The organism is Pseudomonas frederiksbergensis (genome assembly GCF_003732665.1).
GTDB classification, from domain to species: Bacteria; Pseudomonadota; Gammaproteobacteria; order Pseudomonadales; family Pseudomonadaceae; genus Aquipseudomonas; species Aquipseudomonas frederiksbergensis_G.
The window spans coordinates 230687-287054 of record NZ_MOBP01000003.1; the positions used below are offsets into that span (position 1 = coordinate 230687).

Sequence of the window (56368 nt, forward strand, 5' to 3'; positions counted from 1 at the left end):
CGCAACGAGTATCCGTTTTGCCCGACATAACTGGACTGGGTGCGGTATAAGCCAAGGCTGGTGGCGAAGCTTTCGTTTTGGTTGGAGAAGTTGACGGCCATGTTTTCGCCGCTGTTGCGGCCGTGGGCGACGAGTTCGTGGAATAGCAGTTTGCGTTTCTTCAAATCGAACACCCACAGGCGTTGTTCGGTCGAAGGCAGGGAGTAATCGATGACGGCGAGCCTTTGCACAGGGGCCGTGCCTTGGGCGATGCTGCATTGCGTGGCGCGTACGGCCAGGCCAATGACTTTGGCGTTAGCACCGGGGGCCGCTTTGGCGAGGGCGGCGGCGAGCGAATCGGCGTAGGCTACGGGTAATGAGGTTACCGTCAGCAGCAGGGCCGAGCATAAAAAGCCAAAGCGGTTTAGCGCCATAGAGATGTCTCATTAAGTTATTTCGAGTTTAGCAGGGCAAACGACAAGTGCTGAACGCACGAGATTAAGGATTATCCATGAGGCAACTATCAAGGTTATTCGTCATAAGCCATGTCTTTTTTATGGGCTTTCTGATCAGCGGCACCGCCTTCGCTGAAACTTCGCCGATTGCGGAGGAAACTCCGTCGATCAGCATGATTGAAGCAATACCCGACGATAACGTCGCTCAGGAAATTCATTCGGTGCTGGAACCGATGATCTCGGCGTTCCCACCGCTGCAAACTCGCCCGCGCCATCAGCGTATCGACGTTAATCGCGTGGTCCTGGATTTCTATACCCATCGCCAGTTCCGCGCGGCCTGGACCAATCCGGATGATGTCACCCAGTTGTTGAAAAGCCTCAACGACACGCAAATCGATGGTCTGGAACCGACGGATTTTCGTGGTGATGCTCTGGCCATGGCCCAGGCGTCGATGCAGAACTCATCGCCGACCCCCGCCCAGCAAGCCGCCTTCGATCTTGCGGCTACCCGCACATACCTGACGGCATTGCTGCAATTGCGTCGGGGCAAGGTCGATCCGGCGCGGTTGGACATGCACTGGAATTTCGACATTACCGGCGCCGATCCCCGGGATGACGTGGAGAACTTCTTCACCGCGCTGGACACCCATGACGTCGCCCGCGCCTTTGCCCAGGCGCCACCGCAAGAGGCGGTGTATGTCGGTTTGCGTCAAGCCTTGGCGCAGTTGCGCGCCATTCGCGACCGGGGCGGTTGGCCGAAAGTGGCTGCCGGGGAGTCGCTCAAACCGGGGATGGATGGCCCTGCTGTGGCGCAGTTGCGTGCGCGTTTGGCGGCGGGTGGTTATCTGGATTCGAAGCACAGCAAGAACAATGATTACGACGATGCTGTAATCGCTGCTGTGAAGAAGTATCAAACCGAGCAATACCTGGGTGCGGACGGTGTGGCCGGGGCGACAACCCTTGCGGCATTGAACGTACCCGTGCAGGCGCGCATCGATCAGGTGCGGGTCAACATGGAGCGGGCCCGTTGGCTGCTTTATAAACTGCAGGGCACGTTCGTCATTGTCGATATCGCCGGTTACAAAGTGGCGCTGTATCGCGATGGCCTGCCGGTCTGGCGCTCGCGGGTGCAGGTGGGTAAACCGTTTCGCAGTACGCCGATCTTTCAGGCCGAGATTACCTACGTCACGTTCAACCCGACCTGGACCGTGCCGCCGACGATTCTGAAAGAAGATGTGTTGCCGAAAATCCTGAGCAACCCGAATTACCTCAGCGCCAACCGCATCCGTCCGCTGGATCGGGAAGGCAATTTGCTGGATCCATCGACCATCGACTGGAGCAACCCGCGAGGTATCACCTTGCGTCAGGACGCCGGGCCGGAAAACTCCCTGGGCCAGGTGGTCATCCGCTTCCCGAATGACTATGCGATTTACCTGCACGACACCCCGCACCGTGACCTGTTCGCGAAGAACGTCCGCGCCACCAGTTCGGGCTGTATCCGAGTGGAGAATCCGTTGCAGTTGGTGGAGTTGCTGTTTAACGACCCGGTGCGCTGGAACAGCGCCGGGATTCAGAAGCAACTGGCCAATGGCAAAACCGAAAACATTCGCCTGCCGGTGAAAGTGCCGGTGCTACTGGCGTATTGGACGGTGGACATGGGCAGTAATGGGCGGGTGGCGTTTAAACCGGATGTGTATGGTTACGATGATCCGGTTTTGAAGGCACTGAATCTGCCGACGAAGTTGCCGGCGCTGGATTTGCAGGCGGCGGTGGGGCAGGGCAGGCTCTGACTCCCTTGTAGGAGCTGCCGAAGGCTGCGATCTTTTGATCTTGATCTTTTCAATACCCATGAAGATTAAAAGCAAGATCAAAAGATCGCAGCCTTCGGCAGCTCCTACAGGGGCATGTTTGATTGCTTCAGGCGCCATTCCTGAGTAACTGCCCAAGCATCTCCAACTCACCTTTCTCCACATCCGAAACCATCACAAACCGCATGTGATTCTCTTCCCACGACACCACATTAAAACCTCGTATCGACCGCGTTTGCGGCGGTTTATCCGCGTCGCTTGTCGGCAGGATAAACACGTTGATGACGTGTTTCGCCCGCCCATACGTCAGCGCCGCCGTGGTCTGATGCTGCAGATAATCCAACCGCCCACCCAATAGCGGAAACCCCTGCGCCGCGTAATCGAACACCGGTGGCGAGAAGTCCAGTTTGCCGGTAAACCAGGGCTTGACCGTGTGGCGGTCAGACGACACCACATCGTTCAAATGTTCGCCCATCAACGATCGGACATGGCTTGAAACCGCTTCGTCGATCAACGGTTGTTCACTGCCCGGCGTCGCCACGAAAAGCACCACCGCCAAGGCCAGCGCAGCCGCTGAAAAGGCCGGGGCGAACCATTTTCTCCAGCGTTCGACCACACTGACTCTGGGCGCAACAGGGGGAAATACGCTGGCCATCAATGACGCCGGCGCCGCGTAATACGGTGCATGCCGCTTCACGCTGACCGCCAGCAACCGCGCTTCATCCAGCAACCGCGAGCACTCCCCACACCCGGCCAGATGCCCGGTCACAGTCGCCGTCATCGCTGGGTCGAGTTCCTTGTCCAGGTAGCCATGAATCAGCGTCTGGCAAGCCGTGCAGTCGAGGTCATTCATGGCTGTGCAACTTCAACAGTTCGAGTTTGAGCAGCGTCCGGGCGCGGGCCAGTCTCGACATGACGGTGCCGATAGGAATGTCGACCACCAGGGCGATGTCCTTGTAGGGCATGTCTTCGAGCTCCTTCAGAATAATGACCTCGCGAAACGCTGGCGGCAGGGCGCTCAGGGCTTGCTGCATCAGCAATCCGTTTTCGGTGTGAATGGCCAGCAGTTCCGGGGTTTGGCTGTGGCTCAGCACCGGGTCGTCGTCGGGGAGTTCGTCGCCGATAGCGACCCAACGATGCCCGGCCGCAGCCTTGAGCCAGGTGTAGCTTTCGTTACGCACGATGGTCAGGAACCAGGCCTTGGGGTTGCCGTCGGCGAAACGATGCAAAAACCGAAAGGCCCGCAGCGCACTTTCCTGCACGACATCGCGCGCGGCGCTGTCGTTGCCGGTGAGCCAGCGCGCGAGGTTGTAGCCCGCGTCCATGTGGGGCGCAAACAGTTCCTCAAATCGCTTCATAGTGTTTCCCGCACCGTCCCACCCCTATAACTGTGATGCGCGGTGTTTTATTCCCGGGAAAAAATATATTTTTCGACGCGGAATAAAGATTCGTCCTACCCGGTTGTATCTCCTGTCAGCTACATCACTGTAGTCCGCCAGCGAGGGCATACCGATGGACATTCAAGCAAAACATCAACGCCGCACCGACGGTTCACTGAGCGTCGACCGCCGAACGCTGCTCAAGTGTTCGGCATGGGCCGGGGCCGGCGTGCTCTGGGCTCTGAGCGGCGGCATTCCCCGGGCGTTCGCGCTGGACAGTTCCGGCAACGTCAGCGACCCCAAGGCCTTGGCCAGCACCTTCCATTTTGTGCAGATCAGCGACTCGCACATCGGCTTCAACAAGGAGGCCAACCCGGAGCCGGTGAAGACCTTACAGGTGGCCATCGACAAGGTTATCGCCCTGCCAAAACGGCCATCGCTGATCCTGCACACCGGCGACATCACCCACCTTTCCAAAGCCGAAGAGTTCGACACCGCCGCGCAATTGCTCAAGGGCTTGCCGTCGACGATTCATTACGTGCCCGGCGAGCACGACACCCTCGACGAGGGCGGCGGCAAGCTCTACCTGGAGCGCTACGGCAAGGGCACCAAAGGCAACGGCTGGTACAGCTTCGATGACCACGGCGTGCATTTCATTGCGCTGGTGAATGTCTTCAATTTCCAGGCCGGCCGGGAAGCTAATCTCGGCGCCGATCAACTGGCCTGGCTGGCGGACGACTTGCGCGCCGTGAGCACCAGCACGCCGATTGTGGTGTTCACCCATATTCCGTTGTGGACGATTTATCAGCCCTGGGGCTGGGGCACCGAGGATGGTGACCAGGCGATTGCCATGTTGCGCAAGTACGGCTCGGTGACGGTGTTGAACGGGCATATCCATCAGGTGATCCAGAAGGTCGAGGGCAACATCACCTTCCACACCGCCCGTGGCACGGCTTATCCACAACCCGCGCCGGGTGCGGCGCCATCGCCGGGGCCGATGACGGTGGCGGCGGATCAACTGCGCAATTACCTGGGGCTCACCGATGTGCGAGCGACCCAGGGCGATCATCCGTTGGCGCTGATCGATTCGACATTGGTTTAGGGGAGGGGGCTTTGATGAAAACGCGATTGTTGGCTGTGCTGTGCCTGATGCTGTCGATGCCGGTGTGGGCGCAGGAGGTGAAAATCGATATCAAGGAATTCATGTTCGGTCCCAAGGACATGACCGTGGCCGTGGGCACCAAAGTGACGTGGGTCAACGATGACCAGATCCCGCACACCGTGGCGGAAACCCACAAGGTGTTTCGCTCGGGGGCACTGGATACCAATGACACTTTTTCCTACGTGTTCAACACGCCGGGGGAGTTCGAGTATTTCTGCGCGCTGCATCCGCAGATGATCGGGAAGATTGTGGTGAGCCAATAAGCGGGAGCGCCCCTGATCCAATGTGGGAGCGGGCTTGCTCGCGAATGCGGGGTGCCAGTCAACAAATGTGTTGAATGTAACGCCGCATTCGCGAGCAAGCCCGCTCCCACAATGGGAAAGTGTTGGGTTTAGAGATCCAGCCCTTCCTGCACCACCGACAGCCAATTCACCTCGGTCAGCGCCACCGCATCCGGCTGTTGCCCGGATTGTTCGATGGACTGCAGCCACCACTGCGTTTCGCCGTGTTCGCTTACGGTGCGCAGCAACGGAATCTCCTTGCCCTTGAGCTGAATCTCGACCCGGCCTTCGCCATCGGCGGTGAAGCGCACGATGGGTACGAAGGTGATGCTGTGGTGGTTGCCTTCGATCACCAATTGGTCGATGGCGTATGCGTAGGTCGCGCCGTTCGGGTGGCGCTCGAACACATGGGTGGGGTTGCGTCGGATGCTCAGGCCCGCTTCGAGCAGCGGCTTGAGCCAGGCTTCGATCTGGTGATACATCCCGTACACTTGGCCCGGCCAACTGTCGATCGCCTGATCGCTGGCGGTGTTCGCGTCGACGTCGGTGTGCCGGGTTTCTCGCAGTTTTGCGGCGAGCTCGTCTGCCTTACTCATGTCGATTCCCTGTCCTGATGTAAGTGTGATCGTAGCTCTTTCAAGGTAATGCACGTTTTGCCCTGCGTCATGCGCTTGCAACACAAGCGTGACAAAAACATCCCCTGGCCGATATCCGGCCAGGCACTATCCCCAAGGAGTGGGTATATGAAAAAGCTTTACACAGCCATCGCAATTCTCGCGATCACCTTCGGCCACATCGGCCTGAGCAGCGCCCGGCAATCCCAGCAAGGCAAGGCCCCGGTCGAATCGGTGGCGGGGGTATTCGATTACTACCTGTTGACGCTGTCCTGGTCGCCAACCTTTTGCCTGACTCACAAAGATGACGCGCAATGTTCCGGCAAAGGCTATGGCTTTGTCCTGCATGGTCTTTGGCCGCAATACGCCAAGGGCGGCTGGCCGGAGTCGTGTCCGCCGATGGTGGCGCTTTCGCCTGCCGAACGCACCCAAGGGCTGACGTTGTTCCCGACCCCGAAGTTGCTTGAGCACGAATGGGCCAAGCACGGCACCTGCAGCGGTCTCGGCGCGAAGGGGTATCTGGATGCGGCGGACAAAGCGGTCGGCGCGGTGAAAATCCCGGAGCAACTGCAACCCTTGAGCGGCACGCACTACTTCCCGGCGAAGAAAATCGCCGAACTGTTTCGCGAGAACAACCCCGGGATTGCGGCGGACGGTATCGCGGTGGTCTGTAGTGGTCCCGAATTATCGGAAGTGCGGGTTTGCATGGGCAAGGACTTGGGGTTCGGCGCGTGCGGCAAAGGCGTGAAGACGTCGTGTCGTGACGGGGATATCCGGGTTCCGTCGTCGCGCTAAATTGCTCGGATAAAGCACTAAAACTGTGGGAGCGGGCTTGCTCGCGAAGGCGGTGTGTCAGGCAACAGCTTTGTTGGATGTGCTACTGCATTCGCGAGCAAGCCCGCTCCCACAGGATTGTGGCGGTCGGCCCGTGAACCCGGCATTTGATCAAATCCGCCATATCCCTCATCCTTGCGCGCTTCAAAGGATTGCCAGAAAAGCCTGCAAGGAGCTTTAGCCACTGCTCCATTCACCGGGCTGTTGCGGATGCCGGTCAACTTCACCGACAAACTGAAACTGGTGAACGCGACAACCGGCGAGCGATGGAGTCGCTGACTTTGGAGAAAAATGGCTGATTACGTGTGGGCCTTCTATTAATGCCAATGTTGATGCTAACCATGCGAATGCTCCGCGCTTGTTTACTAGCAAAATTTCAGCCGGGAAGTCAGCCAGCGATTTGTTGTTTGAGTCGATAATGAAAGAGTTTTCCTGATATGAAGAAGTCGTTTGTTTTGTTGCTCATTCTTATTTGTTCTGGCTGCGCAAAGGACCCTGTCAAGCCGCCGGCCGACTTGAGGTACTTGTCGGTCGATAGAAACGATCTTTCTATTTATGATATTAGTTATGACTCGGACATTGATCTTCTTGATTTATTTGATCGCGGGGAAGGCGTAGGTTATGCGGCGGCAATGTTGGTGTGTGCATTGGGAGATGATCAAGAATTTTCGATAAAGCACAATATCCGACTTGCAGCCTATGGCTCGATCAGAGGTGGCGGACATACAAAAACAGATGGGACGTTTAGATACGTAACCAGCACCTTGTTGAGTGAGTACAGCAGCGATGGCGGACTGCGTAGAGACCTGACTTCCAATGAGTTAAAGGTGATCTTGGGTGACAAGGCAAGCATCCCCTGCAAAGTTCTCATCACCGCCTACGGCTATAAGCCTTACTACTCAAACACCCTGTACATCCCCACTACCGACCTCCTACGCGAAATCAACAAACCGAAATCCAACTGACAAAACCCGGAGGCGCGATCTTCACCCCCGCGCCTCCTCACTTAACGCCCCCTTCAAAAACTCCACCAACGCCCGCTGCATCCCGGTCAACGTGCCTTCACGACTCACCAGCGCCAATTCCGACGCCGGCAGTTCAGGCAAATCCGTACACACGGTATGCTCCGGCAACACCGCCGACTCCGGCAGCACCGATATCCCCAACCCCGAAGCCACCGCTGCTTGAATCCCGGTCAGGCTATGGCTGCCGAACGCCACACGCCAGGGCCGTTGGGCCACATCCAGCAATCGGGTGGCTCGCTGGCGATAGATGCAGCCCTGGGGAAACAGCGCCAACGGCAACACACCATTGGCCGAATCCACCCCGGCACCTTTCACCCACACCAGTACTTCCGGCCAGGACGCCCAGCACGGTCCGCTGTCGGGTTCGCGTTTGATCAGGGCGATGTCGATGTCGCCGGCATCGAGTTTCTGCTTGAGGTCGAGGCTCATGCCGCTGATGGTTTCCAGGCGCGCCTGGGGTTTAGCCTGGTTGAAGCCGGCGAGGAGCACGGCCATGCGTCGGGCGTCGAAGTCTTCCGGGACGCCGAGGCGCAGGATCTCCAGATCGACGTCGCTGGCCAGGGCCTGCACCGCTTCCGAGGACAGCGCCAGCAAACGTCGGGCATAACCGATCAGCCGTTCGCCGTGTTCGGTGACGCAGACGTTTTGCCCGGTGCGGTCGCGAATCAACAGCGGGTGGCCGATCAGCTCTTCCAGTTTGCGCAGTTGTTGGCTGACAGTGGACTGAGTACGGTGCACGCGCTCGGCGGCGCGGGTGAAACTACCTTCGTCGACCACGCAGACGAAGCTCTTGAGCAGTTCGAGGTCGAGCATGGCAGTCTCCTTGATATTCGATTTTCAACTGAGATAGCGGCATGGATTTAATTTCACACTATCACCAAGCACTCATAAGCTGAAGCTCTCATCTCAGAGGACAGGCTCATGACACTCCAGCACACCCCGCGCCCCGAATGGCTGACCTTCGATTGCTACGGCACCTTGATCCAATGGGATGAGGGCCTGAAAGCCGTGGCCGCCGAGATTTTGCAGGACAAGGGCGATCACTTGATCAATGTCGATCAGCTCATCGCGGTGTACGACCGCCACGAACATCAACTGGAGCAGACCCCGCCGCACCGCTCGTTTCGCCAATTGAGCACCCTCGGATTGCAACTCGCCCTGGAAGAGCTGGGCCTGAGGAGTCTTCCTGAAGACAGTCAGCGCCTGGCCGGGGCGATTCCACGGATGCCACCGTTTCCGGAGGTGATTGAGACCCTTGCGCGGCTGAAAGCCATGGGCTTCAAGTTGTGCATCGTGTCTAACACCGATGACGACATCATTGCCGGCAACGTCGCGCAACTCGGCGGGCACATCGACCGGGTGATCACCGCGCAACAGGCCGGCGCCTACAAGCCCAATCCACGGCTGTTTGACTACGCTCATGCGCAACTGGGCGTGGGGCGTGAGCAAGTGGTGCATATTTGCGCGAGCCCGATGCTCGACCACACCGCCGCCCGGGACATGCAGTTTCGTTGCGTCTGGATCGATCGCGGCACCGGTCGGCAATTGCTGCCGGACTATCGACCCGATGCGATCCTCAGCACCCTGGATCAAGTGGTGCCGCTGTTCACATCCCTTGGCTGGTAACTCACGGAGTCATCGCTATGGCACACACCCTTGCAGGCAGTTCCCGTCCGGCGCGTTATGCCGATCTGAATCTGGATGCGGAAGACGCCGTCATCGCCCGCGCGGAACTGGCGGCGTGTTTTCAACTGGCGGCGCTGCACGGTCTGGAGGAGGGCATCTGCAACCACTTCTCGGCCATGGTGCCGGGGCGCGATGACCTGTTTTTTGTAAATCCTTATGGCTATGCGTTTGCCGAGATCAGCGCCGAGCATCTGCTGGTCTGCGACTTTCAAGGCAATGTCGTGGACGGTGAAGGGCAACCGGAAGCAACGGCGTTCTACATCCATGCCCGGCTGCATAAGCAAATGCCAAGGGTGCGGGTGGCGTTCCACACCCACATGCCCAACGCCACCGCGCTGTGCCTGCTGCAAGGCCCGCCATTGTTGTGGCTGGGGCAAACGGCGTTGAAGTTTTACGGGCGCACGGCGGTGGATGAGGATTACAACGGTTTGGCCCTCGGTGAGTCGGAAGGCGACCGGATTGCCAGCGTGTTAGGGGATGCCGACATTCTGTTTCTGAAGAATCACGGCGTGATGGTGTGCGGGCCGACCATCGCCGAGACCTGGGACGATTTGTATTACCTGGAGCGTGCGGCGCAGGTGCAGTTGCTGGCGATGGCGACCCAGCGTGAACTCAAGCCTGTGCCCCATGACATTGCCCAGCGGGCTTATGAGCAGATGCGCCTCGGGGATGCGGAGAGTGCCCGGGCGCATTTGCGCAGTGCGATGCGGCGGTTGGCGCTTTAGATTTTCAGATTTTCAGCGACTGGGAGGGCTTCTTCGCGAGCAAGCCCGCTCCCACAGGGAATTTGTGAACGCCACAGGCCCCCTGTGGGAGCGGGCTTGCTCGCGAATGCGGTATCCCCAATCTCAGCCTGCTTGAACCGGCAACCCCAGCGCCACCAAATCCCCGCGCAATTGCGCCGCATTGAAGAACTGAATTCCGTGAAGTCCCACCCGCTGCGCCCCTTCAATATTCGGCAGGTGATCATCAATGAACACCGCCCGACTCATATCAACGTCATAACGTGACGCCAGCAGCTGGAAAATCTCCGGCGAAGGCTTGATCACGCCTTCGGCTCCCGACACCAGAATCCCTTCGAAACGCTGCAAGAACTCAAAACGCTCAAGGGCTATCGGGAAGGTTTCGGCGGACCAGTTGGTCAGCGCCAGTAGCCGGATGCCATTGGCGTGCAGTTCATCGAGGATGGCCACCGTGTCTTCAATGGCGCCGTCGAGCGTTTCTTCCCAGCGTTCGCGGTAGGCGCGGATCAATGCTTCCTGATCCGGATGCCGGGCGATGGCTTCCTCGATCGCTTCCTGCCAGCTCCGGCCCCGATCCTGTTGTTCGTTCCAGGCGGTGTGGCAGACCTCCGTCAGGAAGGTTTCCATCGCCTCGACGTCGTCACCGAACAATTTTTTGTAAAGGTTTCTGGGGTTCCAGCGGATAAGTACATTGCCGAGATCGAAAACGGCGGTATTGATGGCCACCGGGTGAGACTGAGCACTCATGTTTTCCTCCATGGGTAAACCTGCGGGACAGGTCCTGAGGCCTTTGATCCTAGCAGAGAAGGTTTTCCCATTGGCCCCGCACCACCCCGTAGACTAAGCTCACAAAATATAAGGGCTTTGGGCCTTTGCCCTCGCCGTGCCCTCCAGGAAACACCTTTGCCTATCCCCATTCACGACTCGCACCACGCCCCTGGCGCGCTTAAACGCTTGCCGCTGCTCAAGGCCGCGGCGTTTTTTATTGGGGCGGTGTGCCTGTGTCTGTGCGGTTTGCTGTATTTGCAACTGGAGCAATCGCGCCGTCATGACCTGGCCCTGGCCGAAGTGGCGTCATCGAACCTGACCCGGGCCATGGCGCAGCAGGCCGAAGATGCCTTCATGAAGGCCGATCTGGTGCTCACCAGCCTGGCGGACTGGATTCAGGTCGACGGTTACGAGGCGGCGCAGTTGCCACGTTTGCACAACACCTTCGTCCGGCGGGTGCAGGCCCTGCATCAGTTGCACGGGATTTTCCTCTTCGACAAACAGGGCCAGTGGGTCGTGACCTCGTTCCAGGATTTGCCCCGGGGCTCGGGGGTGATGGACCGTGAGTACTTTAAGTTCCACCAGCAAAACGTCTCGTCCCTGGCGCACATCGGCCCGGCGATTCGCAGCCGCGAGAACGGCGAATGGATCATTCCGGTGACCAAACGCGTCAACGACAAGGACGGCAATTTCCAGGGCGTGTTGCTGGCCGGGATCAAAATGGCGTACTTCGATCAGTTCTTCAAAAGCTTCAGCATTGATGAACATGGGGCGATGTTTTTGGCGCTCACCAACGGCACGTTGCTGGCGCGGCGGCCATTTGTGGAATCGCAGATTGGTACGTCCGTGGCCCAGGGCACGATTTTCCAGAAGCACTTGCCCAACGCCAATTCCGGCAATGCGATGATCGGCTCGGTGGTTGACGGCACGGTTCGTTTATACGGTTACCGACAGTTGGAGAGCTACCCGCTGGTGGTGTCGGCGGCCTCCTCGAAGGACGCGATTCTCAAGGATTGGTACGCCACGGCTTTTCAGTCCAGCGTCATCGTCGCGCTGGTGGTGCTTGGTGTGGGGCTGTTCGGTTGGGTGTTCATTCATCAGGTGCGCGACGGTGGGCGAATCGAAGCGGACCTGCGCGCCGCCCAGGAAGCCCTGGAGCTGATCGCGACCCACGACAGCCTGACCGGCCTGGCCAATCGGCGCTTGTTCGAACGGGCGCTGGACGTCGAGTTCGGTCGAGGCGCACGGCAAGCAAGCCCGTTGAGCCTGGTGATGCTCGATATCGATTTCTTCAAGCGTTACAACGACACCTACGGCCATGTGGCGGGGGATCATTGCCTGGCAGAAGTGGCGCGGGCACTGAAAAGTTGCTGCCACCGCAAGGCTGATCTGGCGGTGCGTTACGGCGGCGAAGAGTTCGCCGTGCTGCTGCCGGACACCGACATTCACGGCGCGTTGGTGATTGCCGAGCAGATTCGCCGCAGTGTCATGGACAAAAACATCACCCACAGCGGCTCGCCCACGGGCTACGTGACGGTCAGCCTGGGTTGCTATGCATTTGTGCCCACTGGCCGGGACAGCATCGAAGTGTTTATCCAGCGCGCGGACGCGGCCTTGTATCAGGCTAAACATTCAGGCCGAAACCGTTCGGCGGTGCTGTCGATGGAGGGTGGTGTCGAGGCACTGATGCGTTCGGATCGTTGATAGGGTGAACAGGCAGGCCTGATTCAATCGGCAAATCAGAAGCTGCCTTTGCGCGTTCAGCTGCCCGTGCCACCACCCGCGCCGCCCGTCCCGCCACCGGCCGCACCGGTGCCGCCACCTGCGCCAGAACCACTGGTGCCGCCATTACTGCCATTCACCCCCGAGCCGGAGCCCGATGAGTTCGTGCCGTTATTGCCTTCTTTTCCGCCTGACGGCGCGCCGGGCGTGCTGTTGGGTGGCAGGGTCGAACCGCTGACGCCGCCCGATTTGGTGCCGGTGGCGTCAGGACCGTCGTTGGCGGCATAGCTGGCGAAGGACGCGGTGCACAGCAAGCCTGCCAGCAGCAGCGAGGTGATTTTGCGCGTGATCATGGTACGTCTCCAGAATTGAGTCGTTACCTGATATTGGTCTGGAAACTGGCGCGGTAGGTGCCGATTGGATGACGAATGGTTGTTTCAGCCGAGTGGCTTCTGGAACAACCGGTTCTCGTACGCGTTACCGCCGAACTCGTATTGAGTCACGCCCACCTCTTCATAGCCCAGCGCCTGGTAAAACGCCCTGGCACGATGATTTTCGACCCAGGCTGACAACCATAGGAAAGGTTTCCCGCTCTCCCGCGTCAGCGCTTCGGCTTGCTGGAGCAACGCTTGCCCGATCCCTTGCCGATGGGCATGGCGCTGTACGTACAGACGAACCAGTTCGGTTCCGGCGGATAACCAGGGAATCGGCCCTTCGGCGTTGGCGACAATCTCGGCGAAACCCTGTAGATGGCCATCGCGTTCGGCCAGCACGAATAGGGTGGCCGGGTTGCTCAAGCGCGATTCAAACCGGTCGGGCGCATAAACGCTGAGGGCTTCTTGTGCGAGGTCAGCACGCATGCCATCGGTTGCGTAGGTATCGAGGAACACTTGAGTGGCGAGGCCGCTAATGCACAGGGCATCTGCAGGTTGGCCGAGGCGGTAGTGGAGGGGCATGGGTACGACGTCCTTTTCGTTGGTGAAGATCTAATGTGGGAGCGGGCTTGCTCGCGAATGCGGCGTATCAGCCGACTTAAATGTTGAATGACACACTGCTTTCGCGAGCAAGCCCGCTCCCACACTATTTTGGGGTGTTAGCGGGAGAGTTGGTTTTCCAGGTTCTGCCGGACTTGCGGCCACTCATCATCAATGATGCTGAAGCGCACCGAGTTGCGCTTGCGCCCGTCGGGCATGATCCGTTCGTGGCGCACGATGCCTTCTTGCTGCGCGCCCAGCCTGAGGATCGCGTTGCGGGATTTCTGGTTGTTTTCGTCGGTGGTGAATTGCACCCGCACGCAGTCGAGCGCTTCGAAGGCGTGGCGCAGCATCAGGTATTTGGCTTCGGTGTTGACGAAGGTTTTCTGCCAGCGGGCGCTGATCCAGCTGCTGCCGATTTCAAGCTTGCGGTTGAGTCGGTCGACTTTCCAGAACCGTGTCGAGCCAATGACCTCGCCGGTGTCCTTGAGCACGATGACGAACGGCAGGACGGTGCCGGCATCGCGGCCGTCGAGGGCTCTTTTCAAGTAGCTGTCGACGGTGGACGAGGAGGGCACGACGGTGACGGTCAGGTTCCACAGTTCACCGTCTTCGGCAGCCTGGACCAGGGCGTCGGCATCGGTGTATTGCAGGGGGCGCAGGATGATTCTGTTGCCTTCGAGGGTGGTTTCCATGGCGTGGCTATTCTCGGCAGATCGGGCAGGGCGTTGGGTCGCAGTATTACGCCGTACATTGCGTCGCCGACGCAACCACCGGAACGGGTCGAGGTCACACACTAAACACCTCGCAGCCAAGGGCATGGGTCGATGAAAAACTTGCGAATCGCGACGTTCAACGTCAACGGCCTGCGGGCGCGACTGCCGAATCTGCTGGCCTGGCTGGCGCGAGAACAACCCGACATCGTGTGTCTGCAGGAACTCAAATCCCTCGACAGCGCGTTCCCCGCCGCCGAACTGGAAGCCGCCGGTTACGGCGCAATCTGGCAGGGCCAGTCCTCATGGAACGGCGTGGCGATCCTGGCTCGGGATGCGCAACCGCTGGAGAGTCGTCGCGGCTTGCCCGGAGACGACAGCGACACCCAGAGCCGCTATCTGGAAGCGGCGGTTCACGGGGTGCTGGTCGGCTGCCTTTATCTGCCCAACGGCAACCCGCAGCCGGGGCCGAAGTTCGACTACAAACTGGCATGGTTCGAACGCCTGATCGGTTACGCGCAAGCCCTCCAGGCCAGCGATCACCCGGTAGTGCTGGCGGGCGACTACAACGTGGTGCCCACCGACCTCGACATCTACAACCCGCGCTCCTGGCTCAAGGACGCGCTGCTGCAACCGCAGAGCCGCGAGTGTTATCAACGCCTGCTGGACCAGGGCTGGACCGATTCCCTGCGGCATCTCTATCCGCAAGATCGTCTCTATACGTTCTGGGATTATTTCCGCCAGCACTGGCAGAAAAATTCCGGATTGCGCATTGATCATCTTTTGCTGAACCCGGCGCTGAGTCCGTATCTGCAAGAGGCCGGCGTCGATGCCTGGGTGCGTAACGAGCCCCATGCCAGCGACCATGCGCCAACCTGGATCCGCTTGGGATCGCGCAAGCGCCGCTGATTTTTCCGTGGCGCCGATTGGCGAAATCAATTGTCGGTCAAACTGCTTTATCCCTTATATATGGCGGCCATCAGCGGAGCGATCCGCGGCCCCGCGCATAAGGACTGAGCAATGAGCGAGCCACGCCTCAAGAATCTGAATCTGTATTTGCAGCGCCTGGGTTTCAGCGCTCCCCCTGCACCGACGCTGGAAACCTTGCAACAACTTCAACTGCGCCACACCGGCGCCTTCGCGTTCGAAAATCTCACCACGTTGTCGGGCGAGCCGGTGCTCATCGATCTGGCGTCCGTGGAGCACAAAGTCCTGCATCAGGGCCGGGGGGGTTACTGCTATGAACTGAACAACCTGTTCCTGGCCTTGCTGCAAGACCTGGGTTTTGTCGCTCGCGGCATCAGCGGTCGCGTCGTGATGGGCCAGCCGGAAGGCGCGTGGACGGCCCGCACCCATCGCTTGAGTCTGGTGATGCTGGACGGCGTGCGCTACATCACCGATGTCGGCTTCGGCGGTATGGTGCCGACCGCGCCGTTGCTGCTCGACACGAGCGACGAACAATCGACGCCTCACGAACCTTATCGCATTGAGCACCATGCCGATGGCTACACCCTGCGAGCCAAGGTCGGCGATGAATGGCGCGCAATGTACATCTTCGATTTACAGCGCCAGGAAGACATCGATTTCACTTTGGGCAACTGGTATGTCTCGACCCACCCGGAATCGTCTTTCGTCAAACAACTGATGGTGGCGCGTACGGGGCAAGGGTGGCGGCGGACCCTCAATAACGGCAGTTTTGCCATTCACCGGATCGGCGAGGAAAGTGAACGGCGCCAAGTGACGGATGTGCATGAATTGATCGGCTTGCTGGAAAGCGAATTCGATATCCGCGTGCCAGCGCACGAAGGTCTGACGCACACTCTCCAACGCTTGATCGTCGTTGCCTAGCTCGCTGGCAGGCGCTTGAAAAAAGGGCAGATTTGATCAATCTGCCCTTTTTTTGCCCGGTGAGCAGTGCCGCTGACTAGGGCCGAACATCCGGCTCCATCACCCGATGCAGTTCGCTGAGCGCGTCCGCGAGTTTTTTCTCAAGGATTTTCAGATCGGTCGCCGTCACCCCTTTTTTGAGATGAGCCGTTGCACTTTGTTGGTCTGCCTTCGCAGGGTGCCCTCTATCGTGGAGCAGGCCTTGTCGCAAGGTGTTGTTGATCACCGTCTGATAACCAAACCCCTCGTTCTGCGCAACCCCGCGAGCCGCCTCGATCACGGCATCATCGAGCATGATGGTAATCCGCGTCTTGCCTTTGCCAGAGGCAACCGCCCCGCGTTTGGCGTGGGTGAAGTCGTACTCGTCTTTCATGGTCATGCCTCCCTGCACTGGCGCCGTTCGTTTTTTGTAGCGGCGCGTGCGGAAATGATTCGAACGAAATTCGGATCGCGCCAGGTGTAGGCCACCACCAGCACTCTTCCTTTAGCGTCTTGCCCCATGGTGATCCAGCGCTGTTCCTCGTGATCGCCGTCCTGCAAGGTCAGGGCTCGCTCGTCATCGAACACTGGCTCGGTTTCTGCAAGGCTGACACCTTGATGCTTGAGTTTGTTGGCTGCGTTTTTTGCTTTGTCGTACTGAATTTCGAATGGCTTCATTATGCATACTTTATATGTATAAAAAAGAGGGCATCCGTGCCGGCGGTCGCCATGAAGAAAAAAGATTAGCGGGAGAAGGGAGGTAGGCCGGGATGGATGTATTTCAAGGTTTTAGAGCGATTGGACCCGCGGTGCGACGGTCAGGATGAACAGATGTCCATAATCTGACTAGTTAGTTGTATACAACTCTATGGACATTTGTCCTGAGTCTTGCATACAGTGTGCGCATAACAAAAACCAGGGAACCCCCCAACCATGAAAACGCCCCATGTTTCACACCAACGGCCCGAGGACGAAAATCTCGGGATCGGCGCGAATATGGCTTACGGCCTGCAACACGTTCTGACCATGTACGGCGGCATCGTCGCGGTGCCCTTGATCATCGGCCAGGCGGCCGGGCTCTCGCCGGCGGACATCGGTTTGTTGATTGCTGCTTCATTGTTTGCGGGGGGGCTGGCGACGCTGCTGCAAACCCTCGGTCTACCGTTTTTCGGTTGTCAGTTGCCGCTGGTGCAGGGCGTGTCGTTCTCTGGCGTCGCGACCATGGTGGCGATTGTCAGCAGTGGCGGGGAGGGCGGCTTCCAGTCGATCCTGGGCGCGGTGATCGCCGCGTCACTGATCGGCTTGCTGATCACTCCGGTGTTTTCGCGAATAACCAAATTCTTCCCGCCGCTGGTCACGGGCATCGTGATTACCACCATCGGCCTGACGCTAATGCCGGTCGCGGCACGCTGGGCCATGGGCGGCAACAGCCATGCCCCGGACTTCGGCAGCATGGCCAATATCGGCCTGGCAGCCGTGACCCTGGTGCTGGTGCTGCTGTTGAGCAAGATTGGCAGCGCAACCATCTCCCGTTTGTCGATCCTGCTGGCCATGGTCATCGGCACGGTGATCGCGGTGTTCCTCGGCATGGCGGACTTCTCGTCCGTCACCCAAGGCCCGATGTTCGGCTTCCCGACCCCGTTCCACTTTGGCATGCCGACCTTTCACTTTGCGGCGATCCTGTCGATGTGCATCGTGATCATGGTGACCCTGGTGGAAACCTCGGCCGACATCCTGGCGGTGGGCGAGATCATCGGCACCAAAGTCGATTCCAAGCGTCTGGGCAATGGCCTGCGGGCTGACATGCTGTCGAGCATGATCGCGCCGATCTTCGGTTCCTTCACCCAAAGTGCTTTCGCCCAGAACGTCGGGCTGGTGGCGGTGACCGGGATAAAAAGCCGCTTCGTGGTCGCCACCGGCGGTGTGTTCCTGGTGATCCTCGGCCTGCTGCCCTTCATGGGCCGGGTCATCGCGGCGGTGCCGACATCGGTGCTCGGCGGCGCCGGCATCGTGCTGTTCGGCACCGTGGCCGCCAGCGGCATTCGTACGCTGTCCAAGGTCGACTACCGCAACAACGTCAACCTGATCATCGTTGCCACCTCCATCGGCTTCGGCATGATCCCCATCGCCGCACCGAACTTCTACGACCACTTCCCGAGCTGGTTCGCCACCATCTTCCATTCGGGCATCAGCTCCTCGGCGATCATGGCCATCGTCCTGAACCTGACCTTCAACCACTTCACCACCGGCAACTCGGACCAGCAGTCCGTGTTCGCCGCCGGCACCGAACGCGTCCTGCGCTACCAGGACCTGGCGGCATTGCGCGAAGGGGATTACTTCAGCGAAGGCAAACTGCATGACTGCGACGGCAAGGAAATCCCGGTGATCGAGGCGGAACATGGACATGCCGAGCCGCGGGCAGCGCATGCGAAAAGTGGGGAGCATGTTTGACGTTAGTCGTTCGCTAAAAGGGCTGTAGATCAAAAGATCGCAGCCTTCGGCGGCGCCCACAGGTGAATGCGAATCCTGTGTAGGAGCTGCCGAAGGCTGCGATCTTTTGGCTTTTAATGCGCCCACAAAAAAGCCCCTGAACCTTTCGATTCAGGGGCTTTTCGGTACTTCTGTCTGGCTCCACGACCTGGACTCGAACCAGGGACCCAGTGATTAACAGTCACTTGCTCTACCAACTGAGCTATCGCGGAATGGCGTGTATGTTACTGATTCAAAAAGAGAAGTCAAGCGTCGATTAGCATCTTGGCTGATTCTCTGGCGCTAAGAGTGTTTTAACGCTCATTGGCGGTTACCAGAACCGTAGCAGAGGTCTACCATAGCCGCCCGGAAGTGGTGACACGCGCTGCCGGCCATTCGCCGAAAAGGTACGCGCCATGAATCATCCAGCATTTACATCGCATAACAACGGGGTGTTCGCATGAGCATCGCCCAGATCAGCCTGCCCAAGGGTGTCGGCCCTCACGCCGAGAAACTGTTCGACGCCATCACTCAGGCCAGCACCGCCGACGAATTGAACCGCGCCGGTGGCAAGGCTGAAGGCTTCGTTCTTGGCCTGGAAAGCGCCAAGGCCATCAAAAGCCAGGTGGCCGAATCGCTTTACGTGGCTTTTGACGATGCCGCCAGTCAGCGCGCAACCGAACTGGCTTAACCGCCGAAGGTGAAGGTGCCGAGCATCAGCTTGGCATACAGCATTGTGGCGCCAAGCTGTACCAGCCACAGGGCCAGGCCGCCGAGAAACACACCGGCCGCCACTTGCAGCACCAGGTTGTTGCCGCGTTTGGTCGGGGTGGTGCGGGGCGCGAAATGGTCCAGTTCGTCCCGGTCAGCGCGTAGGTCATCGTTTTTCATGTGGGTTCTCGTAGATTCAGGTGTACACAAAACCCTGTGGGAGCGGGCTTGCTCGCGAAGAGGGCATATCAGTCGACATCGTTGTTGCCTGAGATGCCCCCTTCGCGAGCAAGCCCGCTCCCACAGTTGATCTGTGTGGAGTTTAGAGGGCACGGATAGCGCTTTGACACTTATCTGCGACAAATAAAAAACGGGAAGCCCATCGGCTTCCCGTTTTTCGTACTGCGCGAGACTCAGATCACTTGAACGATGGCCTTGGTCACCGCATCAATGTTGCTCTGGTTCAGCGCAGCCACGCAGATGCGGCCGGTGTCCAGGGCGTAGATGCCGAACTCGCTGCGCAGACGGGTCACTTGCTCAACCGTCAGGCCGGAGTAGGAGAACATGCCGCGCTGACGACCGACAAAGCTGAAGTCGCGCTGCGGTGCCTGTTTCGCCAGCGCCTCAACCATCTGGATGCGCATGCCGCGAATCCGCAGGCGCATTTCGGCCAGTTCTTCTTCCCACTGGGCGCGCAGTTCCGGGCTGTTCAGCACGGCAGCGACGATGCTGGCACCGTGGGTCGGCGGGTTGGAGTAGTTGGTACGGATCACGCGTTTGACTTGCGACAGCACGCGCGCGCTTTCTTCTTTCGATTCGCTGACGATCGACAGGGCGCCCACGCGCTCGCCGTACAGCGAGAACGATTTGGAGAACGAGCTGGAGACGAAGAAGGTCAGGCCCGATTCGGCGAACAGGCGCACGGCTGCGGCGTCTTCGTCGATGCCATCGCCAAAGCCCTGGTAGGCCATGTCGAGGAACGGCACGTGACCTTTGGCTTTCACGACTTCCAGCACGTTGTTCCAGTCCGCCGGGCTCAGGTCGACGCCGGTCGGGTTGTGGCAGCAGGCGTGCAACACAACGATCGAGCCGTTCGGCAGGGCGTTCAGGTCTTCCAGCAGGCCGGCGCGGTTAACGTCGTGGGTCGCGGCGTCGTAGTAGCGATAGTTCTGCACCGGGAAACCGGCGGTTTCGAACAGTGCCCGGTGGTTTTCCCAGCTCGGATCGCTGATCGCCACGACGGCGTTCGGCAGCAGTTGCTTGAGGAAGTCGGCACCGATTTTCAGTGCGCCGGTTCCGCCAACGGCTTGAGTGGTGAGCACGCGGCCGGAAGCGATCAGCGGCGAGTCATTGCCGAACAGCAGTTTTTGCACGGCCTGGTCGTAGGCGGCAATACCGTCGATGGGCAAGTAGCCACGGGAAGCGTGTTGAGCGACGCGAATCGTCTCGGCTTCGACAACGGCGCGCAGGAGTGGAATTCGCCCCTCCTCGTTGCAGTAAACACCGACCCCCAGGTTGACCTTATTGGTACGGGTATCGGCGTTGAATGCTTCGTTGAGGCCCAGGATTGGATCGCGTGGTGCCATTTCGACAGCGGAGAACAGGCTCATTTTTGCGGCGGCTCTGAATGGAGTGTGGAGGGACGTGTCGCGCTCCAGCCGAATGCACTAGAGCGGTGCACAAACGGGGAGCTAGTATAGAGGCCATCTGCGATGGCTGGCGACAGACGATTCGGCTTTTACCGTAAGTTTTTCCGATTATTTTTCGACCGTTAGTCGATTGGCATCGTCAAAGACTTCGAGGGATGTAGGACGTTTACCTTGAAAGCGCAGGCAATCGGCTCCACATTGAGCACAATCCAGTTTTTTCCTCGGGCGACGTCGGTCGTTTGCGGTCTTTCTCGTTCCTGTCCGGTTTGACCGTGCAAGGCGCGAATCCAGAGGTTTCGTATGTCGGAATTCCAGCTAGTCACCCGCTTCGAGCCCGCCGGCGATCAGCCGGAAGCCATCCGCCTGATGGTCGAGGGCATCGAAGCCGGGCTGGCGCACCAGACGTTGCTCGGTGTGACCGGCTCGGGCAAGACCTTCAGCATCGCCAACGTCATCGCCCAAGTGCAGCGCCCGACCCTGGTGCTGGCGCCGAACAAGACCTTGGCCGCGCAGTTGTATGGCGAGTTCAAGGCGTTTTTCCCGAACAACGCCGTCGAATACTTCGTTTCCTACTACGACTACTACCAGCCCGAAGCCTATGTGCCGTCGTCGGACACCTTCATCGAGAAGGATGCCTCGATCAACGACCACATCGAGCAGATGCGACTCTCGGCGACCAAAGCGCTGCTGGAGCGCAAGGACGCCATCATCGTCACCACGGTGTCCTGCATCTACGGTTTGGGCAGCCCGGAAACCTATCTGAAAATGGTCTTGCACGTGGATCGCGGCGACAAGCTCGATCAACGCGCCTTGCTGCGCCGACTGGCGGACCTGCAATACACCCGCAATGACATGGATTTCGCCCGTGCCACCTTCCGGGTGCGCGGCGATGTGATCGATATCCACCCGGCGGAATCCGATTTCGAAGCAATCCGTATCGAGCTGTTCGACGATGAAGTGGAGAAGATTTCCGCCTTCGACCCGCTGACCGGCGAAGTCACCCGGCAATTGCCGCGCTTCACCTTCTACCCGAAAAGCCACTACGTCACGCCACGGGAAACCCTGCTCGGCGCCATCGAAGGGATCAAGGTCGAGCTTCAGGAGCGCCTCGATTACCTGCGCACCAACAACAAACTGGTGGAAGCCCAGCGTCTGGAGCAGCGCACCCGTTTCGACCTGGAGATGATTCTCGAACTGGGTTACTGCAACGGCATCGAAAACTACTCGCGCTACCTGTCGGGCCGTGAATCCGGCCAGGCGCCGCCCACCTTGTTCGACTACCTGCCGGCCGACGCCTTGCTGGTGATCGACGAATCCCACGTCAGCGTGCCGCAGGTCGGCGCGATGTATAAGGGCGACCGTTCGCGTAAAGAGACCCTGGTGGAATACGGTTTCCGTCTTCCGTCGGCGCTGGATAACCGGCCGATGCGTTTCGACGAATTCGAAAACATCAGCCCGCAGACGATTTTTGTCTCGGCCACGCCTGGCAATTACGAAGCGGAACACGCCGGTCGCGTGGTCGAGCAACTGGTGCGCCCGACCGGCCTGGTGGACCCGCAAATCGAGATCCGTCCGGCGCTGACCCAGGTCGACGATCTGCTCTCGGAAATCGGCAAGCGCGTGGCTCTGGAGGAGCGGGTGCTGGTGACCACGCTGACCAAGCGCATGTCCGAAGACTTGACCGATTACCTGGCCGACCACGGCGTGCGCGTGCGCTATTTGCACTCGGACATCGACACCGTGGAGCGGGTCGAAATCATCCGCGACTTGCGCCTCGGCACCTTCGATGTGCTGGTGGGGATCAACCTGCTGCGTGAAGGCCTGGACATGCCGGAAGTGTCGCTGGTAGCGATTCTCGACGCGGACAAGGAAGGCTTCCTGCGTTCCGAGCGCTCGTTGATCCAGACCATCGGCCGGGCGGCACGTAACCTCAATGGCCGGGCGATTCTGTATGCCGACCGCATTACCGGTTCCATGGAACGGGCGATCGGCGAGACCGAACGCCGTCGCGACAAGCAAATCGCCTTCAACCTGGCCAATGGCATCACGCCCAAAGGTGTGTTCAAGGACGTCGCCGACATCATGGAAGGTGCCACCGTGCCGGGCTCGCGCAGCAAGAAGCGCAAAGGCATGGCCAAGGCCGCCGAGGAAAGCGCCAAGTACGAAGCCGAATTGCGCTCGCCGGGTGAAATCGCCAAACGCATCAAAGCGCTGGAAGAGAAGATGTATGCGTTGGCTCGCGACCTGGAGTTTGAAGCCGCGGCGCAGATGCGCGATGAGATTGGCAAGTTGCGGGATCGGTTGATCACTGTTTGAGTTTTGCGGTGCCCGTTATGGCCTCTTCGCGAGCAAGCCCGCTCCCACAGGTTTCATATGATCCCTGTGGGAGCGGGCTTGCTCGCGAAGGCGCCCGAAAGAACACCGCAATAGCTGGCTAATGCGCCTCCCCAGCCTTCAACCCCGCCGGCAACGCCTTGGTCAGCAATACCGCAATCATGCTGATCCCCAGCGCAATCCCGACAAAGTGAAACGCATCGTTGTAGGCCATGATCGACGCCTGCTGATGCACGATTTCACTCATCTTGCCCAGCGCCGCCGTATCACTGCCAAACCGGTCCGCCATCGACGCCATGCGCTCGGCGACCTGCGGGTTGGTCGGCACAATCGACTCGCGCAAATAATCAAAATAAGTCTTGGTCCGCGCATCCAGTAACGTGGCGAGGAGGGCGATGCCAATCGCGCCGCCGAGGTTACGCAGGATGTTGAACAGGCTCGACGCCGACCCCGCGTCCTGGGGCAGGATATACGCCGTCGCGATCAGCGAGATGGTCACCATGATCAGCGGCTGGCCTAGCGCACGGATGATCTGGATCTGATTGAACTGCGGCCCGGCGAAGTCCGGGTTCAGCACGCCCGAGGAAAAACTCGCCAGCCCGAACAGCCCGAAGCCAATGGTGCACAGCCATTTCGGCGGGATGAATTTCATCAGCTTCGGCACCAACGGAATCAGGAACAACTGCGGCACGCCCATCCACATGATCACTTCGCCGATCTGCAAGGCGTTGTAGTTCTGGATCTGCGCCAGGTACAGCGGCAACAGATAAATCGAGCCATACAACCCGACGCCCATGCCCAGACTGGAAATACTCGATAAACCAAAGTTGCGATTGCCGAGGATGCGCAGGTTGATCAGCGGGTTGGGCTTGGAAAACTGCACGATCACAAAGGTGATCAGGCTCAACAGCGCAATGCTGCCCAGGCTCACGATCAGGTTTGATTCAAGCCAGTCCTTGCGATGGCCTTCTTCGAGAAACACCTGCAAACAACCGAGGCCGATGCCCAGCGCGAGAATGCCGGTGTAGTCGGTGCTTTTGAGCAATTCCCAATGGGCTTCTTTTTTCTCCAGGCCATACATCAGGCCGGCGATCATGATCAGGCCGGGCGGGATGTTGATGTAGAAAATGTATTCCCAGCCCCAGTTTTCCGTGAGCCAGCCGCCAATGGTCGGGCCGATGGAGGGCGCGAACGTCGCGGTCATGGCAAACATGGCCATGCCTTTGGCGCGGTGGTGTTCCGGGAGTTTGATCAGCGTCAGGGTGAACGCCAGCGGGATCAGCGCGCCGCCGGTGAAGCCTTGCAAGGCGCGAAAGACGATCATGCTTTCCAGGCTCCAGGCCATCGAGCACAGCAGCGATGCGCCGAGAAACCCGAGGGACACCCACACCGCCAGGCGTCGCGCCGAGAGCAACTGCACCAACCATGCTGTCAGCGGGATCATGATGATTTCCGCCACCAGGTACGAGGTGGAAATCCACGAGCCTTCTTCCAGGGTCGCCGACAGCGCACCCTGAATGTCCTTGAGCGATGAGTTGGTGATCTGGATGTCGAGCACCGCCATAAAGGCGCCGAGCATCACGCTCATCACCGCGATCCAGTCCCGCCGGGTCGGTTCACCGGCGGGGCGGATCAGTTGATCACCGGCCATCGTCAGGGGCGTCTTTGATGTTCACTTTGACGGTGACCGTCATCCCCGGGCGGATCTTGCCGTGCAGCGGATTGTCGGACGCGAACGTCAGCTTTACCGGAATCCGTTGTACGACTTTGGTGAAGTTGCCCGTGGCATTGTCCGGCGGCAATAAGCTGAATTGCGCCCCGGAGGCGGCGAACAGGCTGTCGACCCGGGCTTCAATTGGCGTATCGCCGTAGGCGTCGAAGGTCAGTTCGGCTTTCTGGCCCGGCTGCATGTGGCCAATCTGGGTTTCCTTGAAGTTGGCCTGAATCCAGATGTCCTGGTCCGGGACGATCGACAGCAGATAGGCGCCGGCCTGCACGTACTGGCCGTTGCGCGCGGCGCGTTGGCCGATCAGGCCGCTGATGGGCGCGTGGATTTCGCTGCGGGTCAGGTTCAATTGCGCCTGGGCCAGGTCGGTCCTGGCATTGGCGATCATCGCGTCGAGGCGCTTGATCTCGGCGCTCAACGCGTTGACTTGCTGGCGCTGACTTTGCGCATCGGCCTGGGCCTTGGTCACCTGCGAGCGGGCGATGTGGTTGTCGGCGGAGAGGGTGGTCACCCGTTCTTCCGAGACGTAGCCGGGTTTGCGCAGGGCTTCGGCCCGGGACAGGTCGATTTGCGAGCGGCCGAGGCTGGCCTGGCTGGACACCACTTGCGCATCGCTGGCGGCAATCAGGCTGGCTTGCTGGGTCAGTTTGCTCTGGGCTTGCAGGCGCTCGGCTTCGCGGGTGGCGAGGGCGGCGTTGGCGCGGTCCACGGCCAGGTGAAAGTCATCGCCTTCGAGCTTGACCAGCAATTGGCCTTTTTCGACGTGCTGGTTGTCCTGTACCAAAACCTCATCAATACGCGCGCCCAATTGGCTGGAGACACGGGTGATCTCGCCCTGGACATACGCGTTGTCGGTGCTTTCATAAAAGCGTCCCTTGAAAAACCAATGGGCAAAGAAGCCCCCGGCAATCAGCAGGACGATCAGCAAAAAAATGGACAGGCGACGCTTGAGTTGGGCAGGCATGGGGCAGACTGTAGTCGAGAATTGTAAGGAAAGTTATCAGCAGGCGAATCTGGCATACAGCCGATAAACGGTAAATGCCATCCGCTGATATTTGGCCATTCACCCCGGCATCCGGGCGTTGTAGACGCAACCTTGGCTTAAATGCCCTGCTGACTGGAGCGTGGCGGGCATCGCCTGTTACCATTCGGCTCTTGTTTGAAGTTCGCTTTGATCTTCGCTTTCAATTCTTTGTTGAGACTTGCCATGACCACCGTCCGCACGCGCATCGCGCCATCGCCTACCGGGGACCCCCACGTAGGTACTGCTTACATCGCATTGTTCAACTACTGCTTTGCCAAGCAGCATGGTGGTGAGTTCATCCTGCGGATCGAAGACACCGATCAATTGCGTTCGACCCGCGAGTCCGAACAGCAGATTTTCGACGCCCTGCGCTGGTTGGGCATCGACTGGAGCGAAGGCCCGGACGTCGGCGGCCCGCACGGTCCTTACCGCCAGAGCGAGCGCGGCGATATCTATCAGAAGTACTGCCAGCAACTGGTTGAAATGGGCCACGCCTTCCCGTGCTTCTGCACCGCCGAAGAGCTGGACCAGATGCGTGCCGAGCAAATGGCTCGGGGTGAAACCCCGCGTTACGACGGCCGTGCGCTGCTGCTGTCCAAGGAAGAAGTTGCGCGCCGCCTGGCCGCTGGCGAACCCCACGTGATCCGCATGAAAGTGCCGAGCGAAGGCGTGTGCGTGGTGCCGGACATGCTGCGTGGCGACGTCGAGATCCCGTGGGATCGCATGGACATGCAAGTGCTGATGAAGACCGACGGCCTGCCGACGTACTTCCTGGCCAACGTGGTCGACGACCATTTGATGGGCATCACCCACGTACTGCGCGGTGAAGAATGGCTGCCATCGGCGCCGAAACTGATCCTGCTGTACGAATATTTCGGCTGGGAACAACCGCAACTGTGCTACATGCCGCTGCTGCGTAACCCGGACAAGAGCAAGCTGTCCAAGCGCAAGAACCCGACTTCGGTGACGTTCTACGAGCGCATGGGCTTCATGCCGGAAGCGATGCTCAACTACCTGGGCCGCATGGGCTGGTCGATGCCGGACGAGCGCGAGAAGTTCTCGTTGCAGGAAATGGTCGACAACTTCGACCTGAGCCGCGTCTCCCTCGGTGGGCCGATTTTCGACATTGAGAAGCTGTCGTGGCTCAACGGCCAGTGGCTGCGTGATTTGCCGGTGGAAGAGTTCGCTTCGCGCTTGCAGACCTGGGCGCTGAACCCTGAGTACATGATGAAAATCGCCCCGCACGTGCAGGGCCGAGTTGAAACCTTCAGCCAGGTCGCACCGCTGGCGGGGTTTTTCTTTGCCGGTGGCGTGAGCCCGGATGCCAAGCTGTTTGAATCCAAGAAGCTCTCGGGCGATCAGGTCCGGCAGTTGATGCAGTTGATCCTGTGGAAGCTCGAAAGCCTGCGTCAGTGGGAAAAGGACAGCATCACCGCGACGATTCAAGCGGTAGTCGAATCCCTGGAACTGAAGCTGCGTGACGCCATGCCGCTGATGTTTGCCGCGATCACCGGCCAGGCCAGTTCGGTGTCGGTGCTCGATGCGATGGAAATCCTCGGCCCGGACCTGACCCGTTTCCGTCTGCGCCAGGCCCTCGACTTGCTCGGCGGCGTGTCGAAAAAGGAAAACAAAGAGTGGGAAAAACTGTTGGGTAATATCGCCTGAACGGCGTTTGACTCCCTGTAGGAGCTGCCGAAGGCTGCGATCTTTTGATCCTGCTCTTCGGCGCACCCCCGAATTTACGGGGGGAGGGCGGTAAGTGATTGTTATGTCGGCAAAAAACTTTGAAATATTTTAAAAATAAGTTTGACAGCCTTCCGATGCGCCATTAAGATTCGCCCCGTCCTCAGCGATGAGGGGCTATAGCTCAGCTGGGAGAGCGCTTGCATGGCATGCAAGAGGTCGACGGTTCGATCCCGTCTAGCTCCACCAATTTACACTTCAAGGTCTGGCCACACCGGCCTTGAAGCGATCAACACTCAGCGTTGATCAGTTGTATAGAAGGGTTTGCGTCCCCTTCGTCTAGTGGCCTAGGACACCGCCCTTTCACGGCGGTAACAGGGGTTCGAGTCCCCTAGGGGACGCCAGTTTTACAGAAGCAGTGTCGCAAGATGCTGCTCCGCCGCCAGGCGATAAATCGGGGCTATAGCTCAGCTGGGAGAGCGCTTGCATGGCATGCAAGAGGTCAACGGTTCGATCCCGTTTAGCTCCACCAATTTTACAACTCAAGGTCTGGCCACACCGGCCTTGAGGCGATCAACACTCAGCGTTGATCAGTTGTATAGAAGGGTTTGTGTCCCCTTCGTCTAGTGGCCTAGGACACCGCCCTTTCACGGCGGTAACAGGGGTTCGAGTCCCCTAGGGGACGCCACGATTACCCGCTCTGCGGGATTTATAAGGGTCATTCAATTATTGAATGGCCCTTTTGTTTGTCTGGCGTTTGGCCAACTCTCCTTTTTCTTCAAAACTGTTCTTCAGACCAGCGGTCACAGCCATGACTTGCGCAAATTTATTATGCGAATAATATTCTAGTCGTAATATTCGGAGGCAACGATGAACGATAAAAAAGCTCAAACCCGCGAACGCATCCTCAAGGCCGCCAGCGCAGCGCTGATCCAGCGCGGCCCGGCCGAGCCAAGTGTGGGTGAAGTGATGGGCGCGGCCGGTCTGACGGTCGGCGGCTTCTATGCGCACTTCGAAAGCAAGGACGCGATGATGCTGGAGGCGTTCAAGCAACTGCTCGGCCACCGTCGCGAGCTGATTGCCGACATGGACGCCGAGTTGACCGGTGAAGAACGCCGCGCCCTGGTCGCTGCGTTCTACCTGTCGCGCAAACACCGTGATTCCTCTGATTCAGCGTGCCCGATCCCGGCTTCGGTCGGCGAACTGGGTCGTCTGCCCGAGGAATTTCGCGTGGCGTTGAATGAGCACTTGGAAATCATGGTCGCGCAATTGGCGGCCAGCCCTGAAGACACCGACAAAGCCTTGGCCGACATGGCCTTGATGGTCGGTGGCTTGGCTCTGGCCCGGGCGTTGGGCCCAGGCGAGTTGTCCGATCGATTGCTGCGCGCCGCCAAATCAGCGGTGCTATGACCTGAAGGCAAAATGGCCTGAGGAGTGGAGCGATGAGCACGTTAAAGTGGGTTCGTGGCGTTAATGGCACCTTGGGTTGGGTCGCACCACAACTGGTCGCGAGCAAAATGCGCCTGGCATTCATGACGCCGCGCACGTTCGCACCCAGTGACTGGGAATTGCCGCTGCTGGGGAAATCCGAGCGCATCACGTTGCGCTTCGGCCTCTCGGCGTTGCGCTGGGGGCAGGGGCCGACGGTCTTGCTGATGCACGGTTGGGAAGGCCGGCCGACTCAGTTCGCCAACCTGATCACCGCGTTGGTGGATGCCGGTTATACCGTCGTCGCGCTGGATGGTCCCGCCCATGGTCGCTCGCCGGGGCGTGAGGCCAATGTCGTATTGTTCGCCCGGGCCATGCTTGAAGCGGCTGCTGAGTTGCCGCCCCTGCAAGCGGTGATCGGCCACTCCATGGGCGGCGCCAGCGCCATGCTGGCGGTGCAACTGGGGCTGCGCACCGAAACCCTGGTCACAATTGGCGCTCCGGCACGAATTCTCGGGGTGCTGCGCGGTTTTGCCCGCATGGTCAAGCTGCCGCCCAAGGCCCGCTCGGCGTTTATCCGTCAGGTCGAACAAGACGTCGGGATGCGCGCCGCGACCCTGGATGTCGCGCACTATCAACTCGATATGCCGGGGCTGATCGTTCACGCCGAAGACGATCGCTATGTATCCGCCAAGGAATCCCAATTGATTCACGAAGCCTGGTTCGACAGCCGCTTGCTGCGCCTGGAAGAGGGTGGTCATCACCGCGTGATGGCAGACCCTCGGGTGATTGATGGGGTGTTATCACTGCTGGCCGGGCGCAGCCTGCAAGCGCGGCAATCGGCCTGAGCATCCGTTACACTGCCCCGGTCGAATTTATCTGACCGGGAGTGGGGCATGGGCTGGGATCGGGCAACGCCATTTATCATTGATCTGCAAGTCGGCGCCGAAGACATCGACGGGCTGGGCCACGCGAACAACGCGGTGTACGTGACCTGGCTCGAACGTTGTGCCTGGCGCCACTCGCAGCGGCTGGGCCTGGATTTGGTTGAGTACCGGCGCCTGGATCGGGCGATGGCGGTGGTGCGGCACGAGATCGATTACCTCGCCGCCGCCTATGAAGGCGATGAGTTGCAATTGGCGACCTGGATCGTCGATTGGGACCAACGCCTGAAAATGACCCGGCACTTCCAGCTCAAGCGCCCCAGCGACAACACCACATTGCTGCGCGCCCAGACCACCTTCGTCTGCATCGAACTGTCCAGCGGCAAGCCCAAGCGCATGCCGGCGGAATTCATCGAGGGTTATGGCCCGGCGTTGCAAATCCTGGATACAACCAAACTCTAACTGTGGGAGCGGGCTTGCTCGCGAAGACGGCCGCACATTCAACATGAATGTGACGCACGCACCGCTTTCGCGAGCAAGCCCGCTCCCACAGGTGATCATTCCATCTCGGAATCCAGTAAACTGCCGCACGTTTTTCGTTGAGTGTGTTTTCCATGCAAATTGCTTTGGCGCCCATGGAGGGGTTGGTCGACAACATCCTGCGGGACGTGCTGACCCGCGTCGGCGGTATCGATTGGTGCGTGACCGAATTCATTCGGATCAACGATCAACTGCTCACGCCTGCCTATTACCACAAGTTCGGCCCTGAACTGCTGAATGGCGCCCGCACCGCGTCCGGCGTGCCGTTGCGCGTGCAATTGCTGGGTTCCGACCCGGTATGCCTGGCGGAAAACGCGGCGCTGGCCTGCGAGCTGGGTTCTGAAGTCATCGACCTGAACTTCGGCTGCCCGGCCAAGACCGTCAACAAGTCCCGTGGCGGTGCGGTCCTGCTCAAGGAGCCTGAACTGCTGAATGAAATCGTCGAAACCGTGCGCCGTGCGGTGCCTGCGCACATTCCGGTGACCGCCAAGATGCGCCTCGGTTTCGATAGCCCGGACGGCGCGCTGGTCTGCGCCACGGCCCTGGCCGAAGGCGGCGCCGCGCACATCGTGGTGCATGCGCGGACCAAGACCGACGGCTACAAACCGCCCGCCCACTGGGAATGGATTCCACGGGTGCAGGATGTGGTTAAGGTCCCGGTGTTCGCCAACGGCGACATCTGGAGCGTCGAAGACTGGCGCCGTTGCCGGGAAATCAGTGGCGTGGAGGACATCATGCTCGGTCGCGGCCTGGTATCGCGCCCGGACCTGGCCCGGCAAATCGCCGCAGCACGTGCCGGTGAGGAAGTGGTGGAGATGACCTGGGCCGAGCTGCTGCCGCTGATCCAGGACTTCTGGCTGCAAGCCAAGGCGCAAATGACACCGCGCCAATCACCGGGTCGCCTGAAGCAATGGCTGGCAATGCTGACTCGCAATTATCCCGAAGCGGTCGAGCTGTTTACCGTCCTTCGGCGTGAAACTGAGTTGGATCAGGTCTCGCGTTTATTGGGTCTGCGGGTCGCCGAAGCGGCGTGAAAAAAAATCTGAAAATAATCTCTTGAAATGCAATCAGCGGTCCCTATCTAGGGGTTACGCGATGCCGAATTCGGGTCGCGGAGACAAAAAAACTTGCTGATATGTTTTCAGGAGATTTGAATCATGACGACTGCATTTTCCATGGCACCACTGTTCCGTTCCTCGGTAGGTTTCGACCGTTTCAACGATCTGTTCGAAACCGCCTTGCGCAACGAGCCAGGCAGCACCTACCCACCTTACAACGTGGAAAAACACGGCGATGACCAATATCGCATTGTTGTAGCGGCCGCCGGCTTCCAGGAAGAAGACCTGGAGCTGCAAGTGGAAAAAGGTGTGCTGACCATCAGTGGCGGCAAACGTGACGCGACCGAAGACGTCACCTACTTGTACCAAGGCATCGCACAGCGTGCCTTCAAACTGTCGTTCCGTCTGGCGGACCATATCGAAATCAAGGCTGCCGGCCTGAGCAACGGTTTGTTGAGTATCGACCTGTTGCGGGTCATTCCTGAAGAGGCGAAAGCCAAACGCATCCCGATCAACGGGACGCAAAAACCAGCGCTGCAGCACTGAGTCATTCGAAGACACACATTCGTCTGAACAGGCTGTAACCCGCTGAATGAAGGCCCCGACTTGTCGGGGCCTTTTTGTATCCGGGAAAAAAACAGCCCTGTAGGCTTTGCCGCCTTGCGACGGTTTCTCTACAATCCGCGCCAGTTTGCCGACTCCCATTCTGCCTGGTCGGCCCGGAGCTTTTTTTCATGGACGAGCTACAACAGCGCTGGCTGTGCGGTCTTTCTGCGCCAATGGTCGCCCTCAATCCGCGTGCCGGATACGACGAGCCCGCGTTCTATTCCGGCCCGGAATATATCGACCTGCAATGCAGCTGGGGCATTGATGACCGGCCGCAATTGTTCGGCATGCTCGAAAGAATGACCGATGACGGTCACGCCACACACCTCATAGACGCGTACCGCTCATGGCAACGCTGTTTGCCCGGCGAGTGGCAGGCGTTGCTCCAGACACTGGCGCCCCGCGAGCGCATCCTGCATGAGTTTGCCAGCCGTACCTTCGAGGGCTGCGGCTCGGGGGGGATCCAGGCGTGGGATCTGGGGCGCATGGGGTTTCTGTTGCGATGTGGCGTGCGCAACCAGTGGATCGATCTCGCCGAAAGTCTCTGGCTGCATTGGCGCCTGGCCGTCAGGGCGCAATATCACTACGACGACTGGTATTCCTATTTCAACGGATTTCTCACCGGTCGCGCCTTCTGGGGCTGCCTGAGCAGCAGCGACGATACCCTGGCTTACGAACTGGACCGACAAGGAGAGTTTTCGAGCAGTCTGCGTATCGCTCGCGGCCTGGGCCGAAACATGCCAGCTTTCCTTGCCGACTTGCCTTGGCATCTGGACCTTGATCCGCCGCAGCGCCCGGCATCCTTAGGGGAGTTCGACTGGTCATGACTTGCTGGATACGCTTGGGCATCGAGCCCACCAAAGACCAGGCACTGATCCGGGATGCCTACCGCGCGCGTCTGCCGCAGCATCACCCGGAAAGTGACCCCGAAGGCTTCCAGGCATTGCGTGAAGCCTATGAAAGCGCCAACCGTTTCGCCCGGCAGGAAGAGGACGAAACGGAAGAGGTGGCTGGCATCCCCGAGATGCCGCAGACCATCGTGGATTTCTACGCGCTGCTCGAAGACCCGGCGCGGCGTTTCAATCCGCAGGCCTGGCAAGCCTTCGTCAAAGCTTTGGATCAATTGCCGCTGGACGCCCTCGATGACCTCAGTTGGGGTCTGTTCCACCCATTGGCCAACGCCGGTCCGCTGTCCTACCGCTGCGCGAATTTGTTGGCACAACGGCTGGCCTGGGAACAGCAGTTGATGGAACTGGAGTTCGACCAGGCGAAAGAAGTCGAAGCGTTCCTGCAACGCATCAAGGGCCCGGACCCGTTCGACACGACGCTGATGGACGATTGGCCCGAGCCTGCGCAGCTGGAAACCCTCTGGTATACCCGCAGCCTCGACTACATCTTCCAGCATCGTCCTCTGCGTGAGTTCGTGGACTTTGCCAGCCACCACACCTGTTTGCCGCTGCCGGCCGATGACGCATTTATCCAGCGCCTGCTGGTGCAGTTCACTCAGGCGGGTATCGGCGGTCCCGGTCTGCGGCAATGGTGCGTCGAACGTCAGGCACAAAGCCCGGACGATGCCGACTGGCTGTATTTATTGGCGTGCCAGAACAGCTTGGCGGGCCTGGAAGATCAGGCGTTGCCTGGCTGGATCCGGCTCTGGCAGGAACATCGCCACCCCAAGGCCGAAAGCCGTTTGCTGGAGCTGTGCGCCAAGCGTCAGCCGGACTTTGTGGCACTGCTGATCCAGGCTTTTGACCGTCTGGAGCATTTCCGCGACTGGCCTGCTGACCTCGCCGATGTCAGCCAAACTTATGGCAGCCCTTCACAACGTCCCGAGACGCTGGCGCGCTGGCTTGGGGTCGGGCAACTCGACCTGCAAGGCTTTACGGCCGCTTTTGTCGATTGGCGGATGACCGGGGATGAACTGCCGCTGCTGGCCTTGCTGCTGGGCGATGCTGCGGATTCCCGTCTGCAACAGCTGTACCGGCATGCCTGGGCGTTGCACCGTGGTGATGTGGGGTTGCTGCAACAGATACTCGATGAACCGCAGCCGCTCGATGCCCTCGAAAACCTGGTGTTGAGCGGGTTCAAGTATCAGGCCGAACAGCAACTGTGCTGGCTGAATCAGGCGCCCATCCCGTTGGCGATGAAGGCCTTCCTCGGCAGCCGTTCGGTTCAGCCGCAATTGGCCGAAGAATTGAAAAAGGACGAACCGCACGACATTTGCCGCCTCTGGCTGCGCAGGCTGCGGCCTTACGATACGTCCGCTCTGGTGCGGATCGATCAGGCATTTGATCTGCAAGACGCGCAAGCGGACGTGGACCTGCACGGTGTGAGCCTGCTGGCCCAGTTGCAGCAGCGCGAAATGCTATTGCCGCCGATTGGCCAAGGCGAGGCGGTGTGGCAATGGCACTCGCAAACCATGTTCCTGCTGGCGTTGCTCGATCAGCCGGAACGCTGGTTGGCGTTGATCGATTCAACCTGCCTGGAGCGGCTCGACGTCAACCCGGCGCATCCTCTGAGTCGGCTCCAACCGCTATTGCGGCGTTTGCAACGTGAGCAAGGCAGTTGCAGCGGTTTGCTGGGCTGGTTGCAAGCCAGCGATCCGGTGCATGGCTTGCTCGTGCAGAAGCTGTTCAATGTGCAACAGGCCCTCGACAGCGCGACGCTGCCGGGTAATGCGCAACTCTACACCTGCATCGAAAGTGATCCTGATGCCTGCGGCGAAGATGTATTGGGGCTGATGCTGCTCTGGGGTGTGCTGTATCACGACCCGACTCTGAATGCCGAGCAGCACCGCGCGCTGTTGCAATCCATCGCTGCCGTCAGTTGCGAAGATGACTGGTTCGAAGGGTTCCGCAATGGCTTGATCAAGGGCGAGCCGGTGTGGCCGCCTGAGAAAGTGTTGGAGGATTTCGGTGTCGAGAAACTGGTGGTTTATTCACTCCTCGATACGCTGAAAAGCCTGGTCCGTTATGGCGCGGCGGGCGTGCCGCGGACCAAGGTGCTGACAATCCTGCAGTACGGCAAGGACAACACCGAGAACAGCGTGGGCCTGCGCCTGGCGCTCACGGCCCTGTTGTCCTGGACTGAACGCCTGCTGCTGGCCCACAGCGACACTCGCCCCGTGCCGGCCACGGCGTTCTGGCGCCTCGGTTCCCGACTGGGCCGCAAGGCGTTTATCTGGCAAGTGCTGGGGTGTGTGCTGATCACCCCATACCTGGCGTTGATGAGCGGCACGGCGCTCTCTGGTTTTGGCGTGTTGCTGCTGGGTGCCGCGTTGTTGCTCGGCGCGATCCTGCGTCGACTGCATGACATGGGTCGCGGGATTCCCACACTGCTGATTTTTGGCTGCCTGTCGCCGGTGCTGCCGTTTATGCCGTTGCTGTTGTTCGGCTTTCCCGGCGACAAACTGCCCAACCGCTACGGCGTGCCGCCGGACAGCGGCGTTGAAGACACCTTGTCCGGCGGTTTGCAGATGGCTTTGCGGCGACTTAACAGCTAAAGGCGCAGTTCATCCAGGGCTTTATTGAGCTGTGAACGATGGCTGGCAATCTGCACCGATTGCTGGCCACCGAGCACGGCGGTAAAGGTATCCAGCCAATCGGCAATTTGCTCGCGCTCGTCCCCCAGGCTTTGCGCCCAGGCCCGCTCCAGGCGTGCCAGCAAGGTGCGGTTGGGCAGGGCGTCGCGCGGGTGGATTTTCAGGGCGCTGAGTCGTTCATGGCTGTTTTGCCGCGACTGCGGGTCGAGTCCGGTGGGGCTGCGGTCGATGCTGTGGCTGTGACGTTCGCCGCTGGCCAGCAGCGTGACGTCGACTTCGAGCAAGCCGTTGATGTCGTAGCTGAAGCGCACATCCAGGGCCTGGGTCTGCTCGCTGGGTGTCAGCGCGACGTCGAAGGCATCAATGTAAATATTGTCCCGCACCCACGGCCGCTCGCCCTGATAGACCTCAATGCGGATCTGGGTTTGCTGGGGATGAGTCGTGTAGAAACGCTTGACCCTGGACGTCGGGATCACCGTATTGCGCTCGATGATCGGCGAGAAAGCGCCGCTGACGTCTTCACCGCGATTGGTCGAGATGCCCAGGGTGTAGGGGCAGACGTCGGTCAGGATCAGTTCTTCGATGGCGCTGTCGCGAGCCTTGCACGCGGCCTGGGTGGCGGCGCCCAGCGCGACAATCGTGTCCGGGTCGAGATGACGATAGGGCAGGCGCCCGAACAGCGTGGCGACCATTTGCTGCACGGCCGGCATCCGCGTGGCGCCGCCGACCATCACCAGGCTGTCGAGGTCCCGGGGCTTGAGCCGCGCATCGCGTAGCGCTTGCTCGATGGGCGCGCGTAACCGGGCCAGCAGTGGCTCCCAGATTTTCAACGCCCCGGCTTCATCCAGCGACCATTCGCGCAATGCGCCAGCGCCGTTCCAGCTCAGGTGCTGGATGCCTTCGCTGAGCTTGCATTTGAGTTGTTCCAGGGCATCGCCGAGGCTGGCCAGGCCTTGGCCATCGAGCATGGGCGGGGTGAGTTGCCAGTCTTTCAGGCAGGCTTGCAGCAGCGCGGCGGTGAAGTCTTCGCCACCGAGGAAGTTGTCGCCGGTGGAGGCATGCACCTCGATCAGCGGCAGGGCGTATTCCAGCACCGTGACGTCGAAGGTGCCGCCGCCCAGATCGAATATCAGCGTGCGCTCGAACTTCTGCTCATGCAGCCCGTACGCCATGGCGGCGGCAGTCGGTTCGTTGATCAGCCGCGACACCGTCAGGCCGGCCAATTCGGCGGCAAACAGCGTGCGCTTGCGTTGTTCGTCGCTGAAATACGCCGGTACCGAAATCACCGCCTCGTGCACCGGGTGGCCGAGCCAGGCTTCGGCGTCCTGCTTGAGCGAACCGATCACCAGTGCCGAGAGTTCTTCCGGGCTGAACGGGCGCCCGCCCAGTTCAAATTGCTTGTCGCTGCCCATGAAACGCTTGAACGCCGCCACCGTACGTTCCGGGTGGGTGGTCAGGCGCGCGCGGGCAGCCTTGCCCACCAGAATGCTGTCGTCTTCATCGAGGCTGACCACGGACGGGGTGAGGACATCGCCGAGGGCGTTGGGAATCAACTGCGCCCGACCGTCCTGCCAGGCGGCGATCAGGCTGTTGGTGGTCCCAAGGTCGATACCCAGCAAGGCCGGGCGGGGGAGGGTTGCATCCTGCATGGTTGATCTCTTTGAGGCGGCGCAAAAAACGCGACCCTACAGGCTGAGAGAAAAACTGGCAATTCCCGCAAACCTGTAGCAGCTGCCGAGCCCCAGCGAGGCTGCGTTCGGCGGCGAAGCCGTCGTCAACCCAGCATTTGCGGTTTGCCTGATCCACCGCGTCGTCTGATTTCACGACGACTTCGTCGCCGAACGCAGCCTCGCTGGGGCTCGACAGCTGCTACGGAAGGGGCGGTGATTTATTTGAGCAACGTCTGAAACGCCTCCACCGGCAACGGCCGACTGTGCAGATAACCCTGATACAAATGGCAACCCAGCCCCTGCAAAAATGCCAGTTGCTCTCGGGTTTCCACCCCTTCGGCAATCACTTCCAGTTCCAGGCTGAAGGCCATGGCGACGATGGCGCGGATGATTTCGGCGTCGTTCGGGTCGGTGGTGGCGTCGCGGATGAAGGACTGGTCGATTTTCAGCGTGTCCACCGGCAGACGCTTGAGGTAGGTCAGTGAGGAATAGCCGGTGCCGAAGTCGTCCATGGCAAAGCTCACGCCGAGTTTTTTCAGGCGACGCATTTTGCTGATGGTGTCTTCCAGGTTCTGGATGACGATGCCTTCGGTGATTTCCAGCTTCAGCAGCGAGCAGGGCAGACCATGGCTGCTCAGGCTGCGTTCGATGCGTTCGACAAAGTCGTTCTGCCGGAATTGCCTCGGGCTGATGTTGACGCACAGGCTGAAATTCAGCGGGTCGACCAGGCCTTTTGCGATCAAGTGTTTGAAGGCCTCGCAGGCTTCGTCGAGGATCCAGGTGCCGACTTCCAGGATCAACCCGCTGTCTTCCAGCACCTTGATGAACTCGGTGGGGGATTGCGCGCCCAGTTCCGGGTGGTTCCAGCGCACCAGGGCTTCGGCGCCGATGATGCGATTGTCCTGGGCATCGACTTGCGGCTGGTAATGCACGCTGAATTCGCCCCGGGACAGGGCCAGGCGCAGGTCGGTTTCCATGCGCAACCGTTCGCTGGCGGCCTTCTGCATGGTGTTGTGGTACATCTGCGTGGTGTTGCGCCCCGAATCCTTGGCCCGGTACAAGGCGATGTCGGCGCGCTTGAGCAAGTCGGTCGGGGTCGAGCCGTGGTCGGGGATCAGTGCAATCCCGATGCTCGGCGTGACCTGCAGGCGCTGGCCGTCGAGGAACATCGGTTCCGAGAGCAATTCGCGCAGGGTGTCCGCCAAGTGCCGAACCTGTTCGCTGACCTCGCTGCGCGAACCTTCAAGTCCACTGAGCAACACCACGAATTCATCACCGCCGAGCCGCGCCACGGTGTCTTCCATACGCACACTGGCTTCGAGCCGTGCCGTGATGATCTTCAGCACCGTGTCGCCGACCGGGTGACCGAGGGAATCGTTGATGTGCTTGAAGTGGTCGAGGTCGAGGAACATCAAGGCGCCACGCAGGTTGTGGCGTTTGAGCAGGGCAATCTGCTGGCTCAGGCGATCCATCAGCAGTGCGCGGTTGGGCAGGTTGGTCAGCGGATCGTGGTAGGCGAGGTGACGGATCTGCGCTTCGGCGTTTTTCAGCAGGCTGACGTCCCGGGCGGTCAGCAGGAGGCACGCGGTTTCGTTGAGGGTGATCGGTTCGACCGAGACTTCGACGGTGAGCAGGTCGCCGCGCTTGTTGCGCCCGAGCATCTCCTGGTGATGCACGCGACCCTTGATCTGCAACTCGGCCAGCAGCGATGAGCGCTGTTTCTCTTCAGCCCAGATGCCGACCTGATACACGGTTTTGCCCACCACTTCATCGGCGCGGTAACCGGTCAGGCGGCAGAAACCGTCGTTGACCTCCAGATAGCGCCCGGTGTCGCGCTCGGTGATGGTGATGGCGTCGGGGCTGGAGTGGAACGCCTTGGCGAATTTCTCCTCGCTGGCCTTGAGCGCCGCTTCCGAACGCTGTTGCTGGGTGATGTCGCGCAGGGTGGTGACGATGCAGGGCTGCTCGCCGACGCTGATCTGTCGGCTGGAAATCACGCAGGTGAGGGCTCGCCCGTCCTTGTGCTGGACGAGGATCGCCACATTGCTCAGGCCTTGTTCGCGGATCACCTGTTCAATGCGTTGCAGGCTCTTTGCCGAGGCGTCCCACAGGCCGATTTCATCAGCACTGCGGCCAATCACGTCGGCGGCGGTCCAGCCGAAAATCTGCGTGAAGCTGGAGTTGATCTCGATGAACTGGCCGCTTTCCTGGCGCGTAACACAGATCGGGTCCGGGCTGACCTGGAACAGCGTGGCGAATTTCTCTTCCGAGGCCACCAGCAACTGCTCGCGCTCGACCTGATCGGTGATATCCAGCAGGGTGCCGGCCATCCGCAGCGGCACACCGTTTTCATCGCGATAGAGCCGGGCGCGGCTTTCCAGGAAGCGCGAACTGCCGTCGGGCAACTGCACGCGATACGTCAGTTGATAATTACCGGCCGGGCCTTCGCGCAGGCTGCGGTAGGCGTTGCGCATGCTGTCCCGCTCTTCGCCGGGCACGCCTTCGAAAAACTCATCGAAGGCTTCGTGAAACGGCTTGGGCTCCATGCCGTGCAACTGCGCCGCCCGCGCCGAGCCGTAGAGCATGCCGCTGGGAATGTGCCAGTCCCAAGTCCCGAGTTGCGCCGAATCCAGGGCCAGGTCGAGACGTTCCTGGCTGTCCTTGAGCGCATGCTCGGCGGCTTTGCGTTCGGTGGTGTCGAGGAAGGTGCTCAGCAGATAAGGCTGGCCTTCGAGCTCGACTTTTTGCGCGCTGAGAATGCCATCGTGGACTTGGCCATTGCTGGCGCGAAACTGCACTTCCATGCTGATCAGTTCGCCCTTGGCCTTGGTCGCCTTGACCAGCACCGCCCGTTGTTCGGGATGGACCCACAGGCCCAGTTCCAGCGTCGTGCGGCCAATCACACTTTGCACCGGCCAGCCGAACAGGCTTTCGAAATACTGGTTGGCCTCACTGATCAGGCCGTCTTCCTGGCGGGTCAGCAGGACCATGTTCGGGCACAGGTGGAACAGCGTGGCGAAACGCTTTTCCGAGCTGCTCAGGGCTTGTTCCCGTTGCCGCTGATGAGTGATTTCCCGGATCACCCCGATCATCCGTGGCCGGCCGTGCTTGTCCGGCAACAGGCTGCCGTTGATCTCCAGCCAGTGCAGGCTGCCGTCGGGCCAGCGGATGCGGTGATGCATCGCCTGTTCCAGCGGCGCCCCGGCGATTACCTGATGGAACGCACGGATGGTTTTCGCCCGGTCTTCCGGGGGCAGCAGGTCAAGGTATTCCAGATCCGCCGGCAAGGGTTGCTTGGGATCGAAGCCGAACAACGCTTGAGTACCCCGGGACCAACTGATCTGCCCGCGTTCGATGTCCCAATACCAGGCGCCCAGACGTGCGCCGTTGAGTGCGGCCAGCAACTGCGGCGCGCTTTCCCAGCTCTGCTCGGACCGCTGCGGGTCAATGGCCTGAATACGTGGCATCGGCGGAATACGGTCAACAGATTTGGGCATTGGCAGCAGGCCTTGGGCTGAATGGGGCGTTAGGCACGGGGTTTCGCAGCTCTATAGGAGTAGCACAAGTTAGCCGTGGGTCCCTGGCAGATCAATTTGTGCATCCAGCAGGGCCATAAAGGCGCGTGCCGCATTCGAAAGCGTCCTTTCCGTGTGCAAGATATAGCCTAGCTCGCGAGTGAGTTGTATGCCCGGCAAAGGTATCCGCGCCACCTGTTCATCGAGCATGGTGCGGGGCAGAACGCTCCAGGCCAGGCCAATCGAGACCATCATCTTGATCGTTTCCAGATAATTCGTGCTCATGGCGATGTTCGGCGTCAAGCCCTGGGCCTCGAACAGACGCTGGACGATGTGGTGGGTAAACGTGTTGCCGCCGGGGAACACCGCCGGGTGCAGGGCGATGTCCGCCAGGCTGACCGGACCGTGGCTGATCAGGGAATGCTCCGGGGCCACCACGAAATCCAGCGGGTCGTCCCACACCGGCGTGGCCTTGACCAGCGCATGGGGCTCCGGTGCCAGGGTGATGACCGCCAGTTCGGCGCGGCCATGCAGAATTTCTTCGTAGGCCACTTCCGAATCGAGGAACTGAATATCCAGCGCCACCTGTGGGTAGCGTCGGGTGAACTCCCTTAATAGGGGCGGCAAGCGGTGCAGGCCGATGTGGTGACTGGTGGCCAGGGTCAGGCGCCCGCTGACTTCGCCGGTCAGGTTGGTCAGGGCGCGGCGGGTGTCGTCCAGCACGTTGAGAATCTGATAGGCCCGGGGCAGCAGGGCGCGCCCGGCCTCGGTCAGCCCGACTTCACGGCCCAGGCGATCGAACAGGCGCACCTTCAGTTGCTGCTCCAGCCCGGCAATGCGCTTGCTGATGGCCGGTTGAGTCAGGTGCAGCCGTTCGCCAGCGCCGGAGAAGCTGCCGGTCTCGGCAATCGCGATAAAAGCGTTGAGGTTGGCCAGGTCCATTGTTGTATTCCAGTTGGTTATCCAAAGCATGAAAAATATGAATTTGAGTTATTTAATGTAACCCCCTAGGATCGACCTCACAAGCCAAGGGGTTATTGAACCGAGTACAACCCAAGGCATAGAAAATAGAAGCACGCTGATGAGGACCGTCTGATGGCCGGCAAAACGCTTTACGACAAGCTCTGGGATTCCCATGAAGTGAAACGGCGCGACGATGGGTCGTCGCTGATCTATATCGACCGCCACATCATCCATGAAGTGACCTCGCCCCAAGCTTTCGAAGGCCTGCGCCTGGCCGGGCGCAAGCCTTGGCGTGTCGATTCGATCATCGCCACCCCGGACCACAACGTGCCGACCACCCCGGATCGCAAGGGCGGCATCGAAGCGATCACCGATCAGGTCTCGCGCTTGCAGGTTCAGACCCTCGATGACTACTGCGACGAATACGGCATCACCGAGTTCAAAATGAACGACGTTCGCCAGGGCATCGTTCATGTGATCGGCCCGGAGCAGGGCGCGACCTTGCCGGGCATGACCGTGGTCTGCGGCGACTCGCACACCTCGACCCACGGTGCCTTCGGCGCCTTGGCCCACGGCATCGGCACTTCTGAGGTCGAGCACGTGTTCGCCACCCAGTGCCTGGTCGCCAAGAAAATGAAAAACATGCTGGTCTCGGTCGAAGGCAAATTGCCGTTCGGCGTGACCGCCAAGGACATCGTACTCGCGGTGATCGGCAAGATCGGCACCGCCGGCGGTAACGGCCACGCCATCGAGTTCGCCGGCAGCGCGATTCGTGACTTGTCCATCGAAGGCCGCATGACCATTTGCAACATGTCCATCGAAGCCGGCGCCCGTGTGGGTCTGGTCGCCGCCGACGAAAAAACCGTGGAATACGTCAAGGGCCGTCCATTTGCCCCGAAAGGCGCGGAATGGGACATGGCGGTCGAAGCCTGGAAAGACCTGGTTTCCGACACCGATGCCGTGTTCGACACCGCGGTTGAGCTCGACGCAGCTCAAATCAAGCCACAAGTCAGCTGGGGCACTTCCCCTGAGATGGTGTTGGCGGTTGATCAGAACGTGCCGGACCCGGCGAAGGAAATGGACCTGGTTAAACGCGGTTCCATCGAGCGCGCCTTGAAGTACATGGGTTTGAGCGCCAATCAGGCGATCACCGATATTCAGCTGGATCGCGTGTTCATTGGCTCTTGCACCAACTCGCGGATCGAAGACTTGCGCGCTGCGGCGGTGATCGCCAAGGGCCGCAAAGTCGCCTCGACCATCAAGCAAGCCATCGTGGTGCCGGGCTCGGGCCTGGTGAAGGCGCAAGCCGAGGCTGAAGGCCTGGACAAGATTTTCCTCGAAGCCGGTTTCGAGTGGCGTGAACCGGGTTGCTCGATGTGCCTGGCGATGAACCCGGACCGTTTGGAGTCGGGCGAGCATTGCGCCTCGACCTCCAACCGCAACTTCGAAGGGCGTCAGGGCGCCGGTGGCCGTACGCACCTGGTCAGCCCGGCGATGGCCGCTGCCGCTGCCGTCAACGGTCGTTTCATCGACGTTCGCGAACTGATCTGAGGAACCGCACATGAGAGCTTTTACCCAACACACCGGTTTGGTCGCGCCATTGGACCGGGCCAACGTCGACACCGACCAGATCATTCCGAAGCAGTTTCTGAAGTCGATCAAGCGCACCGGTTTTGGCCCGAACCTGTTTGACGAGTGGCGCTACCTGGACGTGGGCTACGCCTACCAGGACAACTCCAAGCGCCCGTTGAACAAGGATTTCGTGCTCAACGCCGAACGTTACCAAGGCGCCAGCGTGTTGCTGGCCCGGGAAAACTTCGGTTGCGGCTCCAGCCGTGAGCACGCGCCATGGGCCCTGGAAGAGTACGGTTTCCGCAGCATCATCGCGCCGAGCTACGCCGACATCTTCTACAACAACAGCTTCAAGAACGGCTTGCTGCCGATCATCTTGAGCGACGCTGAGGTTGATGAGCTGTTCCAGCAGGTTGAAGCCAATCCGGGCTACCAGTTGACGGTCGACCTGCAAGCCCAGACCGTGACCCGGCCGGATGGCAAGACCTATAGCTTTGAACTGGACGAGTTCCGCAAGCATTGCCTGGTGAACGGCCTGGACGATATCGGCCTGACATTGATGGATCACGAGGCGATTGCGTCGTTTGAAAGCAAGCACCGGGCGAGTCAGCCTTGGTTGTTTCGCGATGTTTGATTGATCCGGGATTGATGTAGACAGGGCTGGCCTCTTCGCGAGCAAGCCCGCTCCCACATTGAAATGCGTACCCCTGTGGGAGCGGGCTTGCTCGCGAAGACGGCAGCCCAGACACCCCAAGACTCACCCCCAAAAGGAAGTCCCCATGACCCAGCACAGCCAAGTCGTACAAAAGCAATTCGGTGAACAGGCCTCGGCCTACCTGAGCAGCGCCGTTCACGCTCAAGGCACCGAATTCGCACTGCTACAGGCTGAGCTGGCCGGGCAGGACAGCGCTCGCGTGCTGGACCTGGGTTGCGGCGCCGGTCACGTGAGTTTTCACGTGGCGTCGCTGGTCAAGGAAGTGGTGGCTTACGACCTGTCCCAACAAATGCTCGACGTGGTGGCTGCAGCAGCGATTGATCGTGGTTTCAGCAACATCACCACGGTCAACGGTGCCGCCGAGCGCCTGCCGTTCGCCGATGGCGAGTTCGACTTCGTGTTCAGCCGTTATTCGGCGCACCATTGGAGCGATCTCGGTTTGGCCCTGCGGGAAGTGCGTCGGGTGCTGAAGCCGGGCGGGGTGGCGGCGTTCGTCGACGTGTTGTCCCCGGGCAGCCCGTTGTTCGACACCTACCTGCAAAGCGTCGAAGTGCTGCGCGACACCAGCCATGTGCGCGATTATTCGGCCGGCGAGTGGTTGCGCCAAGTCAGCGAAGCGGGGTTGCATACCCGCAGCACCACCCGTCAGCGGCTGCGTCTTGAGTACAGCTCCTGGGTCGAGCGCATGCGCACGCCGCAAGTGATGCGCGGGGCGATCCGCGAGTTGCAGCAGTCGATGGGCAATGAAGTACGCGAATATTTTGAGATTGAGGCCGATGGTTCGTTCAGTACAGATGTACTGGTGCTGATGGCAGAACGATAAGGCTGAATGAATTTTTCCGGGGGCGCTCACGGGCGCACCGACTGATGACATGAGGAAAGCATGAGCAAGCAGATTCTGATTCTCCCTGGCGACGGTATTGGCCCGGAAATCATGGCCGAAGCGGTCAAAGTGCTGGAACTGGCCAACACAAAGTACAGCCTGGGTTTCGAACTGAGCCACGATGTAATTGGCGGCGCCGCCATCGACAAGCACGGCGTGCCCCTGGCCGACGAAACCCTGGACCGCGCCCGCGCTGCTGACGCCGTACTGCTGGGCGCCGTGGGCGGCCCGAAATGGGACACCATCGAGCGTGACATCCGCCCTGAGCGCGGCCTGCTGAAGATCCGTGCGCAACTGGGCCTGTTCGGTAACCTGCGCCCGGCGATCCTCTACCCGCAACTGGCCGAGGCCTCCAGCCTGAAGCCGGAAATCGTTGCCGGCCTGGACATCCTGATCGTCCGTGAACTGACCGGTGGTATCTACTTCGGCGCGCCACGTGGCACCCGCACCCTGGAAAACGGCGAGCGCCAGGCCTACGACACCCTGCCGTACAGCGAAAGCGAAATCCGCCGTATTGCCCGGGTCGGTTTCGACATGGCCATGGTTCGCAACAAAAAGCTCTGCTCGGTGGACAAGGCCAACGTGCTAGCGTCCAGCCAACTGTGGCGTGAAATCGTCGAGCAAGTGGCCAAGGATTACCCGGAAGTTGAACTGAGCCACATGTACGTCGATAACGCCGCGATGCAACTGGTGCGCGCACCGAAGCAGTTCGACGTGATCGTCACCGACAACCTGTTCGGCGACATCCTCTCCGATCAGGCGTCGATGCTCACCGGCTCCATCGGCATGCTGCCTTCGGCGTCATTGGACACCAACAACAAAGGCATGTACGAGCCGTGCCACGGTTCTGCACCGGATATCGCGGGCAAGGGCATTGCCAACCCGTTGGCGACTATCCTGTCGGTGTCGATGATGCTGCGTTACAGCTTCAACCAGCAGGATGCGGCCAATGCCATCGAGAAGGCCGTGAGCCTGGTATTGGATCAAGGCTTGCGCACCGGCGACATCTGGTCGACCGGTTGCACCAAAGTCGGTACGCAGGAAATGGGCGACGCAGTAGTCGCCGCGCTGCGGAATCTGTAATCTCTCGGGCCCGCTGCCACTTTCACCCATGAAAGCAGCGGCCCACTTTTTCAAGAAGGTGTAGTTGCGATGAAACGTGTAGGTCTGATCGGTTGGCGCGGTATGGTCGGTTCCGTGCTCATGCAGCGGATGCTGGAAGAGCAGGATTTCGATCTTATCGAGCCGGTGTTTTTCACCACTTCCAATGTCGGTGGCCAAGGCCCGTCCGTGGGCAAGGACATTGCTCCGCTCAAGGACGCTTACAGCATTGAAGAGCTGAAAAGCCTCGACGTGATCCTGACCTGCCAGGGTGGCGACTACACCAGCGAAGTGTTCCCGAAACTGCGTGAAGCCGGCTGGCAGGGTTACTGGATCGACGCCGCTTCGAGCCTGCGCATGCAGGATGACGCGGTGATCGTGCTGGACCCGGTGAACCGCAAGGTCATCGACCAGCAGCTCGACGCGGGCACCAAGAACTACATCGGTGGCAACTGCACCGTCAGCCTGATGCTGATGGGCCTGGGCGGTCTTTTCGAAGCCGGTCTGGTGGAGTGGATGAGCGCCATGACTTATCAGGCGGCCTCCGGTGCCGGTGCGCAGAACATGCGTGAATTGATCAAGCAAATGGGCGCGACCCACGCCGCTGTCGCCGATCAACTGGCCGACCCGGCCAGCGCCATCCTCGACATCGACCGTCGTGTCGCCGAAGCCATGCGCAGCGACGCGTACCCGACCGAGAACTTCGGTGTGCCGCTGGCCGGCAGCCTGATCCCGTGGATCGACAAGGAACTGCCGAACGGCCAGAGCCGTGAAGAGTGGAAGGCCCAGGCCGAGACCAACAAGATCCTCGGTCGCTTCAAGAGCCCGATCCCGGTGGATGGCATCTGTGTGCGCATCGGCGCCATGCGCTGCCACAGCCAGGCGCTGACCATCAAGCTGAACAAAGACGTGCCGATCGCCGACATCGAAGGGCTGATCAGCCAGCACAACCCTTGGGTCAAACTGGTGCCGAACAACCGCGAAGCCAGCATCCAGGAACTGAGCCCGACGAAAGTCACCGGCACCCTGAACGTCCCGGTAGGTCGTCTGCGCAAGCTGAACATGGGCACCCAGTACGTCGGCGCCTTCACCGTCGGCGACCAACTGCTGTGGGGCGCGGCCGAACCGCTGCGTCGCATGTTGCGGATCCTGCTTGAGCGTTGATCGATTGATGCAATGAAACAACCCGTGCCTTGAAAGAGGTGCGGGTTTTTTGTTTATTGGGTGACTGTGCCGGCCCCTTCGCGAGCAAGCCCGCTCCCACAGGGTGAACGCAATCCCATGTGGGAGCGGGCTTGCTCGCGAAGAGGCCGGCACAGTCACTACAAATCCCGGCAGAAATTGCCTGCACGCCACCCACCCGGTAAAGTGCCGCTCCCCCCGTTTCGCCAGAGGTAGAACCATGAGCCAGTCCTTCGATATTGCCGTGATCGGCGCCACCGGTACTGTCGGCGAAACGCTGGTGCAGATTCTCGAAGAGCGCGACTTTCCGGTCGGCAACCTGCACCTGCTGGCCAGCAGCGAATCGGCCGGGCATTCGGTGCCGTTTCGCGGCAAGAACGTGCGGGTGCGGGAAGTCGATGAGTTCGATTTCAGCAAGGTGCAACTGGTGTTCTTCGCCGCCGGCCCAGCTGTCACCCTGAGCTTCGCCTCCCGCGCCACGGCTGCCGGTTGTTCGCTGATCGACCTGTCCGGCGCCTTGCCGGCCGATCAGGCGCCGCAAGTGGTGCCGGAAGCCAACGCCCAGGTGCTGGCCGGTTTGAAAAAACCGTTCCAGGTCAGCAGCCCGAGCCCGTCGGCCACCACATTGGCCGTGGTCCTTGCACCGTTGCTCCAGGTGATCGACCTGCAACGCCTCCACGTCACCGCCAGCCTGGCCGTGTCCGCTCAGGGCCGAGAAGCGGTGACCGAACTGGCCCGGCAAACCGCCGAACTGCTCAATGTGCGTCCGCTGGAGCCGACCTTCTTCGATCGGCAGATGGCCTTCAACCTGTTGGCCCAGGTCGGCAAGCCCGACGATCAGGGGCATACGCTGCTGGAAAAACGCCTGGTGCGTGAGCTGCGCCAGGTCATGTCGCTACCTTTATTAAAGATTTCCGCGACTTGCATTCAAGCCCCGGTGTTTTTTGGCGATAGCTTTAGTGTGACCTTGCAGTCAGGGGCCGTCGTGGACCTGGCCAAAGTGAACGCCGCTCTGGAAGACGCACCGGGCATCGAGTTGGTGGAAGCCGGCGATTATCCGACCGCGGTGGGTGACGCGGTGGGGCAGGATGTGGTCTACGTGGGGCGGGTTCGCCACGGTATCGACGACCTGTCGGAACTTAATTTGTGGCTGACGTCAGATAACGTACGCAAAGGCGCCGCGCTCAATGCTGTGCAGGTGGCTGAATTGTTGATAAAAGACCTGCTGTAAAAGATACTTGGCAACAATTTGTCGAATGATTCTAGCCGAGCGCTATGCTTGGCCGGAGTGCTTGACGGCAAGTGACCCTACGGGACTTTCCGGGGCATCAAAGAAATGATCGCGCGCGACGACCCTTCGCCGTCGCGTGCAATGCCTTACGGCAGCGACTTTCAACACCTTCTCGCTGGCCGAGGAATGTTCAAACAAAGGATGAGGCTATGGTTCAAGTTCGCAAACTGGTGTTAGCAATAGCGGCCGCCTCGGCGCTGTCCTCCGGTATGGCGCATGCCCTTGGGCTCGGGGAACTGACCCTGAAGTCGACGCTGAACCAGCCCCTGGTGGCGGAAATCGAGCTGCTCGACGTCAAGGACCTCACTGCTGCCGAAGTGGTGCCGAGCCTGGCCTCGCCGGACGATTTCGCCAAGGCCGGTGTCGATCGCCAGGCGTTTCTCAACGACCTGACCTTCACCCCGGTGCTCAACGCCAGCGGCAAAAGCATCCTGCGCGTCACCTCCAGCAAACCGCTCTCCGAGCCGATGGTGAAATTCCTCGTCCAGGTGATGTGGCCTAACGGTCGCCTGTTGCGCGACTACAGCGTGCTGCTCGATCCGTCCAAATTCTCCCCGCAAACCGCCGATGCCGCCGCGCAACCTGCGCCGGCCCAAGCGGTTTCGGCGCCGACCACCGGCGCGACCAAGCCAACCACCTACACCACCACGCCACGCGATACCCTGTGGGAAATCGCGGCCAAGGCGCGTAACGGCGGTTCGGTGCAGCAAACCATGCTGGCCATCCAGGCGTTGAACCCGGAAGCCTTCATCAACGGCAACATCAACCTGCTGAAAACCGGTCAGGTCCTGCGCATGCCGGACCAGGTGCAAAGCACCAGTTTGCCGCAACCCAAGGCCATCGCTGAAGTCGCCGCGCAGAACACCGCATGGCGTCAGGGTCGCCGCTACGTGGCCAAGCCTGGCACCGGTCAGCAGCAACTCGATGCCACCAAGCGTGGTACTGCCGATCCTGCTTCGGCCCAGGCTGCGAAAGACAAGCTGAGCCTGGTGTCTGCCGAGTCCGGCAAGGGGCGCAAGGGCGCCGCTGGCGACGCGAAGAATTTGAGCAACAAACTGGCGGTGACCCAGGAAAGCCTCGACACGACCCGTCGTGACAATGCCGAACTGAAAAGCCGCATGACCGATCTGCAAAGTCAGCTGGACAAGCTGCAACGCCTGATCGAACTGAAAAACAATCAACTGGCCAAGTTGCAGGCGGAAGGCGCTGCGGGTACTCCGGCGGCTCCGGCGGCGACTGCTGCTGCGCCAGTGATTTCGGCAGAACTGACGCCGGCACCTGCGCCAGTACCAGCGGCAACCCCGACTGAAGCGGCCCCGGCCACGCCTGCACCGGTGGTGACGGCGCCCGAAGCCACTCCGGCCCCGGCCCCGGCAGAAACTTCAGTCGAGCCAACGCCTGCGGTGGCCGACGACCAGAAATTCAATGACCTGCTGACCAACCCGATCCTGCTGGGTCTGGTGGGTGGCGGCGCCATCGTCCTGCTGCTGTTGCTGTTGCTGCTGGCCCGTCGCCGCAAAGCCCAGCAAGAAGCTGAAAAGCACCTGCGCATGGCCCGTGCCCTGGCGGAAGAACAAGAGTTTTCCCCTGAGCAGGACCTGCCGGAAAGCAGCTTCGAAGGCCTGGAAGTGCCACCGCCAGCGGTAAAACTCGCGGCAGCTCCAACGCCGCCGCCAGCCCCGGCTCCGGTGATTGCACCCGTCGTGGTCGCCCCAGTGATTGCCGCGCCGCTGGTTTCCCCGGCTGCCGAGCGCAATGACGACGTACTGGGCCAGGCTCAGTCGCACATCAACGGCGGTCGTCTGAATCAGGCCGCAGCCTTGCTCGAAGACGGCATCAAGCAAGAACCGCAACGCAGCGACCTGCGCCTGAAGCTGATGGAAGTCTACGGTCAGCAGGGTGATCGCGATGCATTCGTTGCCCAGGAACGTCAACTGGTGGCCAATGGCGATAACTTCGCCCAGGTCGAACAGTTGAAAAGCCGTTTCCCGGCCATGGCCCTGGTCGCAGCGGGTGGCATCGCCGCCGCTGCTGTTGCAGCCGAGTTGGACGCGCAGTACGTCAAGGATCTGCTGTTGGATGAGCCTGAAGCGCCGGCCCCGGTCGCAGAAGATGATCTCGACAGCGCCTTTGACTTGAGCCTGGATGACCTGGAAAACGCTTCTCCAGCCGTGGTTGCCCCGGCACCCGCAGCGGAGCCTTTGGCCGATCTTGATGAATTCCCGCTGGACGACGACTTGAGCTTTGAATCGGTGCTGCAACAGCAGACCGACATCAAGGAAAACCTCGACGACCTGTCGGACTTCGATCTGGACCTGGACCTCGGTGGCGATGCCTCGCCAGCGACCCTGGCCGAAGACGATTTCCTGCTCGACCTGGACGAAGGCGTGAAGGATCTGCCGCCGGTCGATGCACCCGCCACGAACGAAGCAGCGCTGGACGACCTGGAACTGCCAGCGGATTTCGACCTGTCCCTGGCGGACGAAATGGACGCTCCAGAGGCGCCGAACGCATTCACGACGGAACTGGATGACGTCAACGCCGAGCTGGATCGCTTGTCCCAGAGCATTGGCGAGCCGACCTTCACCGCCGAAGATGCAGCCGCCGCGGTAGATGACGAACCGGAGTTCGATTTCCTCTCCGGGACCGACGAAGTCGCCACCAAACTCGACCTGGCCCAGGCCTACATCGACATGGGCGACAACGACGGCGCCCGGGACATCCTCAATGAAGTGGTGACCGAGGGTGATGCGGGGCAGAAGAGCGAAGCGAAGGAAATGCTTTCGCGCCTGGCTTGATGGTCAGTCAGTTGAAAAAAACGGCAGCCCACTGAGGCTGCCGTTTTCATTTCTGCATCGCCGCACATCCCCTGTGGGAGCGGGCTTGCTCGCGCATGCGGTGTGTCAGTCAGCATCAATGCTCAATGAACCACCGCATTCGCGAGCAAGCCCCCTCCCACAATGGGAATCTGCTTTGCTAATCAGGCGAGCAAATCCTCATAAAACGCCCCAAACGGTCGGGTAGGGTGGGCAATCTGGATCTCCAGAATCCACAACCCGACATTCGGGCAGTCCTCGAAATTCCCCAAATCCCCTGCACGATAGATCGCATGGGGAAAATCGCTGACCCGGTGTCCCTTGATTTCCAGGTTCAACTTCCAGCCCATTGCGCCCGCTTGCTCATCGGCATAGCGGTACAGCTCAGGACCGGCAACCTGTTGGGTGCGCCAGTAGTCGTGAACCTGGTCGAACAGGGTTTTCGCCGCCACGGCACACGCCTTCATCTCCGGATCGTCGCCGACGGTGAAGGTCGCGCCTGAATCACCTTCATGGCGATCCCAGACCACGCCGAGGTCGATAAAAAAAATATCGTTTTGCGCCAGCGCCGGATCGCCGTCGGAGGGCTGCTTGAAGGTTTTCAGCGTGTTTGCGCCGAAACGGATTTTCGACGGGTGCCAGATGCGGTCCATGCCCAGTTCCGTCAGCACCTGCAGGCTCATCGCCTGGGCTTCGGATTCGAGCATGCCGGGTTTGACGCGGCGGGCCATTTCGGCGATGGCTTCCCAGGTCTTGCGTTTGGCGTGGAGCATGCCTTCAAGGCTATAGGCCAGGCCGACGGCTTCCTTGTTCAATGTGGCGGTCATCATCAGGTCTCGGTTTTTTGTGTTTTCGTTGTGTATTTATCTATATAGCGAACTCTGTGTCAGCGATGCAATGCCACACGGCTCTGGCATCCCGGACTTGCGGCCTTATAATGCCCGCCTTTGCGTCGATCAGCAGGCTGTCACCCCTTGGCAAATATAGATAATCCGGCCGCCGAAATGGTGGCCGAGGGCTTTTTTCGGATCGCGTTGGGCGTGGAATACAAAGGCTCGCGCTATCGCGGCTGGCAACGCCAGGCCTCTGGCGTGCTGACCGTGCAGGAAACCCTGGAAAACGCCCTGTCCAAAGTCGCCGATTCGCCGGTGTCGCTGCATTGCGCCGGGCGCACCGATGCGGGCGTGCATGCCTGCGGCCAGGTGGTGCATTTCGATACCCAGGTCGAGCGCTCGCTCAAGGCTTGGGTCATGGGTGCCAACATCAATTTGCCCCACGACGTCAGCGTCAGTTGGGCTCAGGTCATGCCGGCGCACTTTCATGCGCGGTTCAAGGCCATCGCCCGGCGCTATCGCTACGTGATCTACAACGATCAGATCCGCCCGGCGCACCTGAACGAAGAAATCACCTGGAACCACCGCCCTCTGGACGTCGAGCGCATGGCCGAGGCCGCCCAGTATCTGGTCGGCACCCATGACTTCAGCGCCTTCCGCGCCGGGCAATGCCAGGCCAAGTCGCCGATCAAGGAGCTGCACCACCTGCGAGTCAGCCGCCACGGCAAAATGATCGTCCTCGATATTCGTGCTGGCTCCTTCCTGCATCACATGGTCCGTAACATCGCCGGGGTGCTGATGACCATCGGTGCCGGCGAGCGCCCGGTGGAGTGGATGAAGGAAGTGCTGGAGAGCCGCATTCGGCGTTCCGGCGGGGTGACGGCGCACCCGTACGGCCTGTATCTGGTGCAGGTGGAGTACCACGATGAGTTCCAGTTGCCCGAGCGTTACATCGGGCCGCACTTCTTGACCGGCTTCACCGAACTTGACGGCTGACGCCCTCGAACGCATTTGTTACCATCCGGGACTTTCTCGGATTTGCCTTGGGGTTCTATCGACATGTCAGCCGTTCGCAGCAAGATTTGTGGGATTACCCGCATAGAAGATGCGTTGGCGGCAGTCGAGGCCGGGGCCGATGCCATCGGGTTTGTGTTTTATGCCAAGAGCCCGCGGGCGGTGACGTTCCAGCAGGCGAGGGCGATCATCAAGGCCTTGCCGCCGTTCGTGACCACCGTGGGTTTGTTCGTCAATGCCAGCCGTTGCGAGTTGGGCGAAATTCTCGACGCCGTGCCGCTGGACCTGTTGCAGTTCCATGGCGACGAAACCGCTGACGACTGCGAAAGCTGGAATCGCCCGTACATCAAGGCCCTGCGGGTCAAGGCCGGGGATGACATTGCCGCTGCTTGCGATGCCTTTCCAAGTGCCAGCGGTATCCTGCTCGATGCCTACGTCGAAGGCGTGCCGGGCGGAACCGGCGAAGCGTTCGACTGGTCATTGATACCGCAAGGCTTGAGTAAACCGATCATCCTTGCCGGTGGTTTGACCCCGGACAACGTCGCCGAAGCGATCACCCGGACCCGGCCGTATGCCGTGGACGTCAGTGGCGGGGTAGAGGCGAGTAAAGGCATCAAGGATCACGCAAAGATCCAGGCATTCATCAAAGCGGTACGTGATGTGACGGCTGGCTAACTGCCGCCGTCCACAGCTCTGTAGAAAAGAGGCTGAGGGTTTTCGGGTTGTACGCAGGTCAGTTTTTCTGACCCGGCCATCCGGCATCATCGCCACACACATGAATTTAGCTCAAGGGCATACGCGGGGCTGCGAACCAAAGCGTTCGGGCCGCCGGTACTGGAGAAAGAAAGCATGAGCAACTGGTTAGTAGACAAACTGATCCCTTCGATCATGCGTTCCGAGGTCAAGAAGAGCTCGGTGCCTGAAGGTCTGTGGCACAAATGCCCGTCTTGCGAGGCTGTGCTGTATCGTCCGGAGCTGGAAAAAACCCTGGACGTTTGCCCCAAGTGCAACCACCACATGCGTATCGGCGCCCGCGCCCGTATCGACATTTTCCTCGACGCCGAAGGCCGTGCCGAACTGGGGGCGGACCTGGAGCCGGTTGACCGTCTGAAATTCCGCGACGGCAAGAAGTACAAGGACCGCCTGACCGCCGCGCAAAAAGCCACCGGCGAAAAAGACGCCCTGATCTCCATGAGCGGCACCCTGCTGGGCATGCCAGTGGTGGTTTCCGCGTTTGAGTTCTCCTTCATGGGCGGCTCGATGGGCGCCATCGTCGGTGAGCGCTTCGTGCGCGCCGCCAACTACGCCCTGGAAAACAAGTGCCCGATGATCTGCTTCGCCGCCTCCGGTGGTGCGCGGATGCAGGAAGCCCTGATCTCCCTGATGCAAATGGCCAAGACCTCTGCGGTGCTGGCGCGTCTGCGTGAAGAAGGCATTCCGTTCATCTCGGTGCTGACCGACCCGGTCTACGGCGGCGTTTCCGCCAGCCTGGCGATGCTCGGCGACGTGATCGTCGGCGAGCCGAAAGCCCTGATCGGTTTCGCCGGTCCGCGTGTAATCGAGCAAACCGTGCGCGAAAAACTGCCGGAAGGCTTCCAGCGCAGCGAGTTCCTGCTGGAACACGGCGCTATCGACATGATCATTCACCGTCAGGAACTGCGTCCGCGCCTGGGCAACCTGCTGGCACAGATGATGGGCCTGCCGACGCCGAAATTCGTCGCCGCACCTATCGAGCCGATCGTGGTTCCACCGATACCTGCCAACCTATGACCGAACGTACCCTTGGCGAATGGCTCGCCTACCTTGAGCAGTTGCACCCTTCGGCCATCGACATGGGCCTGGAGCGCTCGCAACAGGTAGCGTCCCGCATGGGACTGGGCAAGCCGGCGCCTCGGGTGATCACGGTCACCGGCACCAACGGCAAGGGGTCCACCTGCGCATTCGTGGCTTCATTGCTGCGGGCCCAGGGCCTGAAAGTGGGTGTCTACAATTCTCCGCACCTGCTGCGTTACAACGAGCGGGTGCAGGTCAATGGCGTCGAAGCCTCTGACGCCGAGTTGTGCGAAGCCTTTGCTGCGGTCGAGGCCGGGCGTGGCGAGACTTCCCTGACGTACTTCGAAATGGGCACCCTGGCGGCGTTCTGGCTGTTTCAACAGGCCAGTCTCGATGCCGTGGTGCTGGAAGTCGGCCTGGGCGGGCGTCTGGACACGGTCAACGTAGTCGATGCGGATATCGCGCTGGTCACCAGCATTGGCGTTGATCACGCCGATTACCTGGGCAATACCCGCGAATCCGTGGCTTTCGAGAAGGCCGGCATCTTCCGCCAGGGCGCGCCTGCGCTCTGTGGCGACCTGGATCCTCCCCAACCCCTGCTGGACAAGGTGCGCGAGCTGGCTTGTCCGTTTTTCCTGCGTGGGCGCGATTTCGATCTGGGCATTACCGATCACAACTGGCAATTGCGCGGCCTCGATGCTCAAGGGCGTGTGGTTGAACTGCATGACCTGCCGTTGCTCGATCTGCCGATGGAAAACGCGGCGTTGGCGTTGCAGGCTTATTTGTTGACCGGTTTGCCGTGGGTCGATGCGCAGATTGTTGAAGCGCTGAAAGCCACGCGCATCGTTGGTCGGCTTGATCGCCGGCAGTTCGACTGGCAGGGCAAGCGCCTGAATTTGTTACTGGATGTGGGGCACAATCCCCACGCAGCGGAGTATCTGGCTCGGCGCCTGGCCAGTCGTCCACCAGTGGGCAAACGCCTGGCGGTGTTCGGCTTGCTGGCGGACAAGGATCTGGATGGTGTCGTTGGCGAATTGAATGCTAGTGTCCAGTCATGGGCGGTTGCGCCGCTGGATTCGCCGCGGGCGCGTCCGGTCGAGGAATTACACGTGGCCTTGCAGAACCTTGGCGCGTCGGTAACGTCCTATGGCAGTGTGGCCGCCGCTCTGGAAGGGCAGTGCGCACTCGCGACGAGCGACGACGAGATTCTGTTGTTCGGATCATTTTATTGTGTTGCCGAGGCCCTGGAATGGTTGGCCCGGCGCTCCACGGAGGAAGCGGCAAATGGCTTTGCTGGATAAGGCGTACAAACAGCGCATGGTCGGTGCCCTGGTGCTGATTGCGCTGGCGGTGATTTTTCTGCCGATGCTGTTCTCCC

Annotated in this window: 52 protein-coding genes and 5 tRNA genes (2 of these 57 cut by a window edge); 37 read left to right on the forward strand and 20 right to left on the reverse strand. The window is 60.3% G+C overall.

Annotation, left to right across the window (positions count from 1 at the left end; genetic code table 11):
• Window positions 1-413: the 5' portion of a murein L,D-transpeptidase catalytic domain family protein gene (locus BK665_RS05165; protein ID WP_123403497.1), read on the reverse strand. Its footprint begins 292 nt before the window's first position; 413 of the gene's 705 nt are visible here — the first part of the coding sequence; it begins with the start codon at window positions 411-413; its stop codon lies beyond the left edge, outside the window.
• Between the two features lie 77 nt (window positions 414-490).
• Between BK665_RS05165 and BK665_RS05170 the strand changes: the two genes are divergently transcribed.
• Window positions 491-2224, forward strand: a complete 1734-nt coding sequence (locus tag BK665_RS05170; protein ID WP_123403499.1) for a L,D-transpeptidase family protein — start codon at window positions 491-493, stop codon at window positions 2222-2224.
• Between the two features lie 127 nt (window positions 2225-2351).
• Here the strand turns inward: BK665_RS05170 and BK665_RS05175 are convergent, their stop codons facing one another.
• Window positions 2352-3095, reverse strand: a complete 744-nt coding sequence (locus BK665_RS05175) for an anti-sigma factor family protein (RefSeq protein WP_123403501.1) — start codon at window positions 3093-3095, stop codon at window positions 2352-2354.
• A complete protein-coding gene (locus BK665_RS05180; protein ID WP_123403503.1) occupies window positions 3088-3600 on the reverse strand; it encodes a sigma-70 family RNA polymerase sigma factor in 513 nt (170 codons plus the stop codon). Before BK665_RS05180 ends, BK665_RS05175 begins: the two co-directional genes overlap by 8 nt.
• 154 nt (window positions 3601-3754) lie before the next feature.
• Between BK665_RS05180 and BK665_RS05185 the strand changes: the two genes are divergently transcribed.
• Together BK665_RS05185 and BK665_RS05190 are read left to right on the forward strand one after the other, a co-directional pair.
• The gene (locus tag BK665_RS05185; RefSeq protein WP_123403505.1) at window positions 3755-4723 is read left to right on the forward strand and encodes a metallophosphoesterase family protein; all 969 of its coding nucleotides are present in this window, start codon (window positions 3755-3757) and stop codon (window positions 4721-4723) included.
• 14 nt (window positions 4724-4737) lie between these two features.
• On the forward strand, window positions 4738-5046 hold the full coding sequence (locus BK665_RS05190; protein ID WP_123403507.1) for a cupredoxin domain-containing protein: 309 nt from the start codon (window positions 4738-4740) through the stop codon (window positions 5044-5046).
• A 128-nt stretch (window positions 5047-5174) separates the two neighbouring features.
• Here BK665_RS05190 and BK665_RS05200 read toward each other — a convergent pair whose 3' ends face one another.
• Entirely contained in the window at window positions 5175-5660 is a 486-nt protein-coding gene (locus BK665_RS05200) for a hypothetical protein (RefSeq protein ID WP_123403509.1), read from the reverse strand.
• A gap of 147 nt (window positions 5661-5807) precedes the next feature.
• On the opposite strand from BK665_RS05200, the gene BK665_RS05205 reads away from it, so the two are divergent.
• On the forward strand, window positions 5808-6473 hold the full coding sequence (locus BK665_RS05205; protein WP_123403511.1) for a ribonuclease T2 family protein: 666 nt from the start codon (window positions 5808-5810) through the stop codon (window positions 6471-6473).
• Window positions 6474-6949: 476 nt separating this feature from the next.
• On the forward strand, window positions 6950-7477 hold the full coding sequence (locus BK665_RS05215) for a hypothetical protein (RefSeq protein WP_123403514.1): 528 nt from the start codon (window positions 6950-6952) through the stop codon (window positions 7475-7477).
• Window positions 7478-7498: 21 nt separating this feature from the next.
• Here BK665_RS05215 and BK665_RS05220 read toward each other — a convergent pair whose 3' ends face one another.
• Entirely contained in the window at window positions 7499-8350 is an 852-nt protein-coding gene (locus BK665_RS05220; RefSeq protein WP_123403516.1) for a LysR substrate-binding domain-containing protein, read from the reverse strand.
• A 108-nt stretch (window positions 8351-8458) separates the two neighbouring features.
• On the opposite strand from BK665_RS05220, the gene BK665_RS05225 reads away from it, so the two are divergent.
• Entirely contained in the window at window positions 8459-9163 is a 705-nt protein-coding gene (locus BK665_RS05225) for a haloacid dehalogenase type II (protein WP_123403518.1), read from the forward strand.
• Between the two features lie 17 nt (window positions 9164-9180).
• Window positions 9181-9948, forward strand: coding sequence for an aldolase (locus BK665_RS05230; protein WP_123403520.1), 768 nt, complete (start codon window positions 9181-9183; stop codon window positions 9946-9948).
• A 123-nt stretch (window positions 9949-10071) separates the two neighbouring features.
• On the opposite strand, the gene BK665_RS05240 is transcribed toward BK665_RS05230, so the two are convergent.
• Window positions 10072-10725, reverse strand: a complete 654-nt coding sequence (locus BK665_RS05240; protein WP_259699574.1) for an HAD family hydrolase — start codon at window positions 10723-10725, stop codon at window positions 10072-10074.
• A 144-nt stretch (window positions 10726-10869) separates the two neighbouring features.
• Here BK665_RS05240 and BK665_RS05245 point away from each other — a divergent pair, with 144 nt between their 5' ends.
• Window positions 10870-12438, forward strand: a complete 1569-nt coding sequence (locus BK665_RS05245; RefSeq protein WP_123403526.1) for a sensor domain-containing diguanylate cyclase — start codon at window positions 10870-10872, stop codon at window positions 12436-12438.
• 56 nt (window positions 12439-12494) lie between these two features.
• Here the strand turns inward: BK665_RS05245 and BK665_RS05250 are convergent, their stop codons facing one another.
• The 3 genes from BK665_RS05250 to BK665_RS05260 form a co-directional block, all read right to left on the reverse strand.
• Window positions 12495-12809, reverse strand: coding sequence for a hypothetical protein (locus BK665_RS05250; protein WP_123403528.1), 315 nt, complete (start codon window positions 12807-12809; stop codon window positions 12495-12497).
• An 84-nt stretch (window positions 12810-12893) separates the two neighbouring features.
• Complete coding sequence (locus tag BK665_RS05255) at window positions 12894-13412, reverse strand: GNAT family N-acetyltransferase (RefSeq protein WP_123403530.1); 519 nt, start codon at window positions 13410-13412, stop codon at window positions 12894-12896.
• A gap of 137 nt (window positions 13413-13549) precedes the next feature.
• Window positions 13550-14125, reverse strand: coding sequence for a GNAT family N-acetyltransferase (locus BK665_RS05260; RefSeq protein ID WP_123403532.1), 576 nt, complete (start codon window positions 14123-14125; stop codon window positions 13550-13552).
• A 132-nt stretch (window positions 14126-14257) separates the two neighbouring features.
• Between BK665_RS05260 and xth the strand changes: the two genes are divergently transcribed.
• Window positions 14258-15052, forward strand: a complete 795-nt coding sequence (xth, locus tag BK665_RS05265) for an exodeoxyribonuclease III (protein WP_123403534.1) — start codon at window positions 14258-14260, stop codon at window positions 15050-15052.
• 111 nt (window positions 15053-15163) lie between these two features.
• Complete coding sequence (locus tag BK665_RS05270; RefSeq protein ID WP_123403536.1) at window positions 15164-15991, forward strand: arylamine N-acetyltransferase family protein; 828 nt, start codon at window positions 15164-15166, stop codon at window positions 15989-15991.
• A gap of 76 nt (window positions 15992-16067) precedes the next feature.
• On the opposite strand, the gene BK665_RS05275 is transcribed toward BK665_RS05270, so the two are convergent.
• Both BK665_RS05275 and BK665_RS05280 read right to left on the reverse strand, forming a co-directional pair.
• Window positions 16068-16403: a BrnA antitoxin family protein gene (locus BK665_RS05275; RefSeq protein WP_123403537.1), complete on the reverse strand. Its 336-nt coding sequence runs from the start codon at window positions 16401-16403 to the stop codon at window positions 16068-16070.
• A gap of 2 nt (window positions 16404-16405) precedes the next feature.
• Complete coding sequence (locus BK665_RS05280) at window positions 16406-16687, reverse strand: BrnT family toxin (RefSeq protein ID WP_123403540.1); 282 nt, start codon at window positions 16685-16687, stop codon at window positions 16406-16408.
• A 255-nt stretch (window positions 16688-16942) separates the two neighbouring features.
• Here BK665_RS05280 and BK665_RS05285 point away from each other — a divergent pair, with 255 nt between their 5' ends.
• Window positions 16943-18460: a nucleobase:cation symporter-2 family protein gene (locus BK665_RS05285; RefSeq protein ID WP_123403541.1), complete on the forward strand. Its 1518-nt coding sequence runs from the start codon at window positions 16943-16945 to the stop codon at window positions 18458-18460.
• Between the two features lie 175 nt (window positions 18461-18635).
• Here BK665_RS05285 and BK665_RS05290 read toward each other — a convergent pair.
• Window positions 18636-18711 (reverse strand) — tRNA-Asn (locus tag BK665_RS05290).
• A gap of 227 nt (window positions 18712-18938) precedes the next feature.
• Between BK665_RS05290 and BK665_RS05295 the strand changes: the two genes are divergently transcribed.
• A complete protein-coding gene (locus BK665_RS05295) occupies window positions 18939-19169 on the forward strand; it encodes a hypothetical protein (RefSeq protein WP_123403543.1) in 231 nt (76 codons plus the stop codon).
• Here the strand turns inward: BK665_RS05295 and BK665_RS05300 are convergent.
• Both BK665_RS05300 and BK665_RS05310 read right to left on the reverse strand, forming a co-directional pair.
• The gene (locus BK665_RS05300) at window positions 19166-19369 is read right to left on the reverse strand and encodes a hypothetical protein (RefSeq protein WP_123403545.1); all 204 of its coding nucleotides are present in this window, start codon (window positions 19367-19369) and stop codon (window positions 19166-19168) included. The genes BK665_RS05295 and BK665_RS05300 overlap by 4 nt on opposite strands.
• A gap of 233 nt (window positions 19370-19602) precedes the next feature.
• On the reverse strand, window positions 19603-20799 hold the full coding sequence (locus BK665_RS05310) for an amino acid aminotransferase (protein ID WP_123403547.1): 1197 nt from the start codon (window positions 20797-20799) through the stop codon (window positions 19603-19605).
• A 339-nt stretch (window positions 20800-21138) separates the two neighbouring features.
• On the opposite strand from BK665_RS05310, the gene uvrB reads away from it, so the two are divergent.
• Window positions 21139-23154 (forward strand): excinuclease ABC subunit UvrB, encoded by a 2016-nt coding sequence (gene uvrB, locus BK665_RS05315; protein WP_123403549.1) that lies wholly within the window; start codon window positions 21139-21141, stop codon window positions 23152-23154.
• 118 nt (window positions 23155-23272) lie between these two features.
• On the opposite strand, the gene BK665_RS05320 is transcribed toward uvrB, so the two are convergent.
• Both BK665_RS05320 and BK665_RS05325 read right to left on the reverse strand, forming a co-directional pair.
• Window positions 23273-24823 (reverse strand): MDR family MFS transporter, encoded by a 1551-nt coding sequence (locus BK665_RS05320; RefSeq protein WP_123403551.1) that lies wholly within the window; start codon window positions 24821-24823, stop codon window positions 23273-23275.
• On the reverse strand, window positions 24813-25862 hold the full coding sequence (locus tag BK665_RS05325; protein WP_123403553.1) for an HlyD family secretion protein: 1050 nt from the start codon (window positions 25860-25862) through the stop codon (window positions 24813-24815). Before BK665_RS05325 ends, BK665_RS05320 begins: the two co-directional genes overlap by 11 nt.
• Before the next feature lie 243 nt (window positions 25863-26105).
• Here BK665_RS05325 and gltX point away from each other — a divergent pair, with 243 nt between their 5' ends.
• The 12 genes from gltX (at window position 26106) to BK665_RS05385 (ending at window position 35623) form a co-directional block, all read left to right on the forward strand.
• On the forward strand, window positions 26106-27587 hold the full coding sequence (gltX, locus tag BK665_RS05330) for a glutamate--tRNA ligase (RefSeq protein ID WP_123403555.1): 1482 nt from the start codon (window positions 26106-26108) through the stop codon (window positions 27585-27587).
• 191 nt (window positions 27588-27778) lie between these two features.
• Window positions 27779-27854: transfer RNA gene (locus BK665_RS05335), tRNA-Ala, on the forward strand.
• A 79-nt stretch (window positions 27855-27933) separates the two neighbouring features.
• A tRNA-Glu gene (locus BK665_RS05340) sits at window positions 27934-28009 on the forward strand.
• A gap of 52 nt (window positions 28010-28061) precedes the next feature.
• A tRNA-Ala gene (locus tag BK665_RS05345) sits at window positions 28062-28137 on the forward strand.
• Window positions 28138-28217: 80 nt separating this feature from the next.
• Window positions 28218-28293: transfer RNA gene (locus tag BK665_RS05350), tRNA-Glu, on the forward strand.
• Window positions 28294-28475: 182 nt separating this feature from the next.
• Entirely contained in the window at window positions 28476-29015 is a 540-nt protein-coding gene (locus BK665_RS05355; RefSeq protein ID WP_123403557.1) for a TetR/AcrR family transcriptional regulator, read from the forward strand.
• 32 nt (window positions 29016-29047) lie between these two features.
• Window positions 29048-29881 (forward strand): alpha/beta fold hydrolase, encoded by an 834-nt coding sequence (locus tag BK665_RS05360; RefSeq protein ID WP_123403559.1) that lies wholly within the window; start codon window positions 29048-29050, stop codon window positions 29879-29881.
• A 48-nt stretch (window positions 29882-29929) separates the two neighbouring features.
• A complete protein-coding gene (locus BK665_RS05365) occupies window positions 29930-30379 on the forward strand; it encodes an acyl-CoA thioesterase (protein ID WP_123403561.1) in 450 nt (149 codons plus the stop codon).
• A gap of 152 nt (window positions 30380-30531) precedes the next feature.
• Complete coding sequence (locus BK665_RS05370; protein WP_123403563.1) at window positions 30532-31491, forward strand: tRNA dihydrouridine synthase; 960 nt, start codon at window positions 30532-30534, stop codon at window positions 31489-31491.
• 123 nt (window positions 31492-31614) lie between these two features.
• The gene (locus BK665_RS05375; protein ID WP_123403565.1) at window positions 31615-32061 is read left to right on the forward strand and encodes an Hsp20 family protein; all 447 of its coding nucleotides are present in this window, start codon (window positions 31615-31617) and stop codon (window positions 32059-32061) included.
• A 188-nt stretch (window positions 32062-32249) separates the two neighbouring features.
• The gene (locus BK665_RS05380; protein WP_123403567.1) at window positions 32250-32948 is read left to right on the forward strand and encodes a DUF1266 domain-containing protein; all 699 of its coding nucleotides are present in this window, start codon (window positions 32250-32252) and stop codon (window positions 32946-32948) included.
• Window positions 32945-35623, forward strand: a complete 2679-nt coding sequence (locus BK665_RS05385; RefSeq protein WP_123403569.1) for a DUF805 domain-containing protein — start codon at window positions 32945-32947, stop codon at window positions 35621-35623. The genes BK665_RS05380 and BK665_RS05385 overlap by 4 nt, the downstream gene beginning before the upstream one ends.
• Here the strand turns inward: BK665_RS05385 and BK665_RS05390 are convergent.
• The 3 genes from BK665_RS05390 to BK665_RS05400 form a co-directional block, all read right to left on the reverse strand.
• Window positions 35620-37311: a molecular chaperone HscC gene (locus BK665_RS05390; protein ID WP_123403571.1), complete on the reverse strand. Its 1692-nt coding sequence runs from the start codon at window positions 37309-37311 to the stop codon at window positions 35620-35622. The two genes, BK665_RS05385 and BK665_RS05390, sit on opposite strands and share 4 nt — an antisense overlap.
• Before the next feature lie 239 nt (window positions 37312-37550).
• Window positions 37551-40829, reverse strand: a complete 3279-nt coding sequence (locus BK665_RS05395; RefSeq protein ID WP_123403573.1) for a sensor domain-containing protein — start codon at window positions 40827-40829, stop codon at window positions 37551-37553.
• A gap of 69 nt (window positions 40830-40898) precedes the next feature.
• Window positions 40899-41789, reverse strand: a complete 891-nt coding sequence (locus tag BK665_RS05400; protein WP_123403575.1) for a LysR family transcriptional regulator — start codon at window positions 41787-41789, stop codon at window positions 40899-40901.
• 153 nt (window positions 41790-41942) lie between these two features.
• On the opposite strand from BK665_RS05400, the gene leuC reads away from it, so the two are divergent.
• From leuC to BK665_RS05435, 7 genes are all read left to right on the forward strand, one after another.
• Window positions 41943-43361 (forward strand): 3-isopropylmalate dehydratase large subunit, encoded by a 1419-nt coding sequence (gene leuC, locus BK665_RS05405; protein WP_123403576.1) that lies wholly within the window; start codon window positions 41943-41945, stop codon window positions 43359-43361.
• Window positions 43362-43371: 10 nt separating this feature from the next.
• Window positions 43372-44016 carry a 3-isopropylmalate dehydratase small subunit gene (leuD, locus tag BK665_RS05410; RefSeq protein ID WP_123403578.1) on the forward strand — a complete coding sequence of 215 codons (645 nt, stop codon included), beginning with the start codon at window positions 43372-43374 and terminating at the stop codon, window positions 44014-44016.
• A 145-nt stretch (window positions 44017-44161) separates the two neighbouring features.
• On the forward strand, window positions 44162-44920 hold the full coding sequence (locus tag BK665_RS05415) for a class I SAM-dependent methyltransferase (protein ID WP_123403580.1): 759 nt from the start codon (window positions 44162-44164) through the stop codon (window positions 44918-44920).
• Window positions 44921-44980: 60 nt separating this feature from the next.
• Entirely contained in the window at window positions 44981-46063 is a 1083-nt protein-coding gene (gene leuB / locus BK665_RS05420) for a 3-isopropylmalate dehydrogenase (protein WP_123403582.1), read from the forward strand.
• A gap of 69 nt (window positions 46064-46132) precedes the next feature.
• Window positions 46133-47245, forward strand: a complete 1113-nt coding sequence (gene asd / locus BK665_RS05425; RefSeq protein WP_123403584.1) for an aspartate-semialdehyde dehydrogenase — start codon at window positions 46133-46135, stop codon at window positions 47243-47245.
• A gap of 238 nt (window positions 47246-47483) precedes the next feature.
• A complete protein-coding gene (locus BK665_RS05430; protein WP_123403586.1) occupies window positions 47484-48494 on the forward strand; it encodes an aspartate-semialdehyde dehydrogenase in 1011 nt (336 codons plus the stop codon).
• Between the two features lie 209 nt (window positions 48495-48703).
• Window positions 48704-51352 (forward strand): FimV/HubP family polar landmark protein, encoded by a 2649-nt coding sequence (locus BK665_RS05435; RefSeq protein ID WP_123403588.1) that lies wholly within the window; start codon window positions 48704-48706, stop codon window positions 51350-51352.
• Window positions 51353-51534: 182 nt separating this feature from the next.
• On the opposite strand, the gene BK665_RS05445 is transcribed toward BK665_RS05435, so the two are convergent.
• Complete coding sequence (locus BK665_RS05445; RefSeq protein WP_123403754.1) at window positions 51535-52197, reverse strand: M24 family metallopeptidase; 663 nt, start codon at window positions 52195-52197, stop codon at window positions 51535-51537.
• Window positions 52198-52374: 177 nt separating this feature from the next.
• Here BK665_RS05445 and truA point away from each other — a divergent pair, with 177 nt between their 5' ends.
• The 5 genes from truA to BK665_RS05470 all read left to right on the forward strand — a co-directional run.
• A complete protein-coding gene (gene truA, locus BK665_RS05450; RefSeq protein WP_123403591.1) occupies window positions 52375-53199 on the forward strand; it encodes a tRNA pseudouridine(38-40) synthase TruA in 825 nt (274 codons plus the stop codon).
• A 63-nt stretch (window positions 53200-53262) separates the two neighbouring features.
• On the forward strand, window positions 53263-53892 hold the full coding sequence (locus BK665_RS05455) for a phosphoribosylanthranilate isomerase (RefSeq protein WP_123403593.1): 630 nt from the start codon (window positions 53263-53265) through the stop codon (window positions 53890-53892).
• Window positions 53893-54066: 174 nt separating this feature from the next.
• Complete coding sequence (gene accD, locus BK665_RS05460; protein ID WP_123403595.1) at window positions 54067-54987, forward strand: acetyl-CoA carboxylase, carboxyltransferase subunit beta; 921 nt, start codon at window positions 54067-54069, stop codon at window positions 54985-54987.
• On the forward strand, window positions 54984-56291 hold the full coding sequence (gene folC, locus BK665_RS05465) for a bifunctional tetrahydrofolate synthase/dihydrofolate synthase (protein WP_123403597.1): 1308 nt from the start codon (window positions 54984-54986) through the stop codon (window positions 56289-56291). The genes accD and folC overlap by 4 nt, the downstream gene beginning before the upstream one ends.
• Window positions 56275-56368, forward strand: the start of a protein-coding gene (locus tag BK665_RS05470; RefSeq protein WP_123403599.1) for an SPOR domain-containing protein. Its footprint extends 572 nt past the window's final position; the window shows 94 of its 666 coding nt (coding positions 1-94); it begins with the start codon at window positions 56275-56277; its stop codon lies beyond the right edge, outside the window. Before folC ends, BK665_RS05470 begins: the two co-directional genes overlap by 17 nt.

Bases quoted from the DNA above. Each gene is read 5' to 3' on its own strand.
- BK665_RS05170 (WP_123403499.1), top strand. From the start codon at position 491: ATGAGGCAACTATCAAGGTTATTCGTCATAAGCCATGTCTTTTTTATG.
- BK665_RS05175 (WP_123403501.1), bottom strand. From the start codon at position 3,095: ATGAATGACCTCGACTGCACGGCTTGCCAGACGCTGATTCATGGCTAC.
- BK665_RS05180 (WP_123403503.1), bottom strand. From the start codon at position 3,600: ATGAAGCGATTTGAGGAACTGTTTGCGCCCCACATGGACGCGGGCTAC.
- BK665_RS05185 (WP_123403505.1), top strand. From the start codon at position 3,755: ATGGACATTCAAGCAAAACATCAACGCCGCACCGACGGTTCACTGAGC.
- BK665_RS05190 (WP_123403507.1), top strand. From the start codon at position 4,738: ATGAAAACGCGATTGTTGGCTGTGCTGTGCCTGATGCTGTCGATGCCG.
- BK665_RS05200 (WP_123403509.1), bottom strand. From the start codon at position 5,660: ATGAGTAAGGCAGACGAGCTCGCCGCAAAACTGCGAGAAACCCGGCAC.
- BK665_RS05205 (WP_123403511.1), top strand. From the start codon at position 5,808: ATGAAAAAGCTTTACACAGCCATCGCAATTCTCGCGATCACCTTCGGC.
- BK665_RS05215 (WP_123403514.1), top strand. From the start codon at position 6,950: ATGAAGAAGTCGTTTGTTTTGTTGCTCATTCTTATTTGTTCTGGCTGC.
- BK665_RS05220 (WP_123403516.1), bottom strand. From the start codon at position 8,350: ATGCTCGACCTCGAACTGCTCAAGAGCTTCGTCTGCGTGGTCGACGAA.
- BK665_RS05225 (WP_123403518.1), top strand. From the start codon at position 8,459: ATGACACTCCAGCACACCCCGCGCCCCGAATGGCTGACCTTCGATTGC.
- BK665_RS05230 (WP_123403520.1), top strand. From the start codon at position 9,181: ATGGCACACACCCTTGCAGGCAGTTCCCGTCCGGCGCGTTATGCCGAT.
- BK665_RS05240 (WP_259699574.1), bottom strand. From the start codon at position 10,725: ATGGAGGAAAACATGAGTGCTCAGTCTCACCCGGTGGCCATCAATACC.
- BK665_RS05250 (WP_123403528.1), bottom strand. From the start codon at position 12,809: ATGATCACGCGCAAAATCACCTCGCTGCTGCTGGCAGGCTTGCTGTGC.
- BK665_RS05255 (WP_123403530.1), bottom strand. From the start codon at position 13,412: ATGCCCCTCCACTACCGCCTCGGCCAACCTGCAGATGCCCTGTGCATT.
- BK665_RS05260 (WP_123403532.1), bottom strand. From the start codon at position 14,125: ATGGAAACCACCCTCGAAGGCAACAGAATCATCCTGCGCCCCCTGCAA.
- xth (WP_123403534.1), top strand. From the start codon at position 14,258: ATGAAAAACTTGCGAATCGCGACGTTCAACGTCAACGGCCTGCGGGCG.
- BK665_RS05270 (WP_123403536.1), top strand. From the start codon at position 15,164: ATGAGCGAGCCACGCCTCAAGAATCTGAATCTGTATTTGCAGCGCCTG.
- BK665_RS05275 (WP_123403537.1), bottom strand. From the start codon at position 16,403: ATGAAAGACGAGTACGACTTCACCCACGCCAAACGCGGGGCGGTTGCC.
- BK665_RS05280 (WP_123403540.1), bottom strand. From the start codon at position 16,687: ATGAAGCCATTCGAAATTCAGTACGACAAAGCAAAAAACGCAGCCAAC.
- BK665_RS05285 (WP_123403541.1), top strand. From the start codon at position 16,943: ATGAAAACGCCCCATGTTTCACACCAACGGCCCGAGGACGAAAATCTC.
- BK665_RS05295 (WP_123403543.1), top strand. From the start codon at position 18,939: ATGAGCATCGCCCAGATCAGCCTGCCCAAGGGTGTCGGCCCTCACGCC.
- BK665_RS05300 (WP_123403545.1), bottom strand. From the start codon at position 19,369: ATGAAAAACGATGACCTACGCGCTGACCGGGACGAACTGGACCATTTC.
- BK665_RS05310 (WP_123403547.1), bottom strand. From the start codon at position 20,799: ATGAGCCTGTTCTCCGCTGTCGAAATGGCACCACGCGATCCAATCCTG.
- uvrB (WP_123403549.1), top strand. From the start codon at position 21,139: ATGTCGGAATTCCAGCTAGTCACCCGCTTCGAGCCCGCCGGCGATCAG.
- BK665_RS05320 (WP_123403551.1), bottom strand. From the start codon at position 24,823: ATGGCCGGTGATCAACTGATCCGCCCCGCCGGTGAACCGACCCGGCGG.
- BK665_RS05325 (WP_123403553.1), bottom strand. From the start codon at position 25,862: ATGCCTGCCCAACTCAAGCGTCGCCTGTCCATTTTTTTGCTGATCGTC.
- gltX (WP_123403555.1), top strand. From the start codon at position 26,106: ATGACCACCGTCCGCACGCGCATCGCGCCATCGCCTACCGGGGACCCC.
- BK665_RS05355 (WP_123403557.1), top strand. From the start codon at position 28,476: ATGAACGATAAAAAAGCTCAAACCCGCGAACGCATCCTCAAGGCCGCC.
- BK665_RS05360 (WP_123403559.1), top strand. From the start codon at position 29,048: ATGAGCACGTTAAAGTGGGTTCGTGGCGTTAATGGCACCTTGGGTTGG.
- BK665_RS05365 (WP_123403561.1), top strand. From the start codon at position 29,930: ATGGGCTGGGATCGGGCAACGCCATTTATCATTGATCTGCAAGTCGGC.
- BK665_RS05370 (WP_123403563.1), top strand. From the start codon at position 30,532: ATGCAAATTGCTTTGGCGCCCATGGAGGGGTTGGTCGACAACATCCTG.
- BK665_RS05375 (WP_123403565.1), top strand. From the start codon at position 31,615: ATGACGACTGCATTTTCCATGGCACCACTGTTCCGTTCCTCGGTAGGT.
- BK665_RS05380 (WP_123403567.1), top strand. From the start codon at position 32,250: ATGGACGAGCTACAACAGCGCTGGCTGTGCGGTCTTTCTGCGCCAATG.
- BK665_RS05385 (WP_123403569.1), top strand. From the start codon at position 32,945: ATGACTTGCTGGATACGCTTGGGCATCGAGCCCACCAAAGACCAGGCA.
- BK665_RS05390 (WP_123403571.1), bottom strand. From the start codon at position 37,311: ATGCAGGATGCAACCCTCCCCCGCCCGGCCTTGCTGGGTATCGACCTT.
- BK665_RS05395 (WP_123403573.1), bottom strand. From the start codon at position 40,829: ATGCCCAAATCTGTTGACCGTATTCCGCCGATGCCACGTATTCAGGCC.
- BK665_RS05400 (WP_123403575.1), bottom strand. From the start codon at position 41,789: ATGGACCTGGCCAACCTCAACGCTTTTATCGCGATTGCCGAGACCGGC.
- leuC (WP_123403576.1), top strand. From the start codon at position 41,943: ATGGCCGGCAAAACGCTTTACGACAAGCTCTGGGATTCCCATGAAGTG.
- leuD (WP_123403578.1), top strand. From the start codon at position 43,372: ATGAGAGCTTTTACCCAACACACCGGTTTGGTCGCGCCATTGGACCGG.
- BK665_RS05415 (WP_123403580.1), top strand. From the start codon at position 44,162: ATGACCCAGCACAGCCAAGTCGTACAAAAGCAATTCGGTGAACAGGCC.
- leuB (WP_123403582.1), top strand. From the start codon at position 44,981: ATGAGCAAGCAGATTCTGATTCTCCCTGGCGACGGTATTGGCCCGGAA.
- asd (WP_123403584.1), top strand. From the start codon at position 46,133: ATGAAACGTGTAGGTCTGATCGGTTGGCGCGGTATGGTCGGTTCCGTG.
- BK665_RS05430 (WP_123403586.1), top strand. From the start codon at position 47,484: ATGAGCCAGTCCTTCGATATTGCCGTGATCGGCGCCACCGGTACTGTC.
- BK665_RS05435 (WP_123403588.1), top strand. From the start codon at position 48,704: ATGGTTCAAGTTCGCAAACTGGTGTTAGCAATAGCGGCCGCCTCGGCG.
- BK665_RS05445 (WP_123403754.1), bottom strand. From the start codon at position 52,197: ATGACCGCCACATTGAACAAGGAAGCCGTCGGCCTGGCCTATAGCCTT.
- truA (WP_123403591.1), top strand. From the start codon at position 52,375: ATGGTGGCCGAGGGCTTTTTTCGGATCGCGTTGGGCGTGGAATACAAA.
- BK665_RS05455 (WP_123403593.1), top strand. From the start codon at position 53,263: ATGTCAGCCGTTCGCAGCAAGATTTGTGGGATTACCCGCATAGAAGAT.
- accD (WP_123403595.1), top strand. From the start codon at position 54,067: ATGAGCAACTGGTTAGTAGACAAACTGATCCCTTCGATCATGCGTTCC.
- folC (WP_123403597.1), top strand. From the start codon at position 54,984: ATGACCGAACGTACCCTTGGCGAATGGCTCGCCTACCTTGAGCAGTTG.